This window comes from Pseudoalteromonas sp. PAB 2.2 (assembly GCF_001938575.1).
GTDB lineage: Bacteria > Pseudomonadota > Gammaproteobacteria > Enterobacterales > Alteromonadaceae > Pseudoalteromonas > Pseudoalteromonas lipolytica.
Window position 1 is genome coordinate 115,344 of record NZ_LYPI01000014.1, and the last position, 41,588, is coordinate 156,931.

The following is a 41,588-nucleotide window of genomic DNA, read 5'->3' on the forward strand; positions in this document are numbered from 1 at the left end:
TAGCTAAAGAACGTGCTGCACGTAAAGAGCAAGCGCGTAAGTACAAAGAGCAAAAAGCGCTAGAGCAAAGTGAAGAAATCGTCGATAAAGACGATAAGAAGTCAGCTGTTGCAGCGGCTATTGCCCGTGCTAAAGCGAAAAAAGCAGCACAAGCCACAGAAGCTGATAACGCAACCAATGCAGAGCCTGCAGCCGTTGACGATAAAAAAGCGGCCGTAGCAGCGGCGATTGCCCGTGCTAAAGCGAAAAAAGCAGCGCAAGCCACTGAAGCTGATAACGCAACCGATGCAGAGCCTGCAGCCGTTGACGACAAAAAAGCGGCCGTAGCGGCGGCGATTGCCCGTGCTAAAGCGAAAAAAGCAGCGCAAGCCACTGAAGCTGAGAACGCAACCGATGCAGAGCCTGCAGCCGTTGATGATAAGAAAGCGGCTGTAGCGGCGGCTATTGCCCGTGCTAAAGCAAAAAAAGTAGCGAGAGAGCACGCTGAAACTGAGAACGCAACCGATGCAGAGCCTGCAGCCGTTGATGATAAAAAAGCTGCTGTTGCAGCGGCGATTGCCCGTGCTAAAGCAAAAAAAGCGGCACAAGCCACTGAAGCTGATAACGCAACCGATGCAGAGTCTGCAGCCGTTGACGATAAAAAAGCGGCTGTTGCAGCGGCGATTGCCCGTGCTAAAGCGAAAAAAGCAGCGCAAGCCACAGAAGCTGAGAACGCAACCGATGCAGAGCCTGCAGCCGTTGATGATAAGAAAGCGGCCGTAGCAGCGGCAGTTGCCCGTGCAAAAGCGAAAAAAGCAGCGAAAGAGCACGCTGAGCAACAAGCAAAAAACGAAAGCGAAAGCGCAGACACCCACGGAACTGACGCTCACTCTGATGATTCAAGTACAGATGAATCTGAAGCACAGCAAATAGATAACACGCCTGAATCAAGCGAAGACAAAAAGAAAGCGGCGATTGCACGTGCAATTGCTCGCGCTAAAGCTAAAAAGTTACAACAAGAAGGAACCGATAAGTCATGAAACTAACCATGGCCAGTTCGCCGCATAATCATAGTACCAAATCATTAAGCCGCTTAATGATCACCGTGATTGCTGCGTGTATTCCAGGTTTAATAGCCCAAGTTTACTTTTTTGGCACTGCGGTATTAATTCAGCTTGTGCTCGCGTTACTGACTGTCAGTGCCTGTGAAGCGGCTGTTCTGTTACTTCGTAAACGCAAAGTATGGCCAACATTAAGTGATGGTAGTGCTTGGCTTACAGCTGTGCTATTGGCGCTTAGTATCCCACCTCTTGCCCCATGGTGGATTATCGTAATTGGTTGCCTATTTGCTATTGTCATTGTTAAACAACTTTATGGCGGGCTTGGTTTTAACTTGTTTAACCCTGCAATGGCGGCATATGTATTATTGCTTGTGTCATTTCCTGTGCAAATGACAAGCTGGCTGCCAGTAAACGAACTGCTCGCAAACCCAATTAGCTTTACACAACAACTATCCGTTATTTTTAACGGCTTTACCTCTGCTGGATTTAGTGTTGATCAGCTGCGTGTTGCAATTGATGGCACAACAATGGCAACCCCTTTAGATACGGTTAAAACCGATGTGGCTCACCACCTAACAGTGTCAGAAAGTATGAGCAAACCACTGTTTAATGATTGGTTTGGACTTGGCTGGGGCTGGGTAAACTTTGGTTTCTTATTAGGTGGTTTATACTTATTAAAAGCAAAGATAATAAACTGGCATATTCCTGTCGGCTTTTTAGCATCTCTTATACTGTGCAGTGGTATTGGTTATATTGCAGCGCCAGGCACAGAGCCAGGCGTGGTATTTCATCTATTCAGTGGTGCAACCATGTTAGGCGCATTTTTTATCGCGACTGATCCTGTTTCGGCATCAACCACCAATAAGGGCCGCTTAATTTACGGTGCCTTAATTGGTTTACTTGTTTACTTAATTCGTACCTTTGGTGGTTATCCAGACGCGGTGGCATTTAGTGTTTTGTTATTAAATATGGCTGTGCCGTTAATTGATTACTATACACAACCACGTACTTACGGCCATGGAGTGAAATAATGATCCTTTCCTCAATGACTAAAAATGGTGGCATTCTTACTGTTTTTGCACTGCTTACCACAGGGGCTGTTGCACTGACACATAGCCTGACGGCTGAGCGTATAAGCGAGCAAGAAAAAAAGCAACTTGCAGAGCAATTACAGCAAGTGCTTGATGCCCATCACTATGACAATCAACTATATAAAGATTGTGTGATCATTACAGATGAACGTTTAGGACCTCGTCCTGATCAGGTTATTTACCGTGCTTACAAAAATAACGAACCCTATGCTTTAGTCATGCGCCATGTCACACCTAGTGGCTACAGCGGCGATATCAACTTACTAACAGCCGTATTTGCTAATGGCGATATTGCTGGCGTGCGTGTCACAAAGCATGAAGAAACGCCCGGTCTCGGCGATAAAGTCGAAATAAAAAAATCGGATTGGATCACCCTCTTTAAAGGCCAAAATGTGCTAGGTGACGATGACACACGTTGGGCCGTTAAAAAAGATGGCGGTCAGTTTGATCAGTTTACTGGGGCAACAATTACCCCTCGAGCGGTCGTTGGCTCAGTCAAAAATGCGGTGCTGTTCGCAAAAGCTGAGTTTGATAACCTATTTGCTGCGCCAAATTCATGCCAAGGAGCACAGTAATGAGCGAAATCAAAACCTTATTTAAAGAGGGTATGTGGGCAAACAACCCCGCCCTCGTGCAATTACTGGGCTTGTGTCCTCTGCTGGCCGTAACATCAACCATTACAAATGCGTTAGGGCTTGGTTTAGCAACCTTACTGGTATTGGTTGGTTCAAACATCACTGTCTCGATTGTGCGTAACTGGGTGCCGAAAGATATACGTATTCCCGTTTTCGTGATGATCATTGCAGGGTTTGTTACCATCGTTCAGCTGCTTATGAACGCCTACACATTTGGTCTGTATCAATCATTAGGTATTTTTATTCCACTGATTGTAACCAACTGCGCAATTATTGGCCGAGCAGAGGCATTTGCCTCTAAAAATACCGTGCCTCTTTCTGCATTCGATGGCTTAATGATGGGACTTGGCTTTATGTTGGTGCTTGTTGTGCTTGGCGCTATTCGAGAATTAATAGGCCAAGGCACACTGTTTGATGGTGCCGACTTATTACTTGGACCATGGGCAGAAGTACTGCGCATTGAAGTCTTTAGCTTTGACAATCAGTTCTTATTAGCAATTTTACCTCCTGGCGCTTTTTTAGGGCTTGGATTATTGATTGCGGCAAAGAATGTGATTGATACACAAATAAAATCTAAGCAAGTTGTTACTCCAGAAGTAGAAAAAGGCCCTCGAGCCCGAGTAACGAGTTTAACTTAAAGGAGAGCACGCACCGTCACTGCGTGCTTAACACTCACCATGAATAAAGAAAAACGCTACGAGATCCTGTCTCGCCTCCGCGCAGAAAACCCTCACCCAGAAACTGAGCTTGAATACTCAAGCCCTTTCGAGTTGTTGGTTGCGGTTACCCTATCAGCTCAAGCAACGGATGTTGGTGTAAATAAAGCGACCCGTAAGCTTTTTCCTGTCGCAAACACGCCCCAAGCTATTCTTGATTTAGGTCTTGAAGGCCTGCGTGATTACATAAAAACAATTGGTTTGTTTAATTCTAAAGCCAATAATGTTTATAAAATGTGTGAAATTCTGGTCAATAAACACAACGCTGAAGTACCAGAAAACCGCGAAGCCCTTGAAGCCCTACCGGGCGTGGGTAGAAAAACGGCTAACGTTGTTTTAAATACCGCTTTCGGCTGGCCTACCATTGCCGTAGACACGCATATTTTCCGTGTTTCTAACCGCACTAAGTTTGCCATGGGTAAAGACGTGGTTGCAGTTGAGCAAAAACTAGAAAAAGTCGTACCTAAAGAATTTAAGGTCGATGTACACCACTGGTTAATACTTCATGGGCGCTACGTGTGTACTGCACGTAAACCTAAATGCGGCAGCTGTATTATCGAAGACTTGTGTGAGTTTAAAGAAAAAACAGACTAGACTAAGGTCTGTTAAGAGCGAATTGCAGCCGTTCATAAATCATAGACTTCTCAAAATTTTGAAAATATTACCATTTATGTCTTAATATATACCCACCAAAATATTCACTACTAATAGAATCCTAACCCTATATGAAACCTACTATTTGGATAAATCTAGGCATTATCACAATTTATGGTACGAGCTTAGATGCGGCTCCACATAGTCACAACTCTATACAAATAATTTGGGGTAAAGGCCCAAATTGTAAACTAAACGGGATAAATACTACTGGTGCTACAATCATTGATTCGAAATTTGAACACCAGTTAGAGATGCTTGAAGGTTGGGTTTTACTTATTGAGCCGAAAAGCAAACTGGGCATAGAGTTATCCGCCAAACTTGCAGGAGAATCTTTTAAGTCGTTTAAGCTCCCTAATTATACAGCTAATGAAGCCCCAAATTTAACTGAAAGCCCAATACCTTACTTAGCGCCACTATTTGACAATTTGCACCTATCTAAGCACTTTCTATTAGCAAACGAAAGTAGTGTAGAAGATAAACGAGTTCAAAAATTGTTAACGGAATTAAATCACTGTTTGCATGGAGTATGCATCAAACCTACAAGTTGGAAAGCATCTGAGGTTGCGAGTAAGCTCGCTTTGTCTGAAAGTCGCTTCCTTCACTTATTTAGTGAAGAAATGGGGATAGCATGGCGGCCTTATTTATTATGGCGAAGAATGATGTGTGCAATTCAGGCATTAGCAAATAATCGTTCAGCTACAGATGCAGCACACTTAGCTGGTTTCTCAGATAGTGCGCATTTAAGCAGGACTTTCAAAAGTAACTTTGGAATGTCGATAAGGCAAGCATTAAAAATATTTGGTAAATAGCCAGTTTATTCAAGTTTCTCTTGTGACTACTAGGTAAGCTGTGTCCATATTCGATTATCAGGACGCAGTTATGAAACAGAAACTATTTAATATTGCTTTATTTGCTATATCGCTTTCCACAATACTTGCAACTTTCATTCATGGAAGTCTTGCTGATATATCTATTTTTCACGGAATGATTCTTCACCCAATATTTTTACTCACGGGGCTTTCTTTATTTGCTTACGCAAAACAAATGGGTTCGAAAAGTTAGCAGGTTTATTCAATTTTTCTAGTGACCAATCGTTAAAATTTAAGTAAACCTAAAGAATAGGCCAAACCATGAATAACATAGCAAATGAATTACTAATTGAAACACCTATGTTGGACTTTAATCATCCCAAAATTCAATCATTGATTGAACAACGGAAGTGGAGAGATATAGAGCCTTTTTATGCTATTGGACAAATATATCACTTTGTACAAGATGAGATACTATTTGGCTATAACGCTGACGATAGGCTATCAGCCAGTCAGGTATTAAGTGATGGTTACGGGCAGTGTAATACAAAAGGTACTTTGATCATTGCTTTATTACGTGCTGTTGGGATACCTACAAGGCTTCATGGCTTTACAATTTTTAATGGATTGCAGAGAGGTGCTATTCCAAATTATTTATTTTTCTTTGCACCAGAACGAATCATTCATAGCTGGGTGGAAGTTTATCATGAAGGTCGGTGGATTAACTTAGAGGGGTATATAATTGATAAGTCATACTTAAAGCAGGTTCAAAACAATTTTGCAGCACAATGCTCTCAGTTTTCAGGCTTTGGTATTGCGACCAAATGTTTGACCGAGCCGAATATTGACTGGAATGGACAAGATACATATATCCAAAGTGAAGGTATAGCTGATGACTTCGGCGTATATTCACAGCCAGATGAGTTCTATAAACAGTATGGTAGTAACCTTTTTGGGGTTAAGAAAATACTCTTTAGATATCTCCTTCGCCACCTAATGAATTTTAATGTTAATCGTATTCGTACTAATGGAATTAAATGAGCGTCTGTTTATGACACAAAACAGTCCATCAAGTAAATGTGCTATATCTACATTCCTTATACTTAGGCTGGCCTACCATTGCCGTAGACACGCATATTTTCCGTGTTTCTAACCGCACTAAGTTTGCCATGGGTAAAGACGTCGTTGCAGTTGAGCAAAAACTAGAAAAAGTCGTACCTAAAGAATTTAAAGTCGATGTACACCACTGGTTAATACTTCATGGGCGCTACGTGTGTACTGCACGTAAACCAAAATGCGGCAGCTGTATTATCGAAGACTTATGTGAGTTTAAGGATAAAACAGAGTAATAAAGTTTGCTTTGCTAACTTAAAAAGTGGTCGCGGATAATGTCGCTAATGTGTCAATATAATCGCTAATTTGTGAGAATCTATCAGTATTGCAAACTCACCACTGCTATTTTCCATCCTGAGTTCATTCGCTAATTGTGCCAAACACAGGCTTTGACACAATTAGCTAGGCCTATTATTAAGGGTTTTGGCTCAACTGTTTTTTAATAAAGTCTCGCGTATCTTTTAAAAGCGACACTCTTGCTGGTTCGTGAACATACATCATGTGACCACCGTGATAATAGTAGTAATCAATCTTATCAGCGTATATACCGTGTCTGTTTAAGGTGTATTCAGCATCAAAAAATGGTGTGACCATATCGTAATACCCAGAGGCAACCATAACTTTCATCTGTGGATTACTGCGAAGGGCATACGATAAATCTGGCGCAGTATTCACGTATTTTGGCTCCCAGCTTTGTCCATCAGGAGCCGTACGCCAGCGCCAATTATCAGATAATTCAGGGTCAGATGGATTTAAGTATTTTCTTTTCCACTGTACGTTTAAATCCGTGTGCATATATTTCATGAGTGCTGCTTTGTAGGCCGGTGCTATGGCTTTCGACGCATCTTGCGTAGGATCAGCGGATAGATCATCTCTTTCATCAAGCTTATAACGTCCATCGAGCAACCCAACGGCGACGCCCTCGTCACGCAACAACTCTTTAGCAAATCTAAACGCGTTGATACGCAAATCAGTCCGCTCTATGTATTGTTTGCTAAGGCCTGTATAACGTTGTAATCCCTCAACAATTCGCGCTCTTTCAGCTGTGCTAAGGGTATTACCTTTAAATAATGCGGGCAGCAATTCAGCAACGGCAAATTGTCGACTCGCATCAATAAACGCTTCAAAACTTCCTGATGTATCAACTTTTTTATGGTACCAAGCTGTCGCAGCTAATGTTGGTATGTAAGTAATGTAAGATATAATATTGTCGTTTACATAAGGGCTTGAGCCTTGGTAATCCAAAGCTTGGGACACAAAAATGATGCCATTTACATTAATAAGGTGTTTGTCCATGAGCACTTTAGAAACAGCTGCCGCTCGCGTCGTACCATAGCTTTCTCCTAATAAAAATATTGGCGCGTTCCAGCGATTTTCTTTCGTCAGCCACTGCGCAATAAAATCAGCAATAGCGGATGTGTCTTCATTCAACCCCCAAAAGGTTTTGCTTTCAGTTTCACCTAATGCGCGAGAGTACCCTGTGCCAACGGGATCAACAAACACCATATCAGTCACATCGAGAATCGTTTCTGGCGCATCTTTTAATTCATAAGGAGCAGCCCCTGGATGCGCTGCGTCGCTTGGCACAACAACGCGTTTAGGCCCGTAAGCGCCCATGTGTAACCAGTTAGAAGATGAACCAGGGCCACCATTCCATATAAACGTAACCGGTCTGTTTTCTTTGTCGTCTGCGACAATGTAATCAAATGAAAAGACAGAGGCGGTAGGTCCTTCGTCTTTGTTCAATAAATAAGTTTCACCGGCTACAACTTTGTATTTCAGTTTTTTGCCATTAAAGGTGCCTTTGTGCTGTGTAACAAATTGAGTGGCTTCTGGTATCAGTTTCTTACTGTTGTTTGAAGCTGATACTTCCTCTGCATATGCCACGTTTATACTCAACGCGCTTAATGTAAATATGACCACTGTTTTGAAATTTTTAAAATACGCCATTCTTTACTCTCTTGGTTGTTTACTTTTGTTTTTATCTGTATCGAGTGGGAGTGCTTTTGTCACTCGTTCTTTATCGCTGAGCATTTTCCAATTAGGCAGTCATCCTCCCACGAGTCAAACTTAGAAGCGTGTAAGCTCCCTCTGTTTACACTTGGCAATGATGTAAAAAGTTGCATTATCGTGTTGCTCACTCAGGGTAGCCTCTGTGGTGAATACCCTATGCCATCGGGTCCATTTCCTGTGGGCAGTTCAAATAACGTTTTGCCAGAGACTATATCAATTACAAGCACTTCATTTTCTGCTCCCTATTCTTAATAAGCTTAATTTTCGAATTAGGTATAATTAAGCCCCCTCTAAGGAAAATATATTTTTCTGCCTTCCTAACACAAGTGCGGCGATATAAGTTGTCTGCGTTTAGTTGTATATAATTACAGCAATCTCGCCAGAAAATAAAATATATGTGTTCAAACTCACTATTCTGTTTGCTAATACATAAAACACTTTCCTTGCTAAGGTATTACTAGTATCGAATGATTGTGAGTGATTCCAACTTGTACTCGAATTAAAAACATGAAATTGCACAAACTCTAATCTCAAAAGACTCGAAACTAATAGCACAATAATCAAAGTATTAATTTCACAAGCCACCATCCTTTCGTTATGCTGTTGAGTATTGTGAAAATTTTTATGAGAATTGCTATGTTACCTTTACTTCGTATCTTGTTAATTGAGCAAGACCCTGCCACTTTGCAAGAGCTGTCAACGAACCTTGCACGAACAATCCCTAATTTTGAGCGTAGTGATGTTGATATCGATATTATTGAGTGTAATGAGCTCAAGCAGGCATTAACATGTGTAGAAGAAGATGGTGATATTCAAGCTGTGGTACTCAGTTGGGATGTACTGAACAATAGCGAACGAACCTATAGTCGCTTTATAGAGCAGTTAAAAGGGATCCGTCTTGAGCTGCCAGTGTATGTTATTGGCGACGATACTAAAGGGTTAGAGATCGTTAACGAGTCAGAAGAAATTGAATCTTTCTTCTTTAAAGATGAAGTAATTTCGGACCCCGAAGCAATCTTAGGTTATATGATCAACGACTTTGATGACAGATCAGAAACCCCATTTTGGACAGCCTACCGTCGTTATGTCGGCGAAGCGAATGATTCATGGCACACACCCGGGCACAGCGGTGGTTCTAGCTTTAGAAATTCTCCCTACATCAAAGATTTTTATCAGTTTTATGGCCGTAATGTATTTGTTGGCGACCTGTCGGTTTCTGTTGATTCGCTTGGTTCATTGTCAGACAGCACCAATACCATTGGCCGCTCACAAGAGTCAGCTGCTGCGACATTTGAAGTTAAGCATACTTATTTTGTCACCAACGGTTCATCCACCTCGAATAAAATTATTTTGCAAACGTTGCTGCGTAAAGGCGATAAAGTGATCATCGATCGCAATTGTCATAAATCAGTACATTATGGCATTTTGCAATCAGCTAGTTTACCCATTTATTTGTCGAGTATTTTAAACCCTAAATATGGCATCTTCGCGCCCCCCTCATTAGCAGATATCAAGCAAGCGATTGAACAGAATACTGACGCAAAACTGCTTGTTCTCACCGGTTGTACCTACGATGGCCTTCTTAGTGACTTGAAACAAGTGGTTGAGTTTGCCCATCAACATGGGATTAAAGTGTTTATCGACGAAGCGTGGTTTGCGTACTCGCTTTTTCACCCAAGTTTACGCTACTACTCTGCCATTCATGCAGGCGCTGACTATGTAACCCACTCTGCACATAAAGTCGTGTCGGCGTTTTCTCAGGCGTCTTATATTCACGTAAACGATCCTGATTTCGACGCCGATTTCTTCCGCGAGATCTACAGTATTTACGCCAGTACATCACCTAAGTATCAACTTATTGCCTCGCTTGATGTGTGCCAAAAACAACTAGAGATGGAAGGCTATAAGCTACTGAATGCCTTGTTGAATCATGTCGCAGAGTTCAAGCAACAGATGGCGTCACTCAAGTATATAAAAGTACTTGGAAAAGAAGATTTTATGGAAATTTTCCCGCATTTTAGTGGCGATAACATGGGTCACGATCCACTAAAAATTCTTATTGATATTAGCGAATTGCCTTATTCATTAAAGGATATTCATAAATTCCTATTGGATGAAATTGGCCTAGAAATAGAAAAATACACGCACAGTACAATATTGGTTTTACTGACACTTGGCGGAACGCGTTCTAAGATCATTCGTCTTTACAATGCATTAAAGAAACTAGACAGCGGAAAAGTAAAACTGGCTACATCGATGAGACGTACACGCTTACCAGAGAACTTACCAGCCATAGACTTAGCATGTATTCCAAGCGATGCGTTTTACGGCGAACGCGAGTCTGTGCCTATTAGTAAGAGTAACAACCGCATTTGTGCCGGATTAGTGACTCCTTACCCGCCTGGTATTCCACTTTTAGTGCCAGGCCAGCATATCACTGATGAGCATATAGAATATCTAAAAGAATTAGCAGGACAAGGACTGACGATTCAAGGGAGTTTTGATGGCGAGATCTATGTTCTTAAAGGTAAGGTGAAAAAGTAAAAAAGGCTATTAATACCGTCAAGTACCTTATCACTATTCAGCAATGCCACACGGTATTGCTCAATAGTAGATTAAAAACAGCCCCACACACTACAAAATAAACGAAGCGAGAATGCAATGATACAATTGAAGAACAAAAAAGCGCTCAGACTTATGCGCGTTGCAGCTCTTATTGTTACTCTCACTAGCATATACATTTTTGCCCCCTGGCAGTTTGCCATATATTACTTTCAGCCACTTCCCGCCAACATTCAAGCACAAACACAAGAGGCTATTGAACAAGGAGTTGATGGCATTATTGTGTATATTCATAAACAAGGAAACCAACCTGAATATTTTGCACAAGGTTGGCATAATCGAGAGCAAAAAATCCCCGCTTATGCGACTGCGTTGTTTAAAATTGGGAGTATCCGTAAGCTGTATGACGCATCAGCTTTAACAAAGCTTGTGTCTGCAGGGCTGATTGATATCGATAAAACACTGGCTGATTATCTTCCATCGTTAGTTGGACGCATTCAAAACGCAGATAAAATCACCTTACGAATGATGGTACAGCACAGAAGTGGTATTCCCAATTACACAGATACTAATAACTTTGATTGGTCAATCGCCTACCCCGATCCGCTAGCTTTGGTGCTAGACACCCCTGCTGACTTTGATCCAGATACAGATTATGGTTATTCCAACACAAATTACCTGCTACTGCGAAAAATAATGTCTACTGTGCTGGGTTATGATCATAACCAATTTATTAAAGATGAAATTTTAACGCCATTGGGCCTAACGCATACGTTTTCATCAGTACATGAAATCAATTTAGTAGATTTGATGAGTGGTTATTACGTGGGTTATGAGAATGATTTTAAAGCACTCGATCAAGGCTATGTGGCGACAGCACAAGATGTAGGTGACTTTATTCTTGCTTTAAACAAAGGCACTTTTTTCAACAAACAAGAGCAAATTTTGTATGCATCACTTTATAAGTATGAACACACAGGTTGGGTATTAGGCTATTCAAGCATTGCTCGTTATTATAAAGATATCGATACAGTCGTTGTGCAGTTTATAAATACTAATGGCGATGATACTGTGATGCTAGCAGAAATAATTTATAATCGAATTATTGATATTTTAACAGCGCAGCAGTAGCTGCGTTATCAAAAATTTGTGAATTTTAAAGAGGATTTAAATGCGTTTATTACACACAATGCTTCGCGTTGCTGATTTAGACAAATCTATCGAATTTTACACGCAAGTATTAGGCATGAAAGAACTGCGCCGTGCAGATAATGAAGAATACCGTTACACACTTGCTTTTGTTGGTTACGGTGAAGAAAAAGACGCTACCGTGCTCGAGCTCACCTATAACTGGGATACCGACAGCTACGACTTAGGCAATGCGTATGGCCACATTGCAATTGAGTTTGATGACATTTATAAAGCCTGCGAAGATATTAAAGCCGCAGGCGGTAATGTGAGCCGTGAGCCCGGCCCAGTAAAGGGCGGCACCACTGAAATCGCTTTTGTTAAAGACCCTGATGGTTATGCAATTGAGCTAATTCAGAAAAAAGACTACAGTCAATTTTAATTGTTTTGGCTATTTCAGTCATTAAATTGACTGAAATAGCCACTTTGCAAGCGCCCGTTCAAGCTCTGTGAAATCGATTGGCTTCGCAATGTGATCGTGTATACCTATTTCCATACTTTTTTCGATATCTTCTCTCATTGCATTCGCACTCACTGCGATAATGGGTGTATTAAACCCTTCTTGCTTCAGCAGTGTTTTACTGGCCGTTAAACCATCCATCACAGGCATTTGAATATCCATTAAAATTAACGCGTAGTTATTCATTGATGCCTTATCACAGGCTATTTGGCCATTTTCAGCAAGTTCATAGCTCAAACCTAATTGCGATAAGTATTTCGTAATAACAATTTGGTTAATTGGGTTATCTTCTGCGACTAACAACGGTGTTTTTATGCTTGAAAAGTCGACCGTTATCGCCGTGTCGAGTTGACTTGTTTTTGCTTTGCTAAGCACGTGTGAGTGGGTTTTAAAACTCACCATAATAGTAAATGTAGTGCCTTCACCAAGCTCACTTTTAAGCGTAATTTCGCCGCCCATTAAATCCACTAAGCCTTTACTTATGGCAAGCCCTAAACCTGTGCCGCCATATTCACGCATGATATTACTTTGCGCTTGTACAAAGGGGTTAAACAAAGCGGTTAATTTATCTTCTGCTATACCAATACCTGTATCAGTCACTGTAAATTCAACTGTTGTCGTGTGAGCATCTTTGTCAATGACATTAATTGATAGAGTAATTTCCCCTTCTTTTGTGAATTTAATCGCGTTTGACAGCAGGTTTATGAGCACTTGCTTAACGCGAATTTCATCACACTCGACGTTGACTGCTTTGAGTTGATTAATATTAAGTTGGCAAGCAATCCCCTTAGCATCGCAGCTGGGTTTAAATAACACAATGAGATCTTGGCATAGCGCGATTAAATTGCATTCTCGCGTATCGAGTTCTATTTTATTTGCCTCAATTTTTGAAAAGTCGAGTATGTCATTAATCACTGTGAGTAACACATCGCTGCAGTTATTAATTTGTCTCACAAAATCAGCTTGTTCTGAATTTAATTGGCTTTTTTTCAACAACTGTAAAAAACCAACAATCCCATTCATTGGTGTTCTAATTTCATGGCTCATATTTGCTAAAAACTGGCTTTTAACTTGCTCAGAATGCTCCGCCCTAACCTTCTCTAGCTGTAAAGAAGTGATCTGAATATCAATTGTTTCAGCCATGCTATTGAGTGACTGAGCTATATCTTTAAACTCCTGATAATGAAAGTCATCGGTTATTTTTTTGTAGTTACCACATGCAAACTCCCGACTCAGTGCAGTAATACGATTAAGTGGATTATGCAAACGTTGCGTTAACCAATGAACCAAAAACAATGACACAACTGAAAGACCTATAATTAACAAACCTCCAGCTATCGCTGTTTCCTTTACCGCATTGGTATATGCAGTTTCAGCTTCATTAATTCTAAAGTGTAATGCTGTTCGTTCATTATTAAACAGCACGTTACTAATCGATGCACTTCCTGTTAATAACGCCGTACTTTCAACGACCCCTAAACTGTATAAAACATGATCTTGCACGGTAATTTGTACTTGTTTACCTGATTGGTAAGTAGGCTGCTCATTGTGAACAGCAAGCCACTTTAATGCTTCAGATAACGGAATAAACGACACTAATAACCCCGTTTTTCGGATTGGTTCACTTAACGAGTCTTGTTCATGTAACAGCGTTGAAGTAATTGCTATTAATGCATTTTGTTTGGTTTCTGTTTGAAAGAGCAATTCATTCAACTGCGGCTTATTAATTACTTGAATGCTATTTTGATTGTTCGAGATCTGCGCGCTATCGAGAATACTTTTTGTTAGTGCGTAATTTAGCGTTAACGATGTTATTGGGTAACCTTCAACAATAAAGCCTTGATTATCTAAAACAATTGATGCAATTATTTGTGGGTTATCTGTTACAAATTGCTGTAATTGAACCAATGCAAATTGCGAATACACCACGGTATCTGGAAGCTCAGCTATCGCTTTTGTACTACTTAATAACTGACTATTTTTTTCTAATTTGAAGATCAGTTGTTCCAAGCTTGCCGCGTTATTTCTTGCCTGCCATTGTAAGCTTGTTTTAGCTTGTTCAATCGAGTTTAAATAAAAACGCCCGATCATCAAGCCTGCCAGCACCAAAAGCGGAATAATAACCAGCAATAATACACTTGCGAATAATGCTTGGCTAAACCGTGGGCTGTTCATTGCACCTCTTCATTCGCAATTGAGCGCTCTGCGAGTCCCTGCATAAATAAACCTGCTTGTTCGGCAGTCAGCGCACCACTGCCATAACGAGAAAAGCCTTTTGTTAACACTTCCCATGCAATTATCATCGCAGCCGATGATGGCATTGGTTTGGTATGTTGCAAAGCAGCAAGCAAGGTAAGTAACGTATCATTGTTTTGCTCTAAAAGCTGCGTTAAAACTTGCGTGTTCACTGGGATATCGTGAAGTTTTTGCCAAATTAAATGCTGAAATGGTGCATGTTGCACAGCCTTTGCAAACTTAATTAAGTTGTCTTTATTAGGGCCCTGTAAACTATTATTCGGAAAAGCTAAAACAAACGTTGAGTAGTACGGCTGCATGAAGTGACCATTTAGTTTTGGTAGTGGTTGTACGGCCAACTGCTCCCCCAGTGCTTCTTTGTAAGTATTGAGGGCCCAAGCACCATTTATAATAAATGCAGCCTGTTGGTTTTGAAATGCGGCATGTGAACAGCTGTAATCACACTCTCTGTCCACGATACCTTGCTGATTTAAATCCCATACATATCGCAAAGCTAATTGCATTGCTGATGTATTCAACTGTACTTTGTCATCAACAATCAGGTCGCCTTCAAATGCGCTTAAAAATGGAATAAACCAATACATTTCCATAAAACTCCAAGTGATTAGTTTCACCTGTTCAGGCAGCATAGGTTTTAGTTTAATAATATCCTGCCAGTCATTTATTTTTTTCTTTACGTACCGAGTGTTATAAAAAAGCAGTAAATGATTACCTTGAATAATGGGAATGCCGAGTAATTGACCATTCACTCTTGTTGTATCTAAAGTGCGTTTATCTGTTGTTTCAGCTATCAGTGATTCGGGAATAACACTAAAATTAGCGTATTTGTTCAGACCCAGATGGTCAGCAGGAAAAATTACGGCATCGGTGGTTGTCGCACTATTAGCTTGAACAAGCCGTACTTTTAACGCTTTTTGGTCAACCAACACAGAATCAACCGTTAATTCTGTTTGCTCAGCCAGCTCACTTAACAGTTGATTGAAGTTATCATGCTTCATTGTATAGGCCAGCTTAATTGTCGTGGCATAACACGGGAACATTGCCAACAGCACTACCAACCCAAATACTCGCCACACGCTCGTATCTACTTAATAAACAGAAAATTATAAATTTAGTTAAGCACACTTGTTTACAATTGCCTAGCTTAATCAGGGGTTTTCTTACATCTCAACGTTGTGATCACTAAACCAACAATTGCAAAACAAATTAACCAAATAATACCATTCCGCTTAATTAAGTGGTCTATTTTGAGGCAATAAAACCGCGTTGATAACAAGGCAAAAATTTAGTTATTTAGTTGTTCTCGGCAATTGCTCCTGCATTGCTCTACCTCCTACATCCATGCAGTCGTAAATCAGAAATTTTTAACGCAGGTAGCGACTGGTTTGATCACTCAAAATGATTAAGTATTTTTGCGGATTGGTATAAGGTCTCCACTCATACTCGTTAACGTCACACCTTTTAAAAACAATGCCTCAAATTAGACATACATGATGTGTCGCAGGAAGCATTAGAAATAGATTAAAACGGTCTGTCGCAGTGAGAAGTAAAGATCTGTACTGTGATTTTTAAAAATATCAGAGAAAAGTCGAAATTAAATAGCGTAGATAATTGATTTTTATAAGATAAGTATGGGATGTATAAATAGGAATTTTTTAATTGAATCTTACAGTATTCACTGTGCAATAAATATAAATTACGCAAGTAAATGGCGTCCCCAAGGGGATTCGAACCCCTGTTACCGCCGTGAAAGGGCGGTGTCCTAGGCCTCTAGACGATGGGGACGCAGAAATTGGTTTGCAAATCACTGATTTGCTATTTCTGCGTAAGATGAGACCGAGCCTGTGAGGCGAATGGCCTTAGCTTAAACAGAAAGTTTCTGTGTCACTAGGACAACTGAATAGTTAAACTCGATTCAGGCGAGCTGTTTAATAACACAACACCCTCTTTAACACGGTTAAAGTAAGTGGCGTCCCCAAGGGGATTCGAACCCCTGTTACCGCCGTGAAAGGGCGGTGTCCTAGGCCTCTAGACGATGGGGACGCAGAAATTGGTTTGCAAATCACTGATTTGCTATTTCTGCGTAAGATGAGACCGAGCCTGTGAGGCGAATGGCCTTAGCTTAAACAGAAAGTTTCTGTGTCACTAGGACAACTGAATAGTTAAACTCGATTCAGGCGAGCTGTTTAATAACACAACACCCTCTTTAACATTGTTAAAGTAAGTGGCGTCCCCAAGGGGATTCGAACCCCTGTTACCGCCGTGAAAGGGCGGTGTCCTAGGCCTCTAGACGATGGGGACACAAGAATGTGTCACTAGGACAACTGAATAGTTAAACTCGATTCAGGCGAGCTGTTTAATAACACAACACCCTCTTTAACACTGTTAAAGTAAGTGGCGTCCCCAAGGGGATTCGAACCCCTGTTACCGCCGTGAAAGGGCGGTGTCCTAGGCCTCTAGACGATGGGGACACAAGAATGTGTCACTAGGACAACTGAATAGTTAAACTCGATTCAGGCGAGCTGTTTAATAACACAACACCCTCTTTAACATTGTTAAAGTAAGTGGCGTCCCCAAGGGGATTCGAACCCCTGTTACCGCCGTGAAAGGGCGGTGTCCTAGGCCTCTAGACGATGGGGACACAAGAATGTGTCACTAGGACAACTGAATAGTTAAACTCGATTCAGACGAGCTATTTAATAACACAACACCCTATTTAACACGGTTAAAGTAAGTGGCGTCCCCAAGGGGATTCGAACCCCTGTTACCGCCGTGAAAGGGCGGTGTCCTAGGCCTCTAGACGATGGGGACACAAAAATGTGTCACTAGGACATTAAATGATAGTTTGACTCATATCAGAGTAAGGTTGCTAAATTAACATGTAAATACTCGAGATTGACATGTTTAGCGCCTTGGTATTAGCTCACTTACATAAATAAGTGGCGTCCCCAAGGGGATTCGAACCCCTGTTACCGCCGTGAAAGGGCGGTGTCCTAGGCCTCTAGACGATGGGGACGCAGAAAACTGCTACCCTAGGACAAACACTATGCAAATTGGTGGAGCTATGCGGGATCGAACCGCAGACCTCTTCGCTGCCAGCGAAGCGCTCTCCCAGCTGAGCTATAGCCCCAACTTTGCATACACACTACCAACTAATGCTGACGTGTATCGCTGAGTGCGGGGCGCATTCTATGCAGCCCCCCAAATAAAGTCAACAGTTTTTTATCTAACTTTATTTAAATGATTTAAATTTCAACAAGCTGACTAAATAACACCCCAAGGAGGAGCTATTTTATACAATCCACTAATAAATAGCTGAATTTTACATATTAGCGTGCTGTTTAGATTTTATTGTGCCTCAATGAAAGGAGGTTTCGCTTACTAAAAGGTATACATTTATATGGAAAACGGCGATATCTTAATTTTATAACTAAATTGATCATTCTTCCCCTCCCCCACGCCCTTTTAATTAACGTTAAAAAAGAGCACTGCGTTGTACTTATTTATACAACCGACAAATGCATTTACATATAAACAAAACTAACACAGCTCATCCCCGCTAAAGTAATTGACCCCAAACAGCCTAAAAGTCAGCTTGCGTATAGAAGGAAGAGCACTGAATTGCATAATTGTTCATCAAAAAATGTAAAAAAGCCATGTCGTTGTTTATAAAAGCTGCATCTAGCACATTTTTACTCATTCAAGTGTTGACACATTTACAACTCTATCTATAATAGCGCCCCACAACAACGCAGCAATGAGTTGTTTTTTAGATATGGGTCGTTAGCTCAGTTGGGAGAGCATCGCCCTTACAAGGCGAGGGTCACTGGTTCAAGTCCAGTACGACCCACCATTATTAAATGGTGTTCATATCTAAAGTTCTTAATGGGTCGTTAGCTCAGTTGGGAGAGCATCGCCCTTACAAGGCGAGGGTCACTGGTTCAAGTCCAGTACGACCCACCATTTAAATGGTGTAAACTCAACATTAAGAATTTATTGCATGTAATATGGGTCGTTAGCTCAGTTGGGAGAGCATCGCCCTTACAAGGCGAGGGTCACTGGTTCAAGTCCAGTACGACCCACCATTATCTTTTAATGGTACTTCATATTACACAATCTAAATGGGTCGTTAGCTCAGTTGGGAGAGCATCGCCCTTACAAGGCGAGGGTCACTGGTTCAAGTCCAGTACGACCCACCATTAATCCAAGTTTAATGGTGTTCTCATTTAGATTATTCTTCGCGGGTCGTTAGCTCAGTTGGGAGAGCATCGCCCTTACAAGGCGAGGGTCACTGGTTCAAGTCCAGTACGACCCACCATTTTAAAAATGGTATCGCGAATAAAAAGATTATTTGGGTCGTTAGCTCAGTTGGGAGAGCATCGCCCTTACAAGGCGAGGGTCACTGGTTCAAGTCCAGTACGACCCACCATTTAATCTTTACAAATTAGCCTTTCGGCAATTATATGTGGGTCGTTAGCTCAGTTGGGAGAGCATCGCCCTTACAAGGCGAGGGTCACTGGTTCAAGTCCAGTACGACCCACCACATATAAAACACTCTTTTCATACTCCATACTTTGTACTTTATATTCTAAATTTTCTAAAAGCATCGCCACTCTCTACAAAGACTCGGCTCGATGGTGCTAGTCCAGTACGACCCAGCACCAGCAAAACACGTCTAGTCGTTGTGCCATTTTTGATATTCACTAATATAAATATCATCACGTTTGTAGCTAATTGCTAAGCTAATTCTTTGAGATAAAAAGGAAATAAAAAATACGACATAAGTCATGCTATAGCATGAGTCAGGTTTTTAAATTAATTGAAAACCTGTAATTTGCCTTGTCAGCAGCTAGACTGTTTATTATAGTCACTGTTAATATCACTCGATCGCAAGTCCAATGCCTGCAAAGATTTTTTCGAAAGCCAAAATTTTAATAGTTGAAGAGCAACCACTCGCTCAAAGCTACATGAAACAATCCCTCGAAGGATTAGGTTTTCGACAACTGCGCTTTGCTGACCATGCCATTTCAGCCAAAGAACAATGTCAGGGCGAACAATTTGATCTCATTGTTTGCTCATTCAATTTAAGTAAGCACCAAGATGGCTACCAACTTTACGAAGAACTTAAAGTTAAACGCTTAATTAAAAACTCCACAGGGTTTATTTTCATTTCAGCCGAAACAAGCGGTTCTCTAGTTCACAGTGTGTTAGAGCTCCAGCCTGACGATTTTTTAGTAAAGCCATTTACCATTTATGAATTAAAAAGCCGTATTGAGAAAGTACTACTACGTAAGCACCACCTTTACAGTGTTTATCAGCTAATTGATGATGAAAATGACTCGAAAGCAATAAAGAAAATCGATGAATTACTACAAAATAAAAGTAATACCTACAGTGCCATTTTATTACGATTAAAAGGTGATGCCCTACTTCGTTTAAATCGAAATGAAGATGCAAAAACATTTTTTAAATCCGTACTCGATATACAAAAGTTTACGTGGGCTAAAGTCGGGTTAGTAGAAGCGCTTATTGCCAATAATGAGCATATTCTTGCTCAACGCATGTTAAAAACCATGCTACAGCGCAGTGAAACTCGCCTTGTGGCCCTTGATTTGTTAGGTCGTTTAGACATTAAACTTAATAAGTTTGATGACGCTCAACTATTTTTTAGTCAAGCTGTTGATATAGCTCCAAGAAACATTGAGCGACAAAAAACACTCAGCCATGTATCACTGTTAAATCATGACTACGAGAAAAGCTACTTAACGCAAAAAGATATCGCCAGTTATGCAAAGCACTCCATACATGATCACCCTGATATATACTTAAATGCAGCACGGGCAGGTATCGATTTTGCTCTGACAACAGATCAAACAGACCAAGTTAATCGTATTGCGAGACAAACAAATCAATATTTAAATGATTTAAAACAACAGTTTCCAAATAGTAACAATCAAACCCAAATTGATGTACTCAACGCACGTTTACATTATTTGAAAGACGAGCATAAAAAAGCAAAGGCCCTAATCGAGCAGCTTGATGAGAGTGACAGTCAAATTCGTTCTGTTGATGGTGCGCTTGATAAAGCAAAGGCATTCCACGAGCTCGGTTTTCACAACAAAGCGCAAACACTCTTTAATCAAATTATTAGTCATTGTGAGCGCCATCCTTCGGTAAGTGATCCTGTGTTTCTTCGCTACATTCAACAACAGCAAACTGAACGTCGTGATATCAAAATGGGGCCGAAAGAACTCAATAACCATGCTGTTACGCAATTTAATAAAGGCCAGCTAAATATTGCGCTCGAAGCGTTTACACAGGCCTTTAGAATTATGCCTAAAAACGCCAGTATTGCATTGAATCTTTTACAATGTTTATTCGACTCTAATGCGCAAGGGCAATCATTTAACTTATTGCTAGCAAAAAAATGCTACGCTTTACTTAATGAATACACATTACACGATGAGCAAGCCACTCGCTTCGAAAAAATAAAAGCGCAAGCTGCAAAAATGAATCTTCAGCTATCTGAGTAAATGTTCTCATTATGGAGCGCCCTTTTTTGAAATCAATTAAGCTTCTTTTAGCTGCAATAGCACTCTTCAGTCCAGTCAGTATTGCTTCTGCTACTTTGCAGTATTGGCAGCAAGCTAATATAAATTGGCAAAGTGAAGCAGGCAGTCATATAAATATACTGGCTGACGAGCAGCCCGCATTTTTGGCTCTTAAACCTTATATCCCCCTGTTTGAGCAGCTTACCGGGATTTCTGTTGGTTTCCATGCGCTGGAACAATCTCAAATGCGCTCTCGTCGTCATCAAGATTTAAGCGAAGGTTTAGGCCTATACGATGTATTGCCTATGGGCATTACATTTTTAGGTGAAGCACAAAATCAAGGCTGGATAGAGCCCCTACAACCTTATCTAGATAACCCACTCATAACTGATAAAACGTGGTATCAACTTGAAGATATTAGCGAAAGAAGCCTCACTCTTTGCAAAATAGATAACAAACTTTATTCTTTACCTTTTGATTTTTCAGCCCCTATTTATTTTTATCGCAAAGATTTATTTGAGCGCTTTAATCTTGAAGTGCCAGATACTTACGAGCAGTTACACGCAACTAAAATAAAATTACAGCGCGCGATTGATGCCGACTCTAAACTCGCCGGCATGCACGCGTTTGCTTCACGCACACTACCCGGTGCGGGGCTTAATACATGGACGGTGTTACCCGTAATGCGTGCCTATGGCGCAGAAGTGCTCAATGAACAAGGTGTATCAACATTTGATAGTCCACAGACGGCACAAAGCCTTAAAATGTATCGAAACTTAGTTACAGGTTACGGTAATCCGGAAAATAGCCGCTTACTGCATTTTTATGAGATACGTCAACTGTTTAAGCACGGCAAACTGGCTTCAGCAATCCTTGCGTCTCACTTTTACAATGAAATAGACACGGCTGAAGAATCCGATATTTGGAATAAATGGGAAGCCGCTCCCCTTCCAAAAGGACCTGTTGCCAGAGAAACATCACCATGGGCATGGGCATTTGCGATTAATAGTCACTCTAATAAAAAAATTGCAGCCTGGTTATTTATTCAATGGGCAACGAGTGAGCAAACGGCCGCTTTACTCAGCACCGGGGGGTCGCCGCCAAGACAAAAGGTATGGCACGAAAAGCTATTTACTTTAGTCAATAAACCCGGCTTTAACAACGCAATGCTATGGGTGTTTGAGCATGCCACGCCTGATCGACTGCAAGCCGGTATGGTTGAATTTCCAGTCATTGGTGAAATTATTTCGCAAACATTTAGCCAAATATTTTATGGTGCCGACATTAAACAATTAATTAAAAGTACTGATGCAAAAATTAATGCAAACATGCACGCTTTAAAAACACAAACTAAGAGCAGCCAATGAGAATCAGTATTGCGCATAAAATTCTGATAATCATCGGCTTTACTATCACGCTAATTTTAGGCGTGAGCACGGCTATACATGTCTTGGAATTAAAAGAGCAAACCTTGCTTAATATGAGTGAAAAAGCAGACGCGATTGTTTCGCCGATGCTGTCTGAAATAAACTCATTAACATCAGATAACACCGCTGGCAGTTGGGTCTTAAAAATTCAGGGGATAACATTAAAAAATATTCTCAAACATAATACCTTTGATGACCTCAAAACCATTTATTTTATTGATCAAAATAACTTTATTGCGGCTCACCCCGATAACAGCAAAGTCGATACCTTAGAGACGAATCAAACGATATTGCAGCAACTCAATCCGAGACGAAATAATATTATCGCGCTTGATCACCAGTACGCTGTAACAGTGCCAGTAAAAAATCATTACGGTGAAAATATTGGTTACGTTATTGTCACGTTTTCTGACATCGATTTATCCCAAAAAACCAAATCTATTATCAGTAACGCCGTCTCTTTATTTGCAATCTATCTGCTAACTGCACTCATTATTGCTTATATCATTATTAGGCGCATAATTTTGCAACCCATTGATCAACTTGTTGAGTTCTCCCATGCAGTGACCACAGGCGATTTAAATTGCCCTATTAATATTAAAAGCCAAGATGAAATAGGCACACTTGCCAGTGGCTTTAAAATGATGCGAGCCGCGGTTAGACAACAAATTAACAGCATGCATGAACAGCACAGCCAACTCGAAGAAACCGTGGCTAAGCGCACTCAAGAATACTTGGATGCAAAAGAACAAGCAGAACAATCAAACCAAGCAAAAAGTCGCTTTTTAGCCAATATGTCTCACGAGTTAAGAACACCTTTAAATGCCGTGTTAGGCTTCAGCCAATTATTGCAAGACAGCGAAACCGACAAAAACAAACGCCGCTACCTTGAAGCGATTTCCATCTCAGGCAATTCGTTATTAAACGTACTAAACGATATTCTTGATTTATCAAAAGTCGATGCAGGTAAAATGCAGCTCGATATTGAGCGGGTTGAAATTCCCACCATGTGCCATGAATTAAATATGATGTTTTTACAGCTCAGCGCACAAAAAGATCTCAATTTTAAAGTAACCGCACACCCTGATCTCACTCCCCCTGTATTGCTCGACAGTAACAAGCTTCGTCAAGTACTTACCAACTTAATAAGTAATGCTATTAAGTTTACGTCACAAGGCAGTGTAAGCGTATACTTTGACTTTAAACCACATGATGACGACAGCCACCTTGATATAAAAATTCATGTGAAAGATACCGGTAAAGGCATTCCAAAAGATCAACAAGATTTAATCTTTAATGACTTTGAACAAGTTCAAGGACAACGCAGTTCTGAGTTTGGTGGTACAGGGTTAGGCCTTGCTATTTCATTACGCTTTATAAAATTGATGGGCGGCGAGTTATCGGTTATCAGTGAAAAAGGCAAAGGCAGTGAGTTTATTGTTTCAATTCCCAACGTCGAGTTAGCTGAATCAATAACAGAAATTGAGCACCGTAATTACCCTGCAATCACTAGTTATCACTTTAATCCTGCGCGCATTTTAATCGTAGACGACATTCCCTATAACCGTGATTATTTAGAATCGTTCTTATCGCGCTGGAGTTTTACTATCGATACGGCAATTAATGGTGAAGATGCACTGAAAAAAATAGAGCAACATCAGCCTGACCTAATCATAATGGATTTGAAGATGCCTGTAATGGGAGGGCTTGAAGCCAGCCAGTTAATTCGCAGTGATGATCGTTTTAAACATATCCCGATTATTGCTGTAACAGCCTCGGCTTTAAAGGATGATAAGGCACAATCAAGTATCTTGACAGACTACACTATCAGTAAGCCAATTTACCGAGAGCACCTTATTTTTATTATTGCGCAATATTTAGATTAGTTTACCTAATCGCATTTTTTCATTGCCACCGCATTCATGCAGTAGCGCAAACCACTTGGCGGCGGACCATCAGGAAAAACATGACCTAAATGGGCATCGCAGACATTACAAATAGCCTCAATACGTTGTATACCGTGACTTGTATCGGCTATGTACGCAATGCTATCGACGCTGCTTGGTTGGGTAAATGAAGGCCAACCAGTGCCACTGTCAAACTTTTCATCGGCATCAAACAATAAATTATCGCAACATACACACGCATATTTCCCAGGCTCAAAGAGTGTGCATGAATCAGAGCTGTGCGGACGCTCTGTGCCTTTTTGGCGTGTTACATAGAAAGTATCTTGCGCAAGCTCACGCTGCCACTCTAATGGCGTTTTTTCAACTCTACGGGGAGGTGTTGGATTGCCGTTGTGGGCAAACTCTAAAATATCTTGCCAAGTTAACATTGTGTTCTCCTAGGATTGATAAACCCACGTTCAAAATACTGCTTAAAAAATAGTTAAGCAAATTAAACCTTATACCAATTTACTTACTTAAATGATCTATTTTGATGCAAAAAAAACCGTGTGGTCGCAAGGCAAAAACGATGATATTTAGTTGCTATCGGCCATTGCTCCTACCTTGCTCTAACGCCCACAACGAAACTGTCGTTCATGAGCAATTTTTAACGCAGATAGCAACTGGTTAAATCCATCAAAATGATTCTGTATTATGGCTAGTCGGTACTAGACTGCTTAATTATTTTTATATTTTCGCGTTCTCGTTCAGACAGTAAGGTATGTAAATAAGCGTCAATTTTCGACTCTGCAACGCTTAAAACTGCGGTCAATGTCTGTTCATTGATATCTGTAACATGAATAATGCCATCGCCAATTTTTATCTTTTTAATCTGCCCTATTAATACAAATTCCGCTTTGCGTTTAAAATCAAACAAACCGGAAAGGCTAATCAATGCTAACTGGTTAACATCGCGCTTTAATGAATCTTCAATTGGATTGCGTGACACGAATAAAGGTGTCACACGGTACAGACTTGATACTGTGATAAAAGCCCACAAAAGAACAAAAAAAGAAAACGCGACACTGTGCCAAAGTGGTGTAAAAAACCACAGGGCAATCAATACCACTGCAATCAATGCTGAAATTTTTGCTAGTAATTGATTAATAGCCAGCATGGTTAGTTTCCTTTTTTTACGATTGGATCGGGCCAATCATTGAAAAACACGGATAAATAGCGACTTTTTACCAGATAAAGTAGCACCCAAAGCACCAATACCATTTGGCACGCCAAAAAAAATGAGAATTGATAATAACTGTGCGCGGCTTGGTAGGTCAGCCAGCCTAAATCTATCACAGCACACACAATCAAAGGCCACCGCATAAAACGCCACACAGTTGCCCACCGCTTAGCGGTTTCAGGGTTTTCTTGTGGCCTTCTAAAACAAAAAACAACCGCGGGTAACAGCGCAATTGCTGCAATGCCTATCGCCATAAAAAACTCTGATTTAGAGCTAAAAAACAACGACATAATATCTAAATCAGGGCGCCGACTTAACGCGGCCATTAACCAGATAAAATAACTACGAAGCAGTACTAACAAGGTTAAATGAAACGCTATGGGGGTTCGATAAGCGCCATGTTTATCCCAATATTCTGGCCCGTAACGCATCATAGCTGATTCTTCTTATCTGCGATAACACCCAATACCAAGAATGCACCGGTTAACGTTAAACCTAACCACTTTATACCTAATAACATCAGTAGCTTACTTAAAAATGGCGTCACAAACACCACCAAAAGCCCCATACCAAAGCCTGTCACGGCAACAAAGCATAACACGCGAATAATAAAGTGACGTCTGGCAACAAAGCGCTTAGTCACTTTAATAATATCGTTGGCATATAATGAGATAAAACACACCACTAACAATAAAGAAATATTATACAAATGGGGTTGAATCCACTGCCCTATCGTTAAAGCGACTGACGAGACAGCTTGCTGCAAACTATCCATTGTGTTCACTTAATAAAGCAATTAAATCGGCTTCAGTAAGCACCTCAATACCCAACTCTTGTGCTTTTGTTAGTTTAGAGCCTGCTTTTTCACCTGCAATAAGGGCATTTGTTTTAGCCGACACACTCCCCGATACTTTTGCACCGAGAGCTTGCAGACGCGCTTTCGCATCGTTTCGATTAAGCTCACTTAAGGTGCCTGTTAAAACATACGTCAGACCAGCTAAAGGTTGCTTCTCAGCGCTTGGTGCATTTAAAGCTGGCCAATGAATTCCCTGCTCTATTAACGCATTAACAACAGCCATGTTGTGCTCTTCACTAAAGAACCCGCGCACATGCTTAGCAACAATTTCACCCACATCGCTCACTTCTGTTAGTGCATCAACACTGGCTTGAGTAATTTTCTCTAAGGTTAAAAAGTGATTAGCGAGGTTTTGGGCTGTTGCTTCACCGACTTCACGAATACCCAAAGAGTAAAGAAATTTAGCTAAGGTAGTTTCCTTTGCCTCTTGCAGCGCATTCACCAAATTTTTAGCAGACTTTGGCCCCATTCGTTCAAGTGACTCAAAGTGACCTTGTTTTAAAATAAATAAATCAGCAGGCGTTTTGATAAGCTCACGATCGACTAATTGGTCAACAATTTTGTCTCCTAACCCGTCAATATCAAGCGCTTTACGTGAAGCAAAATGCTTAATTGCTTGTTTACGTTGTGCTTGGCACACCAACCCACCGGTGCATCGTGCAACTGCTTCACCCTCGATACGCTCTACATGCGAGTCACAAATTGGACAAGTGGTTGGGAATACAATCTCTCTTGCACTCTCAGGACGACGTTCCAGTACCACTTGGGTAATTTGAGGGATTACATCGCCTGCGCGGCGAATAATCACCGTATCGCCAATTTTAACGCCTAAACGGGCTATTTCATCCCCATTATGCAAAGTGGCATTCGATACAGTCACTCCGCCAACAAATACGGGCTCCAAACGTGCTACCGGTGTAATTGCACCCGTTCGCCCTACTTGGAATTCAACATCTAAAAGTTGTGTAATTTCTTCTTGAGCTGGAAACTTAAACGCAATAGCCCAACGGGGGGCGCGGGCAACAAAGCCCAAACGCTCTTGGAGCTTTTTGTCGTTGACCTTAATAACCACACCGTCAATTTCATAGGCAAGCTCACTTCGGCGCGCTAAGATGTCTTGGTAATAATCAAGCGCCGCCTGTTGACCTTCAACTAACTTAGTTTCAGGGCAAAGTGGTAATCCCCAATCAGTCAATTTTGCCAGTTGTTGGTAATGATCTTCTGGCAGTTGTCCATCAGCCACCAGCCCTGTGCTGTATGCATAAAACATTAATGGGCGTTTTGCCGTTACCTTAGAATCGAGCTGACGTAAACTTCCAGCCGCAGCATTACGAGGGTTAACAAATACCTTTTCGCCTCGCTTTTCAGCGTCGCTGTTCAGTTTTGCAAAGCCTGCACTGTCCATAAATACTTCGCCGCGTACTTCAAGTTCAGCAGGAAAGTCATTACCGCGAAGCTTTAATGGCACATTACGAATCGTTTTCACGTTTTGCGTAATGTTCTCACCCACCATTCCATCGCCACGTGTTGCAGCTTGAACCAGCACACCATTACGATAAATAATCGACACAGCTAAACCGTCAAGCTTTGGTTCGCAGCAAAATGTGAGTTCGCGGGAATCCATCACGCGCTCTTTAATTCGGCGATTAAACGCCGCAAACTCTTCTTGTGAAAAAGCATTATCAAGCGACAACATAGGAACTTGGTGGGTTACTTGTTCAAATTTATCAAGCGCGGCCCCACCCACTTTTTGGCTGGGTGAATCAGGACTCTGAAACTCAGGATTTGCTTGCTCTAAGCTACTTAGTTCTCGCATTAAGCGGTCATATTCAGCATCGGGAATACTGGGTGCATCCAGCACATAATAATTATGGTTATGCTCTTCTAACTGGGCACGTAGTTGACTAATTTGCTCAAAGATAGGGCTGGACATGAAAACCTCAAAAATCTACATAAAAAAGCCACTTAGACGACTTAACGCCAAGTGGCCTAACAATCATTTACTTGCGAATATGGATTACGCTGAAAAGCTTCTTACCTTTTCAACATATTCACGTACGCTATCAACCGTCATTTCTTCACGGTTGCTATCTAAAATAGTCGCACCAAACTCATCTGCTAACTTTTTAGCAGCGCTGTGCAACATATTAAAGGCACTTAGGCCATCACCATCGCATGGTAATGTCATAAACAAACTGACACCCGCTGTGCTGAACTGTTCCATATTATCAATATCAAACGTTCCAGGATTGTACATATTCACCAAACGGAATAACACAGGGCCTGTTCCAGCAGGGTCTAGATGGCGATTAAAGAAGCCTTCATCCGAGTATTTGAAACCTAGCATATTAACAGCTGGCAGTAATTGACTGCCCTCCATTGCTAAGCCTTCTGGCATCTGTAAGTGCACAATTATAAAGTCTGTCGGTGCAGGCGATTCTGGTTGCTCTTCAGTGTCAGCCGCTTCTTCGACTTCAACGTCTGGCTCTTCGGTGTTTTCAGCAGTAAAGCTTAAATCACCAAACTCAGGCTCATCACGCTCTTGCGCATAAGGCTGTGAAGATTCACTCGTTTCTGCACTTGCTTCATTTGGCTCAACCCGTTCTTGCTGCTCAACATCAGGATTATCCTTTTTGCGCACAGACCATAAACCATGAATTAATAAACCACCAATGACAAATACACTGATTACGATTAAAGCCCATCTTAATTCTTCGGCCATCCCCTCACCTTTATTATTTGATATGCCAAACTAAATTTATGCATGTGCCATTTGCACAGCTTGTTCGATATCTACGGCAACCATACGTGAAACGCCTGGTTCAGCCATAGTTACACCCGTCAATCTGCCTGCCATTTCCATAGCAATCTTATTATGACTGATATAAATAAATTGCACTGATTGTGACATCTCTTCTACCAAACGGCAAAAACGACCCACATTCGCATCATCCAATGGCGCATCCACTTCATCTAGCATACAGAATGGAGCTGGATTGAGCCTGAATATTGAAAACACCAATGATAATGCGGTCAGCGCTTTTTCTCCACCACTAAGCAGGTGAATTGTCGAATTTTTCTTGCCAGGAGGCCGTGCCATTATACTAACACCACTTTCAAGCAAGTCATCACTGGTTAATTCTAAGTAAGCGCTTCCGCCGCCAAATACTTTTGGAAATAACTCACCAAAATCACTATTTACTTGTTCAAACGTCGCCTTAAATCGATTTTTCGTTTCACGGTCGATTTTTTGAATCGCGCCCTCAAGCGTATTAAGTGCTTGAGTTAAATCATCAAGTTGCTGATCTAAATAGTCACTTCGCTGCTTAGCCTGCTCAAACTCATCGATCGCGGCTAAGTTAACCGCCCCTAGTTCATGTAAGCCCTGCGTCGTTTTAGATAGCATGCTTTGCATACTATTTAAGTTGGCATTGTCTGGCAGTGCTTCAAGCACTGTTTTTAAGTGTTGATCCAACTCGTCAAGTGGCTCCAGCGCCGCTTGTGCTTTTACAAGCAAACTTTGTTCATCTAACGCCAGTGATTGCAGTTGTTCTTGCAACGTAACTAGCTCTGATTGCGATGATTTAAGCGATGCCTGCTTATCCGCTAGTTCCTTTTTAGCGTGAGTCAGTGACGCTTGCAAGTTTTTTAGCTCAACGTCACTTTGTTGATGTTTTTCAAGCAATAACACAATATGCTCTGCCGTCTCTTCAAGCGGTATCACTAACTCTTCTAACTGCGCTGTTAATTCTAAAACAGCGTCACTTGCGGCTGTATGTGCTGCATCAGCATGTTGTAATTTTGTTTCACTGAGTTGACACTCACTACGGGCTTTTTGTTCCGCTAAATTCGCTTGATGGGCAAGTGTCTTGTAATGCTCTAATTGAGACGCAACTTGGCGATACTGATTGTCAGCATCCATTTGCACTTGCTTAGCCTGTTCAAGGTTACTTTCAAGCGTTGCGTGGTGTTCTAGCAAGTCTTCTAGGCGCAATTGTTGGTTTTCTTGTTGCTCAACGACACCTTGCATTTGCTCTTTAAGCGACGTTTTGCGCAGCTGTAATTTAGCCAGTTGATTTTGCCACTGCGTTTGCTGCTCAAGGAGCATGTCTCTGCGAGTACTTGCTGAGGCAATTTGCTGCGCAACGTGATGAATACGCTCTCTGTGTTGCTCTTTTTCAGCGATGAGCGTGTTCTTTTTGGTAAGGTGACTGTCGAGCTGCTGTTGCTTGTCTGCGATTTGCTCATTGAGCTCTTCATCAAGTTCCTCTGCATCACTCAACTGGGCATGTTTTAACAGCAGTGAGTTGTCCGTGTTTTTTTTTGCATCAGCTTGAAAATTACGACCATAAATACAGCCCTTTTCATCAATCACGGCGAGCCAATATGGATCTGCTAGAATCGCTTCATCAAACGTTGCTTGAAATGCAAATCGTGTCAGCAGTTCAGGGTAAATCCCCTGTTCAATGTATTGTGCTAATGAATGATCAGGCACAGCAAGGGTCTGTGACCAAACACTATTAGGCTGCGCATTTTTGCTGACCTGTAAATGCTCAAGACCCAGTAAAGCTTGCTCAACGAGAGGCTCAAAACCTGGCGTTACTTTTAATTGCGATAATAAAGAAGTGCGGTCACTGTCAGCATGCTCACTCAGGACTGAACTCAGTGCCGCAATACTGGCTTTATTTTCATTGCTGTGTTGTTGCACCCGTTGTAGTGCTTGCGCTAACTGTGCTTGCTCTGTCTCTGTTTGCACTAGATTTTGTGTCAGCCGATTCAGAGCCGTTTGCTGTTGAGCAAGTTCCTTGGTGAGCGCTTGAATATGAGTTTGCTGCTCAGTAATCTGCGTCGCAACAGGAGTCGCTTCAAGCTCACTGATTTCGTCCGTAAGCTGTTTAAGCTGTGTCTCTAGTTGGTCGATGGATTGCGAAAAATGCGCCAGCTGATTTTTGGCTACTGTCACCTCACTACTGAGCGTTTGACTTTGCTCTAATGCACGCTGGTATTCCTGTGAAGCAGTATGTCTGTGCTGATGTTGTTCTGATGCGTGAAGTTCAACTTCGGCCACGTGCTCTGCACATAATAAACTTTGCTCTATCGCTTCTTGTAACTGCTCTTGCAGTAAAGAAGCCGCAGCGTGTTGCTCAGCCTGCAACTCTTTGTTTTGCAATTGCAGTTGCTGCTGCTTAATCAAGTTTTGACTAATATTTTGCTGCTGTTGCTTTAAGCTGATTTGTTGCTGCTCTTTACGCGTTAACTCAGTGTGAGTTTGGTGCTGCGCGTGTTGTGCGTCTTGTAATTTTTGCTGCTCAAGCTGTACTTGATTCTCAAGGCTCGCTAAAACATCATCATGACCAGAGTGGGCTTCTTTAAAAAACTGTATTTGTTCTTTAAGCTTATCTATTTCAGCAGCCTTATCAACTTGCTGTTGATGCAGCTTTTGCCACTTTAAAACCGCAATTTGCCCTTTTAGAGTCCGCTCTGTGGCTTTTAACACACGGTATTTTTTCGCGTCGACTGACTGTACCGCAAGTTTATCGAGTTGCGTTTGTAACTCTTTACGAACATCCAGTAAGCGCTCAAGGTTTTCGCGAGTACTTTTAATACGGGTTTGTGTTTCACGTCGGCGCTCTTTGTATTTAGACACCCCGGCGGCTTCTTCTAAAAACACACGCAAATCGGCAGGCTTACTCTCGATTAGTCGCGATATCATGCCTTGTTCTATAATGGCATAGCTTCGCGGCCCAAGCCCTGTTCCCAAGAAAATATCAGTAATGTCGCGCTTACGACATTTGCTGCCATTAAGAAAATAAATAGATTGCCCATCACGCGTTACCAATCGCTTAATAGCAACTTGGTTCCTGTCAGCAAATGTATTCGGTAAATGACCACTGGTATTATCAAAAATTAGCTCAACAGAGGCCTGTGAAATCGGCTTACGATTGGTTGAGCCATTAAAAATAACATCGGTCATGGCATCGCCACGTAAGTTCTTCGCTGAACTTTCACCAAGCACCCAGCGCACCGCATCAATAACATTTGATTTGCCACAGCCGTTAGGCCCGACAACACAAGTCATTTGATCAGGAAATGGGATTTTAGTGGGTTCAACAAACGATTTGAAACCCGCTAACTTTATGGTGCTTAAGCGCATCTAGTTGTTTTACCGATTTTTATTATTATTCTGCAATTTAACTCATTTTATAACAAAAGGTTAAGCGTGACGTTTAAAATTATCTAAAATAATGCCTGTTGCCATGGCTACGTTCAGCGATTCAGCCTGACCATAAGCTGGTATGGTTATTTTATCAGTGACCAGCTTTTCACAATCTGGACGAATACCGTGCGATTCACTGCCCATTAAAAGAACAGCATCTTGTTTAAGCTTTGCTTGATGAATATTATCACCCGCTAAAAAAGCCCCATAAACGGGCAGGTTTAAGCTCGGTAAATAGCACGTTAAATCGGTTTGCGACACTGTCACACGGGCAAATGACCCCATGGTTGCACTAATGGTTTTTGGATTATATGCATCGGCACTGTCTTGGCTTGTCACTATATGGTTAATTCCATACCAGTCCGCCACGCGAATAATTGTGCCTAAGTTACCGGGGTCTGATACGCCGTCTAGCGCTAAAATAAGGCCCGAGGTGGGTAATGCTTGCTGCTTTGGCATATCAACAACAGCAATGGCTGCGTTATTGGTCACCAAGGTGCTGGCTTTCGTTAGACTGTCTTCATCGGCTTCGATAATTTGATGGGCTGCAAGTGCTGAGCGATGCGCGGCAATAAACGCGGGTGTTGCGAATATATTTGCGATACTCAAACCACTGTTTAATAACTCAAGGACATTTTTTTCACCTTGAACTAAATACTGGTTGTATTGCTTGCGGTATTTCTTCTGACCTAATGCTCGAATAAGTTTCAGTTGGTTTTTTGAAATCATAACAGCCTCATAAAATGAAGCCGTTAGTATACCCAAACCACCTAAAGATGCGAGTTTCAGTTAGAATTAAACGCGATTTAGGCAGGCATTAATTGCAAAGTGTGATTATTCCGATATTTAAATCTTTAAATCATAAAAATCACCGTTAAACCGACTACAGGAGGTGTCTCGCGGTGAATGATGTATCGCACAGTAAGAGCGCACTTAAAGTCGCAGACCGTGCCAATTGCTTTCCCCAATCGGCACGTGTGAATAGGCTATAAGCTATTAGCTAATTTTTGTTAGCCATTCATTTAACCATGGCTCAGTTACCGGCCACGGTTCAAAGTCTTCACAGGCATCAATTTCAAGGCGATGACCAACAGGCTTTGCCTGTAAATCACGAAATAGTTCATCAAAACTGCGCCCTGCCCCACAAAATGTATCACCATAGCTGCGGTCACCCATAGCGATAATGCCATACTGCTTGCCTGTTAACATGGGGAATTGATCATTTAACTGGCTGTACAATGTCACTAAATTATCAGGAATATCACCTTGGCCTGTGGTCGAGGTAATCACCAATATATGTGAAGCAGCCAGCATGTCTTCTACTGTGCCATTTTCAATAAGCTGTGCTTGGTGCGGTGACTTTTCAATCACCTCAATTACTTGCTCACTTAAACGCTCTGCACCGCCGTACACACTGCCGACAAAAATACTAATGGTTGCCATAATAATCCTTTTCTTCTGTTGGCCAGCCTAGTTGCTGGCAAATCGTTAACATCGCCTCTCCAAGGGGGGCTCTAATCGTTATTACTTGTTTATTATAAGGGTGCACAAACTTTAGCTCAGACGCAAATAACATCAGACGACGCAGCTGAAAGTGCTCTCTAAAAAATTGGTTATGTTGGTTATCACCGTGGTTTACATCACCAATGATCGGTAGCGATAAATGTTTTAAATGCCGTCTAATTTGGTGCTTTCGCCCCGTTTTAGGAAAACACTCCACTAGCGAATAACGCACAGTGGGGTATTTGCCAATTGGGATCGGCAAAGCAGCTTGGTGCAAGCAGTTAAAGTGAGTTTGCGCCTCTTGTGCAGCCTTATTTTGATCAGCAAACTTATCGGCTATTTTATCGAGTTCTTCTTTTAAAGGCTTATCAAGGAAGATTGACTCATTTAAAAAGCCCCTAACCAAGGCTAAGTAACGCTTTTCTATTTGCCCATCAATAAACAATTGATTCATGTCTCGAGCCGCTTCTGAGCTCAATGCAAACAATAAAACACCTGAGGTGGGTCTATCTAAACGGTGCACCGGAAACACATGTTGACCAATTTGATCACGTAGCATTTGCATGGCAAATTGTGTTTCGTGTTTATCTAAAAATGAGCGATGCACCAGTAAACCCGACGGTTTGTCTATTGCGATATAATTTTCGTCGCGATATAAAACCGTTAACTCTTCATAGTGCGGTTTAACAATTTCATCCATCTTAGTTATCACTCAAATGCTGATCAAGCTTTAGTAAAACACTAATAACATCATGGCCACCGGCATGTTGTGCCAGCATCATTTCAGCCATAGGCGCAATAGCAAAGTTTCGAGGCAATGGCTGGTTATTGGTGATTAACACCTGCATTTTTTCAATAAATACAAATTGTAACCACTGCTCAAACGCCATGGTGTCATGACAAAACGGAACAGATGAATTTAATGCTGCAGGATCAATTGCAGCTGTTTGCCATAGTTCATGACGTTGGAGTGTCGTTTGTAATTCGCGCAGCAGCGCCAAAGTCTGTTGATACATTATATAACTCTTAAAACCTTTGGACTTATTATACCCTGTTCCAAGGCGCCATGGTATGGCGTATAATTCGCATCTTATAACGATTTATAAACGACGATTGGGATTTTATGACAGAGCAAATTGCTACTTTAGGGCAACTTCTTGATGCTGCGGGCACTACATGGCGTGCTTTTGATATTGGTAGACACATCACTAAGTTAGACAAAAAACAATTTCTTGCGATTGAAGAAACTAAAATCCCTTACCCTTACCCACTTGCTGGTCACGCTTGGCTTGCGATTCAGTTTTGGGATGTCAAAGCATCCAAAGAGCCTTATGTCTGGTTTTTGAAGTTCCCACTCGATGAACAAAGCCGTTTAGTCAGTGCCAGCCGTGATCATTTTGCGAACATGGTCATCGAAGCATTAGGTACCGAAATTACCAGTGAAAATGCAGAAGGCAAGCTCGACAATAACCCGTATGTATTTACACCAAACGCCAATAAATTGGCCGCATTTAATGCCCAAGTTAAGTGCTTACTCAAACAAAGTGCATCGCAATATTATGAATATGCACAACTTTATTTTTCTGGCACCCTAGGTTTTGAAAACTGGCAAAGTGTTGCTGTACAAGGCATTGCTGATTTTGCAATGCGATTAGACAACGATAAAAACCTAGCTAACTTGCAATCAGCGTGGCCGCAACTGCCTGTTGAAGTGTTACAACCACTCAGCGCTATGCTTGAACACGTTACAATTCCTCCCGCTTTTGCGGAGCAACTTTTAGCTTATGGCTTAAATGCCATAGAGCAAAAAGATGAGATAGCACTCGTTGCCGCACTTCGCAGTATATCAAAAGCATCAGCACAAGGTTTAACAGCCCAACTGGTTGATGCCGTATTGAACTCTGAAATGAACACGCATTCAGATGTGCTTTTAACCATTGCTGGACGTTGCTTTAGTACCTTAGAAGATCCTGCGCGCCTACATGTGTTTATGGATTGTTGTGCGCATCACACCGATATCGAACAGTTGTTTGTGAGTATTTTCACAGACCTAGTTGCAATTCCAACTATTCGACCTCACTTATTAGGTTTGTTACGTTTAGAAAATCGCAGCGAAACACTCGCGCGAGCAATAGGAAGGTTATTTTCGTAAATGGCAGGTTTATGGACACTCATGATTATTGGCAGCATTATCTACTTTTTTTGGTTAAACAGAAAAGTAGCTGAGGCCGCCAATCTTCATGCACAAAGGCAAATTGAACAGTTAAATGTGCAATTGGTGAGTGTTGCATGTAATAAGCGACGTATTGGCATTCTAAAAAATGGCAAACCCGGCATTAAAAGCGAGTTTATTTTTGAATTCTCAAGTGATGGGCAAAGTGTTTATCAAGGTGTGCTGTTTATGGAAAATGAAATGCTGAAAAGTGTGGTGATACCACCGCATAAGATTTAAGTTGCGAGTTGCGAGTTGCGAGTTGCGAGTTAACAATACTAAGTTGCTCAGCTAAAAATACAACCCCATAAAGAACTAAGGCGTAGCTTCAAGCCACGCCCCAATCTTGCTACTTCCATGATAAAGTATCCGTACTTTTGCCGAAGCTGCCGTTTTCATCTATCCCCTGAACGGGTATACATCCGATACACCCACCATGCAACATCATGTCACATTTAACACATCCTAGTGTCGTCCACTTGCCTTCACTGGCTATCCTCTACGTTTCCAAACGCTCCTTTAGCTTCCTGCTAATATCATCCTTTGGTCAATCCTTTTCAATTGCTCCGCAATTGTACTGCGTCCTGGCAGTGTCCTTGTTCGTCCTTGCCTTCCTTAGAACTTGTCCTTTTGCTTCCTGCTTAAGCATCGTGCTTGGTGTGCCGTAATCCTAATCCTTGGCATCAGTTCATTCATTGAACCTGTGTCTTCTTGACATGGTTAAGTTTAGAGAATTCCTGAAATGTAGATAGGCATAAAAAGTAATTTTTCTTGAGTCACAAAATTGCAAAAAACAATAAATCCTTATAAATCATTTAAATAAGTCATTTTAGGTACAAAAATAACTGTTTTAAAGTGATAATACTCACAGCAATGTAAGAGAAATCGCACACGCTACTTTCCAAAACGTCCCAATTACTCTTTCGCCGCTTTGAACATTAACTCACCTTCGACCTGATTAAAGCTTAATGCTTTAAAGACTTCGAACCCTTCGGAACTAAAGAATTCACGCTGCTCACCACGTGTGACAAATACGGCTAAACCCGATACTTGTTGGTGGCTGTCTACTAAATCATCTAGTCCTCGAAGTAAGTAACGCCCTAAACCTTGCCCCTGAAAATGAGGGTCTACAGCGATAAATGCTAAAAACAAATACTGCCCTTTTTCAGCTAACATTTCACGAATTGTGCGCTCTTTTTCAATAAGTTGATTTGTCTGTAAATATCCTGCACTAAGCATTAACTTTAAACGCCAGTGCCAATAGCGCTCTGCTTGTAACTCACTGGATGAATCAAACACGCATGCAATGGCTTTTAATCGGCTTTGCGAGTACAAACCAATTAAAGGTTGTTTTTCTTGCCAAAAGCTCGCGAGCTCTTCACGTACTAAAGCGCGTAGTTTGGTTTCATACTTACTGGGATTATCTTCTTTGTAGCCCAGCACATTCTGAAGTACGGGGTCATCATGATAGGCTTGGTAAATAAGGCTAGCGGCCGTGCTGATATCTTCAGCACTTAGGTATTGCACACGTAAGGTCTCGGGTTCAGCAACAGTTGTCATACTCATCCTTTTCTGTGTTTTATTTTTTTTAGTACTAGACTATAAGGTATATACCCAAGCGCGATTAAAGACAAATTCAGCGTGAGTTAAACTGCTGTTCATCATTATTATGGTTGAGCAGTAATAAAGACCGCCATACACAAGGAGCAGAATTATGGATACGACAAAACATGATATTTCGACCTTATTTGCACAATTAGGTTTACCCAGCAAAGAAAGTGAAATCGATGCATTTATTGCCTCGCATCAGCTGTCTGATACCACCCTACTACAGGAGGCTCCATTCTGGGACGAAGCTCAGCAACATTTTCTAGCAGAATCTTTAGCTGAAGATGGGGCGTGGAGTGAGGTTATTGATGAATTAGACGCCCGATTGCGTCAATAAACACACGATTAGTTATCCATAACCTAAAATCTACCAATTTTGGGTTATGGATAAGGAAAGTAATTTCACATCACCTCTATTATTGCTACCATACGCGCGCATTGCAGCCCATACGCTACAGTGCTTTTTATTCTTTAATCAGAGTTTATACAAAAATGAATGCCGTTGTATTTGATGCAATTAAAACCCTTCTTGATGAAGGTAAAACCCCTACAGTTGCGCTAACAAAAAGCAAACTATCACAACCGATGCCAATGCCTGTAATTATTGCAGCTGTTAGTCAGTATAAAAACAATCCGGATTCAATTAAAAATTTTATTAATAACCCGTCAAATGAACATGTTAGTGCGCCAAAAGAAAGTCAATTAGATCGTATTGAAGCAAAACTAGATAGGTTATTAGCATTACTTGAGAAAAAATAATGTTTGTTGTCGATCTGACTTTTGATTGCTACCAAGATACCACCCTAGAGCTTGCTGAACAGGCAATAAACCGCCTTGTGAATGCATTGCGATTTAATGGCCAAATAATTGGTGATGAATTCCCCACTGTTTTAAAAGATGGCTATTTTATTACGCGTGTTATGTGCCCAACCGAAGATGCGATGCACCCGCTTAACAACAGCCCGTTTGTTAAACACAGCATTGAGCAACTGCACTCGGCGGGATTGTTAGCGCCTAAAGTGAAAGTGATCGGCCAAGATATACATTCAAATGGGGCTGACGCGTGTCAGGACCCATCGTGTTATATTTTATACACCACTTATGTGCATACCTGCAGCCCACTTTATTGTGGTGATGACTTTTTGCCTGTCCCCCTGTTTCGTATTCCAGCCATTGCTAATGGTGATTACAAAACACTGATCAAATGGCAAGAAGACTGGCAAGCATGCGATCAAATCCAGATCAATGGCGCTACGCGTTGCGAGTTTCCAGCCCTTGAGGAAATGGCGAGCACACAAAGTGATTTGTATCGTCGTGGTAAAGACATTACTAAGCGAATAAGTTATTTGACTAAAAAACCTGTCTACTATTACTTATATCGTGTTGGTGGTATTGATAAAGAATCAGAACTCAAACGACGTTGTCCAAGCTGTGATGGTGACTGGAAACTGCCTGAGCCATGGTTTGGCTTATTTGATTTTAGATGTGAGCCCTGTGGCCTTGTATCGAATATATCGTGGGATTTTCAGTAAACATAAGGGGCACACAGCCCCTTTTTGTTTATTAAACTATACCAATGCAATGCGCTTAATTAATACCACTGTGCTTAATTAAGTGGTCTATTTTGAGGCAATAAAAGCGCGTTTATAACAAGGCAAAAATGTCGTTATTTAGGTGTTGCTCTGCATCCATGCAGTCATAAATCAGACATTTTTAACGCAGGTAGCGACTAGTTTAATCCCTCAAAATGATTAAGTATTATTGCAGGTTGGTATTAAACCGTTACCTTATCTAAAAACTCACTAATGCTGTTAGCAAGTACGTGGTGCGGTTTTTTGCCCACGTATTCTAAACACACCTGACCGTTTTCAACTAACACCGTAATCAGCAAATCATCTTGCTCTGTGAGGCCAATAAATACGGTCTCAGGCTGTTTTAACTTACGTTTCATAAGCACATGCCCGGTAATATTTTGTTGCAGGCGGCTAAAATCGTCTTCATTCCATGCTTGTAATAACTCAATATGATGATCGTTTATATTTAACAGCACGTTGCCCGCATAAAGGTGGCCAAATAACGCATTTAACCCTTCAGGGAAGCGAAGCTCAAGCGCACTGGCTAGGTCATCTAAAGAACCTGCTGGCTGCTGCGCAACGGCACGCCATTGAATTAAACCTTGCTCGTCCACTTCACCGTGTTCACAAGGACTTGGCCAAGCGGTGTCATGTTCAATGACAGGAAGCTTTCCTGTACGCTCTAGGCATTTTTCACTAAATGCTTGGTGTAACTTATCCAGTTTTGAAGAAACAGACATACTGCGAAACTCATTAGCTTTAGGTATAATGCCGTTATTGTAACCACAAAAGTGTAAAGATGACAGATTACAGCAACTCCCCCGAACTGAAAAACAGCGTGCTTGGTAAGTCAACGGACTATGTTGATACCTATACACCTAGCTTGTTGTTTCCTATTGCCCGTAAACTAAACCGCGATGCACTCGGTGTGAGCGAAGATAACTTACCTTTTAAGGGCCAAGATATTTGGACAGGCTATGAATTATCATGGCTAAATAGTAAAGGTAAGCCGATGGTTGCTGTCGCTACATTCGTGTTTCCTTGCCAAAGTAGTCATATTATTGAATCAAAGTCATTCAAGCTTTATTTGAATAGTTTTAACCAAACTCGCTTTGCATCGACTGAAGAAGTGCACCAAGCACTTACACGCGATTTGTCAGCGGCAGTGAATGCAAACGTGAACGTTACTTTGTATCGTGCAGATGATCATAATTGCTTACCATTTAGTGCGCTACCGGGTGAGTGTATTGATGATCTCGATATTGAAATCTCAAGTTATGACATTGATGCAACATCACTTTGCCATAGCCATGATGAAAAGGTATCTGAAACCTTACACAGCCACCTTTTAAAGTCGAACTGTTTAATCACCTCTCAGCCAGATTGGGCCAGCGTGATCATTCGTTACACCGGCCAAGCAATCAGTCACGAAGCCTTATTAAAGTATTTGATTTCGTTTAGAACTCACAATGAGTTCCACGAACAATGTGTTGAGCGTATTTACTGTGACTTAATGCAGCACTTAAACATTGATGAGCTTGAAGTGTATGCTCGCTATACACGCCGAGGGGGTTTAGATATCAATCCTTATCGCTCGACGAATCAAGACGCAACCCCCTTTAACGTGAAAATTAATCGCCAATAAGCAGAACTCAAGCAATAAAAAACCGAGTAAAATGAAGTGACCCCATAAAGTTGGACTCATTTTTAAGCGGCTGCCAAGGCCTGATTTCGATACTGTATCGGACTCAGGCCTTTTAGTTTCAGCTTAATACGCTCGTTGTTGTAATAGTGGATATATTCTTTGATGTTTTCAATAAGCTCATTCACGTCTTTAAACGTTTCGTTGTGGTACATCTCACTCTTCAATATGCCGAAGAAGTTCTCAGCAACCGCATTATCTAAACAATTTCCTTTTCTAGACATACTTTGTTGCAACCCTTTTTCCTTGAGATGATTTTGATATTGTTTGTT

At 41.4% G+C, this 41,588-nt stretch carries 37 protein-coding genes, 15 tRNA genes and 1 pseudogene (1 of these 53 only partly in view); 28 read left to right on the forward strand and 25 right to left on the reverse strand.

Going from position 1 to position 41,588, the window contains the following annotated elements; genetic code table 11:
- From rsxC to BWD47_RS13700, 9 genes and pseudogenes are all read left to right on the forward strand, one after another.
- Positions 1-1,019, forward strand: partial view of an electron transport complex subunit RsxC gene (gene rsxC, locus BWD47_RS13660; protein ID WP_075594143.1) — the 3' portion only. The gene continues 1,606 nt to the left of window position 1, outside the view; the window shows 1,019 of its 2,625 coding nt (coding positions 1,607-2,625); its start codon lies off the left edge, out of view; it ends in the stop codon at positions 1,017-1,019.
- Positions 1,016-2,071: an electron transport complex subunit RsxD gene (gene rsxD, locus BWD47_RS13665; protein WP_036969501.1), complete on the forward strand. Its 1,056-nt coding sequence runs from the start codon at positions 1,016-1,018 to the stop codon at positions 2,069-2,071. Before rsxC ends, rsxD begins: the two co-directional genes overlap by 4 nt.
- Entirely contained in the window at positions 2,071-2,706 is a 636-nt protein-coding gene (gene rsxG / locus BWD47_RS13670) for an electron transport complex subunit RsxG (RefSeq protein WP_036969504.1), read from the forward strand. Before rsxD ends, rsxG begins: the two co-directional genes overlap by 1 nt.
- Positions 2,706-3,404, forward strand: coding sequence for an electron transport complex subunit E (locus BWD47_RS13675; RefSeq protein WP_036969507.1), 699 nt, complete (start codon positions 2,706-2,708; stop codon positions 3,402-3,404). Before rsxG ends, BWD47_RS13675 begins: the two co-directional genes overlap by 1 nt.
- Before the next feature lie 39 nt (positions 3,405-3,443).
- A complete protein-coding gene (gene nth, locus BWD47_RS13680; protein WP_065978838.1) occupies positions 3,444-4,076 on the forward strand; it encodes an endonuclease III in 633 nt (210 codons plus the stop codon).
- Positions 4,077-4,207: 131 nt separating this feature from the next.
- Positions 4,208-4,948, forward strand: a complete 741-nt coding sequence (locus BWD47_RS13685; RefSeq protein ID WP_075594144.1) for a helix-turn-helix transcriptional regulator — start codon at positions 4,208-4,210, stop codon at positions 4,946-4,948.
- Positions 4,949-5,018: 70 nt separating this feature from the next.
- Positions 5,019-5,201: a hypothetical protein gene (locus tag BWD47_RS13690; protein WP_143474496.1), complete on the forward strand. Its 183-nt coding sequence runs from the start codon at positions 5,019-5,021 to the stop codon at positions 5,199-5,201.
- 68 nt (positions 5,202-5,269) lie between these two features.
- A complete protein-coding gene (locus BWD47_RS13695) occupies positions 5,270-5,989 on the forward strand; it encodes a transglutaminase family protein (protein ID WP_075594146.1) in 720 nt (239 codons plus the stop codon).
- Between the two features lie 65 nt (positions 5,990-6,054).
- Positions 6,055-6,297, forward strand: a pseudogene (locus tag BWD47_RS13700) (endonuclease III); the annotation flags it as partial.
- Positions 6,298-6,475: 178 nt separating this feature from the next.
- On the opposite strand, the gene BWD47_RS13705 reads toward BWD47_RS13700, so the two are convergent.
- The gene (locus BWD47_RS13705) at positions 6,476-8,011 is read right to left on the reverse strand and encodes a S10 family peptidase (RefSeq protein WP_083633668.1); all 1,536 of its coding nucleotides are present in this window, start codon (positions 8,009-8,011) and stop codon (positions 6,476-6,478) included.
- Positions 8,012-8,710: 699 nt separating this feature from the next.
- Between BWD47_RS13705 and BWD47_RS13710 the strand changes: the two genes are divergently transcribed.
- From BWD47_RS13710 to gloA, 3 genes are all read left to right on the forward strand, one after another.
- Entirely contained in the window at positions 8,711-10,618 is a 1,908-nt protein-coding gene (locus BWD47_RS13710) for an aminotransferase class I/II-fold pyridoxal phosphate-dependent enzyme (protein ID WP_065978844.1), read from the forward strand.
- A 117-nt stretch (positions 10,619-10,735) separates the two neighbouring features.
- Positions 10,736-11,767 (forward strand): serine hydrolase, encoded by a 1,032-nt coding sequence (locus tag BWD47_RS13715; RefSeq protein WP_075594147.1) that lies wholly within the window; start codon positions 10,736-10,738, stop codon positions 11,765-11,767.
- Between the two features lie 40 nt (positions 11,768-11,807).
- Positions 11,808-12,206: a lactoylglutathione lyase gene (gene gloA, locus BWD47_RS13720; protein ID WP_036969520.1), complete on the forward strand. Its 399-nt coding sequence runs from the start codon at positions 11,808-11,810 to the stop codon at positions 12,204-12,206.
- Positions 12,207-12,227: 21 nt separating this feature from the next.
- Here the strand turns inward: gloA and BWD47_RS13725 are convergent, their stop codons facing one another.
- The 10 genes from BWD47_RS13725 to BWD47_RS13770 all read right to left on the reverse strand — a co-directional run bounded on the left by BWD47_RS13725 (position 12,228) and on the right by BWD47_RS13770 (position 17,670).
- The gene (locus tag BWD47_RS13725; RefSeq protein WP_075594148.1) at positions 12,228-14,459 is read right to left on the reverse strand and encodes an ATP-binding protein; all 2,232 of its coding nucleotides are present in this window, start codon (positions 14,457-14,459) and stop codon (positions 12,228-12,230) included.
- Complete coding sequence (locus BWD47_RS13730) at positions 14,456-15,538, reverse strand: extracellular solute-binding protein (protein ID WP_074989780.1); 1,083 nt, start codon at positions 15,536-15,538, stop codon at positions 14,456-14,458. The genes BWD47_RS13725 and BWD47_RS13730 overlap by 4 nt, the downstream gene beginning before the upstream one ends.
- Positions 15,539-16,249: 711 nt before the next feature.
- A tRNA-Glu gene (locus BWD47_RS13735) sits at positions 16,250-16,325 on the reverse strand.
- 182 nt (positions 16,326-16,507) lie between these two features.
- A tRNA-Glu gene (locus BWD47_RS13740) sits at positions 16,508-16,583 on the reverse strand.
- Between the two features lie 182 nt (positions 16,584-16,765).
- A tRNA-Glu gene (locus tag BWD47_RS13745) sits at positions 16,766-16,841 on the reverse strand.
- 94 nt (positions 16,842-16,935) lie between these two features.
- Positions 16,936-17,011: transfer RNA gene (locus BWD47_RS13750), tRNA-Glu, on the reverse strand.
- A 94-nt stretch (positions 17,012-17,105) separates the two neighbouring features.
- Positions 17,106-17,181 (reverse strand) — tRNA-Glu (locus tag BWD47_RS13755).
- 94 nt (positions 17,182-17,275) lie between these two features.
- Positions 17,276-17,351 (reverse strand) — tRNA-Glu (locus BWD47_RS13760).
- Between the two features lie 129 nt (positions 17,352-17,480).
- Positions 17,481-17,556: transfer RNA gene (locus BWD47_RS13765), tRNA-Glu, on the reverse strand.
- A 38-nt stretch (positions 17,557-17,594) separates the two neighbouring features.
- Positions 17,595-17,670: transfer RNA gene (locus BWD47_RS13770), tRNA-Ala, on the reverse strand.
- 647 nt (positions 17,671-18,317) lie between these two features.
- On the opposite strand from BWD47_RS13770, the gene BWD47_RS13775 reads away from it, so the two are divergent.
- The 10 genes from BWD47_RS13775 to BWD47_RS13820 all read left to right on the forward strand — a co-directional run bounded on the left by BWD47_RS13775 (position 18,318) and on the right by BWD47_RS13820 (position 24,404).
- Positions 18,318-18,393, forward strand: a tRNA-Val gene (locus BWD47_RS13775).
- Between the two features lie 34 nt (positions 18,394-18,427).
- Positions 18,428-18,503 (forward strand) — tRNA-Val (locus BWD47_RS13780).
- 46 nt (positions 18,504-18,549) lie between these two features.
- Positions 18,550-18,625: transfer RNA gene (locus BWD47_RS13785), tRNA-Val, on the forward strand.
- Positions 18,626-18,663: 38 nt separating this feature from the next.
- Positions 18,664-18,739 (forward strand) — tRNA-Val (locus BWD47_RS13790).
- A gap of 43 nt (positions 18,740-18,782) precedes the next feature.
- Positions 18,783-18,858, forward strand: a tRNA-Val gene (locus BWD47_RS13795).
- Between the two features lie 35 nt (positions 18,859-18,893).
- Positions 18,894-18,969: transfer RNA gene (locus tag BWD47_RS13800), tRNA-Val, on the forward strand.
- Positions 18,970-19,007: 38 nt separating this feature from the next.
- Positions 19,008-19,083, forward strand: a tRNA-Val gene (locus BWD47_RS13805).
- A 355-nt stretch (positions 19,084-19,438) separates the two neighbouring features.
- Positions 19,439-21,073, forward strand: a complete 1,635-nt coding sequence (locus BWD47_RS13810; RefSeq protein WP_075594149.1) for a tetratricopeptide repeat-containing response regulator — start codon at positions 19,439-19,441, stop codon at positions 21,071-21,073.
- Between the two features lie 26 nt (positions 21,074-21,099).
- Positions 21,100-22,458: an extracellular solute-binding protein gene (locus tag BWD47_RS13815; RefSeq protein ID WP_167330958.1), complete on the forward strand. Its 1,359-nt coding sequence runs from the start codon at positions 21,100-21,102 to the stop codon at positions 22,456-22,458.
- Positions 22,455-24,404 carry an ATP-binding protein gene (locus BWD47_RS13820; RefSeq protein WP_075594150.1) on the forward strand — a complete coding sequence of 650 codons (1,950 nt, stop codon included), beginning with the start codon at positions 22,455-22,457 and terminating at the stop codon, positions 24,402-24,404. Before BWD47_RS13815 ends, BWD47_RS13820 begins: the two co-directional genes overlap by 4 nt.
- A gap of 5 nt (positions 24,405-24,409) precedes the next feature.
- On the opposite strand, the gene msrB is transcribed toward BWD47_RS13820, so the two are convergent.
- The 11 genes from msrB to BWD47_RS13875 form a co-directional block, all read right to left on the reverse strand.
- On the reverse strand, positions 24,410-24,853 hold the full coding sequence (gene msrB / locus BWD47_RS13825) for a peptide-methionine (R)-S-oxide reductase MsrB (protein ID WP_075594151.1): 444 nt from the start codon (positions 24,851-24,853) through the stop codon (positions 24,410-24,412).
- A gap of 269 nt (positions 24,854-25,122) precedes the next feature.
- Positions 25,123-25,581, reverse strand: a complete 459-nt coding sequence (locus tag BWD47_RS13830) for a hypothetical protein (RefSeq protein WP_036969534.1) — start codon at positions 25,579-25,581, stop codon at positions 25,123-25,125.
- Positions 25,582-25,583: 2 nt separating this feature from the next.
- The gene (locus tag BWD47_RS13835; RefSeq protein ID WP_065979790.1) at positions 25,584-26,078 is read right to left on the reverse strand and encodes a DUF2919 domain-containing protein; all 495 of its coding nucleotides are present in this window, start codon (positions 26,076-26,078) and stop codon (positions 25,584-25,586) included.
- Positions 26,075-26,419: a DUF3392 family protein gene (locus tag BWD47_RS13840; RefSeq protein ID WP_036969540.1), complete on the reverse strand. Its 345-nt coding sequence runs from the start codon at positions 26,417-26,419 to the stop codon at positions 26,075-26,077. Before BWD47_RS13840 ends, BWD47_RS13835 begins: the two co-directional genes overlap by 4 nt.
- Entirely contained in the window at positions 26,412-28,433 is a 2,022-nt protein-coding gene (ligA, locus tag BWD47_RS13845; protein WP_075594152.1) for an NAD-dependent DNA ligase LigA, read from the reverse strand. The genes BWD47_RS13840 and ligA overlap by 8 nt, the downstream gene beginning before the upstream one ends.
- Positions 28,434-28,517: 84 nt before the next feature.
- Entirely contained in the window at positions 28,518-29,222 is a 705-nt protein-coding gene (gene zipA / locus BWD47_RS13850) for a cell division protein ZipA (protein WP_036969545.1), read from the reverse strand.
- Positions 29,223-29,258: 36 nt separating this feature from the next.
- Positions 29,259-32,654: a chromosome segregation SMC family protein gene (locus BWD47_RS13855; RefSeq protein WP_075594153.1), complete on the reverse strand. Its 3,396-nt coding sequence runs from the start codon at positions 32,652-32,654 to the stop codon at positions 29,259-29,261.
- Between the two features lie 60 nt (positions 32,655-32,714).
- Entirely contained in the window at positions 32,715-33,446 is a 732-nt protein-coding gene (locus BWD47_RS13860; RefSeq protein WP_036969551.1) for an RNA methyltransferase, read from the reverse strand.
- 267 nt (positions 33,447-33,713) lie between these two features.
- Positions 33,714-34,160, reverse strand: coding sequence for a flavodoxin (locus BWD47_RS13865; RefSeq protein WP_036969555.1), 447 nt, complete (start codon positions 34,158-34,160; stop codon positions 33,714-33,716).
- Entirely contained in the window at positions 34,147-34,920 is a 774-nt protein-coding gene (truC, locus tag BWD47_RS13870; RefSeq protein ID WP_036969558.1) for a tRNA pseudouridine(65) synthase TruC, read from the reverse strand. The genes BWD47_RS13865 and truC overlap by 14 nt, the downstream gene beginning before the upstream one ends.
- 1 nt (position 34,921) lies before the next feature.
- Positions 34,922-35,236, reverse strand: a complete 315-nt coding sequence (locus BWD47_RS13875; protein WP_075594154.1) for a YqcC family protein — start codon at positions 35,234-35,236, stop codon at positions 34,922-34,924.
- A gap of 107 nt (positions 35,237-35,343) precedes the next feature.
- Between BWD47_RS13875 and BWD47_RS13880 the strand changes: the two genes are divergently transcribed.
- Both BWD47_RS13880 and BWD47_RS13885 read left to right on the forward strand, forming a co-directional pair.
- Positions 35,344-36,372 (forward strand): DUF3549 family protein, encoded by a 1,029-nt coding sequence (locus BWD47_RS13880; RefSeq protein WP_065979787.1) that lies wholly within the window; start codon positions 35,344-35,346, stop codon positions 36,370-36,372.
- The gene (locus BWD47_RS13885) at positions 36,373-36,672 is read left to right on the forward strand and encodes a DUF3301 domain-containing protein (RefSeq protein ID WP_075594155.1); all 300 of its coding nucleotides are present in this window, start codon (positions 36,373-36,375) and stop codon (positions 36,670-36,672) included. It begins immediately after the preceding gene.
- 675 nt (positions 36,673-37,347) lie between these two features.
- On the opposite strand, the gene BWD47_RS13890 is transcribed toward BWD47_RS13885, so the two are convergent.
- Positions 37,348-37,998 carry a GNAT family N-acetyltransferase gene (locus BWD47_RS13890; RefSeq protein WP_118844163.1) on the reverse strand — a complete coding sequence of 217 codons (651 nt, stop codon included), beginning with the start codon at positions 37,996-37,998 and terminating at the stop codon, positions 37,348-37,350.
- A 148-nt stretch (positions 37,999-38,146) separates the two neighbouring features.
- Here BWD47_RS13890 and BWD47_RS13895 point away from each other — a divergent pair, with 148 nt between their 5' ends.
- The 3 genes from BWD47_RS13895 (at position 38,147) to BWD47_RS13905 (ending at position 39,572) form a co-directional block, all read left to right on the forward strand.
- Positions 38,147-38,377, forward strand: a complete 231-nt coding sequence (locus BWD47_RS13895; protein WP_036969581.1) for a DUF2789 domain-containing protein — start codon at positions 38,147-38,149, stop codon at positions 38,375-38,377.
- Positions 38,378-38,532: 155 nt separating this feature from the next.
- Positions 38,533-38,799 carry a hypothetical protein gene (locus BWD47_RS13900; RefSeq protein WP_036969583.1) on the forward strand — a complete coding sequence of 89 codons (267 nt, stop codon included), beginning with the start codon at positions 38,533-38,535 and terminating at the stop codon, positions 38,797-38,799.
- On the forward strand, positions 38,799-39,572 hold the full coding sequence (locus BWD47_RS13905) for a Zn-ribbon-containing protein (RefSeq protein ID WP_036969585.1): 774 nt from the start codon (positions 38,799-38,801) through the stop codon (positions 39,570-39,572). Before BWD47_RS13900 ends, BWD47_RS13905 begins: the two co-directional genes overlap by 1 nt.
- A 242-nt stretch (positions 39,573-39,814) precedes the next feature.
- Here the strand turns inward: BWD47_RS13905 and syd are convergent, their stop codons facing one another.
- A complete protein-coding gene (syd, locus tag BWD47_RS13910) occupies positions 39,815-40,354 on the reverse strand; it encodes a SecY-interacting protein (RefSeq protein ID WP_036969587.1) in 540 nt (179 codons plus the stop codon).
- Between the two features lie 59 nt (positions 40,355-40,413).
- Here syd and queF point away from each other — a divergent pair, with 59 nt between their 5' ends.
- Complete coding sequence (gene queF / locus BWD47_RS13915; protein WP_036969589.1) at positions 40,414-41,259, forward strand: NADPH-dependent 7-cyano-7-deazaguanine reductase QueF; 846 nt, start codon at positions 40,414-40,416, stop codon at positions 41,257-41,259.
- 62 nt (positions 41,260-41,321) lie between these two features.
- On the opposite strand, the gene BWD47_RS13920 is transcribed toward queF, so the two are convergent.
- A partial coding sequence (locus BWD47_RS13920; RefSeq protein WP_143474491.1) for an IS3 family transposase occupies positions 41,322-41,588 on the reverse strand: 267 nt, incomplete at its 5' end.

What these genes read in the sequence shown, in the direction of transcription:
- rsxD (WP_036969501.1), top strand. Translation starts at nt 1,016, where the DNA reads ATGAAACTAACCATGGCCAGTTCGCCGCATAATCATAGTACCAAATCA.
- rsxG (WP_036969504.1), top strand. Translation starts at nt 2,071, where the DNA reads ATGATCCTTTCCTCAATGACTAAAAATGGTGGCATTCTTACTGTTTTT.
- BWD47_RS13675 (WP_036969507.1), top strand. Translation starts at nt 2,706, where the DNA reads ATGAGCGAAATCAAAACCTTATTTAAAGAGGGTATGTGGGCAAACAAC.
- nth (WP_065978838.1), top strand. Translation starts at nt 3,444, where the DNA reads ATGAATAAAGAAAAACGCTACGAGATCCTGTCTCGCCTCCGCGCAGAA.
- BWD47_RS13685 (WP_075594144.1), top strand. Translation starts at nt 4,208, where the DNA reads ATGAAACCTACTATTTGGATAAATCTAGGCATTATCACAATTTATGGT.
- BWD47_RS13690 (WP_143474496.1), top strand. Translation starts at nt 5,019, where the DNA reads ATGAAACAGAAACTATTTAATATTGCTTTATTTGCTATATCGCTTTCC.
- BWD47_RS13695 (WP_075594146.1), top strand. Translation starts at nt 5,270, where the DNA reads ATGAATAACATAGCAAATGAATTACTAATTGAAACACCTATGTTGGAC.
- BWD47_RS13705 (WP_083633668.1), bottom strand. Translation starts at nt 8,011, where the DNA reads ATGGCGTATTTTAAAAATTTCAAAACAGTGGTCATATTTACATTAAGC.
- BWD47_RS13710 (WP_065978844.1), top strand. Translation starts at nt 8,711, where the DNA reads ATGTTACCTTTACTTCGTATCTTGTTAATTGAGCAAGACCCTGCCACT.
- BWD47_RS13715 (WP_075594147.1), top strand. Translation starts at nt 10,736, where the DNA reads ATGATACAATTGAAGAACAAAAAAGCGCTCAGACTTATGCGCGTTGCA.
- gloA (WP_036969520.1), top strand. Translation starts at nt 11,808, where the DNA reads ATGCGTTTATTACACACAATGCTTCGCGTTGCTGATTTAGACAAATCT.
- BWD47_RS13725 (WP_075594148.1), bottom strand. Translation starts at nt 14,459, where the DNA reads ATGAACAGCCCACGGTTTAGCCAAGCATTATTCGCAAGTGTATTATTG.
- BWD47_RS13730 (WP_074989780.1), bottom strand. Translation starts at nt 15,538, where the DNA reads ATGAAGCATGATAACTTCAATCAACTGTTAAGTGAGCTGGCTGAGCAA.
- BWD47_RS13810 (WP_075594149.1), top strand. Translation starts at nt 19,439, where the DNA reads ATGCCTGCAAAGATTTTTTCGAAAGCCAAAATTTTAATAGTTGAAGAG.
- BWD47_RS13820 (WP_075594150.1), top strand. Translation starts at nt 22,455, where the DNA reads ATGAGAATCAGTATTGCGCATAAAATTCTGATAATCATCGGCTTTACT.
- msrB (WP_075594151.1), bottom strand. Translation starts at nt 24,853, where the DNA reads ATGTTAACTTGGCAAGATATTTTAGAGTTTGCCCACAACGGCAATCCA.
- BWD47_RS13830 (WP_036969534.1), bottom strand. Translation starts at nt 25,581, where the DNA reads ATGCTGGCTATTAATCAATTACTAGCAAAAATTTCAGCATTGATTGCA.
- BWD47_RS13835 (WP_065979790.1), bottom strand. Translation starts at nt 26,078, where the DNA reads ATGATGCGTTACGGGCCAGAATATTGGGATAAACATGGCGCTTATCGA.
- BWD47_RS13840 (WP_036969540.1), bottom strand. Translation starts at nt 26,419, where the DNA reads ATGGATAGTTTGCAGCAAGCTGTCTCGTCAGTCGCTTTAACGATAGGG.
- ligA (WP_075594152.1), bottom strand. Translation starts at nt 28,433, where the DNA reads ATGTCCAGCCCTATCTTTGAGCAAATTAGTCAACTACGTGCCCAGTTA.
- zipA (WP_036969545.1), bottom strand. Translation starts at nt 29,222, where the DNA reads ATGGCCGAAGAATTAAGATGGGCTTTAATCGTAATCAGTGTATTTGTC.
- BWD47_RS13855 (WP_075594153.1), bottom strand. Translation starts at nt 32,654, where the DNA reads ATGCGCTTAAGCACCATAAAGTTAGCGGGTTTCAAATCGTTTGTTGAA.
- BWD47_RS13860 (WP_036969551.1), bottom strand. Translation starts at nt 33,446, where the DNA reads ATGATTTCAAAAAACCAACTGAAACTTATTCGAGCATTAGGTCAGAAG.
- BWD47_RS13865 (WP_036969555.1), bottom strand. Translation starts at nt 34,160, where the DNA reads ATGGCAACCATTAGTATTTTTGTCGGCAGTGTGTACGGCGGTGCAGAG.
- truC (WP_036969558.1), bottom strand. Translation starts at nt 34,920, where the DNA reads ATGGATGAAATTGTTAAACCGCACTATGAAGAGTTAACGGTTTTATAT.
- BWD47_RS13875 (WP_075594154.1), bottom strand. Translation starts at nt 35,236, where the DNA reads ATGTATCAACAGACTTTGGCGCTGCTGCGCGAATTACAAACGACACTC.
- BWD47_RS13880 (WP_065979787.1), top strand. Translation starts at nt 35,344, where the DNA reads ATGACAGAGCAAATTGCTACTTTAGGGCAACTTCTTGATGCTGCGGGC.
- BWD47_RS13885 (WP_075594155.1), top strand. Translation starts at nt 36,373, where the DNA reads ATGGCAGGTTTATGGACACTCATGATTATTGGCAGCATTATCTACTTT.
- BWD47_RS13890 (WP_118844163.1), bottom strand. Translation starts at nt 37,998, where the DNA reads ATGAGTATGACAACTGTTGCTGAACCCGAGACCTTACGTGTGCAATAC.
- BWD47_RS13895 (WP_036969581.1), top strand. Translation starts at nt 38,147, where the DNA reads ATGGATACGACAAAACATGATATTTCGACCTTATTTGCACAATTAGGT.
- BWD47_RS13900 (WP_036969583.1), top strand. Translation starts at nt 38,533, where the DNA reads ATGAATGCCGTTGTATTTGATGCAATTAAAACCCTTCTTGATGAAGGT.
- BWD47_RS13905 (WP_036969585.1), top strand. Translation starts at nt 38,799, where the DNA reads ATGTTTGTTGTCGATCTGACTTTTGATTGCTACCAAGATACCACCCTA.
- syd (WP_036969587.1), bottom strand. Translation starts at nt 40,354, where the DNA reads ATGTCTGTTTCTTCAAAACTGGATAAGTTACACCAAGCATTTAGTGAA.
- queF (WP_036969589.1), top strand. Translation starts at nt 40,414, where the DNA reads ATGACAGATTACAGCAACTCCCCCGAACTGAAAAACAGCGTGCTTGGT.